Here is a 57671-nt window from a genome sequence, read left to right on the forward strand (position 1 = left end):
AAGGGTCTCACCGGCGTCCGGACCGAACAGGTCGGCGACACCACCTTCGTCGTCGCCGAACGCTACGGTTCGACGTTGGTCTCGACCGCCGTGAGTTTCGACAAGCTCGACTCGGCACTGGACGGGCTCGCCGAATTGGCAACCGGCACCGTCTCCATCGACGCCGACATCTACCTCAGCTGGGAATCGCAGCCCGAGGACTTCGACGCGATGGCCGCGGCCCTGCAGGAGGTGCTCGGCGCGCACCCGGTGCCCAACCAGGTGCACCGGATCACCGCCACCGTCGCCGGCAGCGGCGGCTCGGTCATGCACCACCACTTCACCTTCCGTCCGTCGGTGACCGGAATGGCCGAGGAGCGGCTGATCCGCGGGCTGCACCCCTACATCGCGCAGCGGATGCAGCTGGAGCGGCTGCGCAAGTTCGACCTCACCCGGTTGCCGTCCTCGGACGAAGAGGTCTACCTGTTCCGCGGCGTGGCCAAGGAGAATCCCTCCGACGAGCGCCTCATCGCCTTCGCCCAGGTCCGTGACCTCGCGGCGTTGCGCGATCACGACGGCCGATTGGTGGCCCTGCCCACCGCCGAGAGCGCCATCGCCACCTGCGTCGACTCGATCCGTCGGGCCCAGTCGCGGTTCCCCTCGGCCAAGCGGCTCAACACCAACCGCATCGTGATGTACATCTGGCCGCACATGGATGTCACCCGCGCGGAGCTCGAGACCATCGGCGGCCACGTGCTGCCGACGGCCGCGGGCGCCGGGCTCGAGGAGATCCTGCTCATCGCCCGCCAGCGCGATCCCGAGACCGGCGAGTTGACCAAGGTCGGTGTGCGCATCTCGTTCCGCCCCAACGGCGAATCCGAGGTGACGGTCGGCGAACGGACCGACGAACCGGTCGAGCCGCTGGACGAATACCGGCAGAAGGTCCTGCGCGCCGCGGCTCGCAACACCGTGTATCCGTACGAATTGACCTCGCTGCTCGGCGATTTCGCCGAGTACGATCTCGATGCCGACCATGCGCTGGTGCCGGTCGATCGGCCGAAGGGCCACAACACCGCGGCGATCGTCGCCGGTGTGGTGACCACGCCGACCGTGCAGCATCCGCAGGGTGTCACCCGCGTACTGCTGCTCGGTGACCCGACCAAATCCCTCGGGGCGCTGTCGGAACCGGAATGCCGTCGCGTGATCGCCGCGCTGGATCTGGCCGAGAGCCTGCAGGTTCCGCTCGAGTGGTACGCGCTGTCCTCGGGCGCGCGCATCTCGATGGCCTCGGGTACCGAGAACATGGACTGGGTCGCGGCCGCGCTCAAGCGGATCGTCGAATTCACCCAGGACGGTCGCGAGATCAATATCGTGGTCGCGGGCATCAACGTCGGCGCGCAGCCGTACTGGAACGCCGAGGCCACCATGCTCATGCACACCAAGGGTGTGCTGGTCATGACCCCCGACTCGGCCATGGTGCTGACCGGCAAGCAGTCGCTCGACTTCTCCGGCGGTGTCTCGGCCGAGGACAACTTCGGCATCGGCGGCTACGACCGCGTGATGGGCCCGAACGGGCAGGCGCAGTACTGGGCGCCGAACCTGTCCGCCGCCCGCGATGTCCTGATGGCGCACTACGACCACACCTACGTCGCCCCCGGTGAGCTGGCACCGCGCCGTGCGGCGACCGGCGATCCCGTCGACCGCGATATCTCGGGCTTCCCGCATGTGTTGGCGGACAGCACCTTCGCCACCGTCGGCGAGATCTTCTCCGCCACCGCCAACCCGGATCGCAAGAAGCCCTTCGACATTCGCACGGTGATGCGGGCGCTGGCCGATCAGGACCACCCGGTCCTGGAACGCTGGGCCGGGATGGCCGACGCCGAGACCGCGGTGGTGCACGACGCGCACCTCGGCGGAATCCCGGTGTGTCTGTTGGGCATCGAGTCACGCAATGTGGCCCGGCGCGGCTTCCCGTCCACCGACGGGCCCGACACGTACACCGCGGGCACGCTGTTCCCGCGTTCGTCGAAGAAGGCCGCACGGGCCATCAACGCCGCCAGCGGCAACCGCCCGCTGGTGGTGCTGGCCAACCTGTCCGGCTTCGACGGCTCGCCCGAATCGATGCGCAAGCTGCAACTCGAGTACGGCGCCGAAATCGGCCGCGCCATCGTGAATTTCGAAGGCCCCATCGTGTTCTGCGTGATCTCGCGCTACCACGGCGGCGCGTTCGTGGTGTTCTCGAAGGCACTGAACCCGAACATGACGGTGCTCGCGCTGGAAGGTTCGTTCGCCTCGGTGCTCGGCGGCGCCCCGGCAGCGGCGGTGGTGTTCGCCGGTGAGGTGAAGGCAAGGACCGCGGCCGATCCGCGCGTGCGGGAGCTGGAATCCCGGGTCGCGAACGCCGTCGGCACCGATCGAGCGGAGCTGAGCGCCGAACTCGACGAGACGCGGTCCTCGGTGCGTGCGGAGAAGCTGGGCGATGTGGCCGCGGAGTTCGACCGCGTCCACAACATCCAGCGCGCGGTCGAGGTCGGCTCGGTGGACGCCATCGTCAGCGTCGCGGATCTGCGGCCACGGATCATCACCGCTATCGAGGCTCGACTGCCCGCGTAGTAGCGGCCGACCGGGCTCGGAATTCGACCGAGCCCGGTCAGCCTGCGCCGTACAGGCGCGATACCGACGATCGGAACTGAGCGGCCACAGTCGCCACGTCGAGCCCGCCTCCGCGCAGCTGCCGGTCGGCGGCATGGCCGAGCGCGATCGTCGCGGCGACGAGCCACTCGGTGTGCAGATCCGTCGTGAATTCGCCTCCGTCGCGGCCACGGCGGATCAGTGCATCGAGGTGCTGTTCGATCGGTACGTGGCGCGCGGCGTCGGCGGCGTGGTCGTCGTCGGAATAGTCGAATCTCGTCTGCTCGGCCAGCATCGTGGTGACCGCTGTCAGGAACCGATCGAGAGCCGCGGTGGCGGTGCCGGTTTCGAGGTCGGCCGCGTCCAAAACGTCCAGTGCCCGTCGGCTCTGTTCGTCGCGCACCGAGGCGAGCAGCATCTCGCGGGTGCCGAAGTGCGCGTAGGCGGTCTGACGTGTGACACCCGCCGCGGCGGCGATCTGGGCCATGCTCGCCTCCGGGTGCTCGCCCAGGACCTGGATCGCCGCGGCTACCAGCGCCGATCGATTGCGCCCGACCTCGATTCGCTGACGTCGTCGCCTTATCTCTGACATGATTGACAATGATAACAGGCCGCTTAAAGTTGTCAGGTATGTCAGAGATAACTGAACGCGCGGCCCGTCGACTCATCCTCGACTACACCCGCGACATGGCCCTGTCCGACGAGGATCCTGCCGAGATCGTGGACCGCACCCTGACCGAGGACGTGATCTGGCGAACCGACGGCACCGAGCTCGATCGCGTTCAGCTGATCGCGCACGCGGCCCCCTCCCGGAAGAATGTCACCGCCGTCGACGTCCGGATCGGCGACCTGCTCGTCGACGGCCGCCGATTCGCTGCGCACTGCCACCTCGCCGCCGAACATCGCAAGCTCGGACCCGTGGCGATCGAGTGGATCATGATCGGCAGCGTCGCCGATGACGGGCGGGTGCGACGGATTCACCAACTCGCGAGGACCCCGAAGTCCTAGGAGGTGGTCCGGACCACAGTGAACGCCCAGCTATTCTGGGCTCTTCGCATCACGACTAGGAGCGTTCTGATGGCCTTGGCTCGACACTGCGACCGGGATGGTTGTGACAGCTGGCAGCGCATCGATCACGACGTCAACAACCGGTGGATCACCGTCGATCTCGGTGCGGGCGACGTGCGGCACTTCGACACCCGTGATTGCCTGCTGCACTGGGCGGCGGCCACCAGCGTCCCCACCGAGGTCTATCCGGCTGTGTGATTTTCACAGGTTCGCAACCTATGGTCGGGTCCGCCCTCAGAACGCCTACCTGCACAGGAAGGAAGACTGGCGAGACATGCCGAGCATCACAACATGCCGAGACGCGCTGGAATTGGCGGTGCGTGCTCCCTCGGTGCACAACACCCAACCCTGGCGGTGGCGAATCCAGCGGGGCCGGGTCGATCTGTTCGCCGACTTCGGGCGACAGGTCACCGCGACCGACCCACTGGCGCGCGCTCTCGTGGTGAGTTGCGGCGCCGCGTTGCATCATCTCGAAGTGGCGTTCGCCATGCTGGGCTGGCAGGCCGAAACCGACCGGATGCCCGATCCTGATCGTCCCGACCATCTCGCGACGATGAAGTTCACACCGCGCCCGCCGTCGGATCTCGATATCCGGCTCGCCGCCGCCATCCACCTGCGGCAATCCGATCGGCGCCGCTATCCCGGTCTGCCGGTGGCCGCACACGACCTGCGTGCGGTCTCGCGATGTGCCTCCCGGTTCGGGGCCGCGGCCAGGCATGTCCCCGACCGCATGCTCTCGCAGCTGGCCGCCCCCATGCGCCGAGCCGCCGCCCGGCACGCGACGGACACGAACTATCTCGCCGAACTCGAGCAGTGGAGCGGCTGCCACGGTGAGACCACCGGCGTGCCTGCGCGCAACGCGCCCGCCGCCAGGGCATCGGACGAACTGCCGGTGCGGGTCTTCGCCGAAGCCGAGCTGTCGGAGTACACCGATGAACCCGACTCCGCCCATTGGCTGGTCGTGTGCACCCCTCGTGACAACCGCCTCTCCCAGCTGGGCGCAGGTCAGGCGACGAGCGCGATATTGCTCCAGGCCACCTACCTCGGCCTGGCTACCAGCCTGCAATCCGAACCGCTGGGAATGCTCGACCTGCGTGAACAGATCCGCACCACAGTCCTGCAGGAATGTGCCTATCCCCACGTCATGATCCGGGTCGGCGTCATGCCGCACGCCGCGGCCCCGCTGGAATCCACCCCGCGCCGCCCGGTCGCCGACGTCATCGAGACGAACTGAACATCGGATCGACCGGTCACGGTCCGGGGTGCCGGCTGATTGCTTTGCCCGATTGCGGGCATGTCCACGACAGGGCGGTCTCGTCCTCGAAAGGAGCATGCGCATGAACCAGACGGAGAAGCAGTTCCCCGATGACGCTCGGACCACTCGCTCACACGCGGGGGAGTCGATCAGGGACGCGAGGAACTGGCCCGGATTGATTCTTGCCGCGATCGGATTGGTGCTGCTCGGTCTCACGCTCACCGCCGCCGGGTACGGCTTCGCGGGGTGGGCCGTGATCGCGGGCGTGGCCTGTGCGGTGTGTCTGTTGCTCGGAATCGGGCTCGTGGTCGCCGAACATCGGCGGGTGAAGGCGCAAGAGGGTCTCGCCCTGGGTGAACCGCGGGGTCACTGACGTGGTGGTCATCCGCGCGCCGCGTGTCTACCGCCCGCAGGCTGACACCTGGATGCTGGCCCGTGCCCTGAGCGAGGTGCCCTCGCTGCGCGGCGGCCGGGTGCTCGACGTGTGTGCTGGTACCGGCGCGTTGACGGTGGCGGCCGCGGCGGCGGGTGCGGGCAGTCTGACCGCGGTCGACCTGTCCCGGTCGGCGCTGATGTCGACGTGGATGAACTGCCGGTTGCGTGGGGTGGCGGTGGAGTTGCTGCACGGCGATTTCGCGTCCGCGCTGCGGCTGCCGCGCTTCGACGTGGTGGTCGCGAACCCGCCCTATGTTCCCGCCGAGCGGGCGGGCGGTCGCGGTGCGGCTCTGGCGTGGGACGCGGGGCCGGACGGCAGGAGCGTGCTCGACCGGCTGTGCGCGATGCTGCCGGACCTGCTCACCGAGCGCGGCGTCGGGTTGATCGTGCATTCGGCGATCAGCGATCCAGGGCGCAGCTTGGACCAGCTCCGTGAGCTGGGTGCGAACGCGGAGGTCGTGGCGACGGGAACGGTGCCGTTCGGACCGGTCATGCGCTCGCGTGCCGGATGGTTGGCCGCGAAGGGCTTCATCACTCATGGCCAGCGCGATGAAGAATTGGTGGTGATCCGTGTCGACCGAACCTCGTCCCCTGTTGTCTCCGACCCCGCTTGAACCGCGGCGAGTCGTGCTCACCGACGACGGGCCCGCGCTCATCGACGGACCTGTCGACCTGGTCACCGCCGACGGCGCCGTACTGCACTGCGACCGTTTCGTGGTGGCGCTGTGTCTGTGCCGTCGGTCGAGCACCTACCCGCTCTGCGATACCAGCCATCGGCGCCGACGTCATCCGAGGAGCGCGCAGTGATGCCCGGCCGATCCCTCCCGCGCCCACGCGGCGAGCTGTCCGCCGCGGTGGTCGAATTGCTCACGCGCACACCAGGTTCGGCGGTTCCTGAGGCTGCCGGACTCGACCCCTACGGCGAAGATCTTCTGCTGACCCTGCACACCTGCTACGAACTGCACTATCAGGGATTCGCCGGTGTCGACGAGGACTGGGAATGGGACCCCGACCTCCTACGCGTGCGCCGCGACCTGGAGAACACCCTGCTCACGGCGCTGCATGCCGATGTCCCCGGTGGCGACGACGTCGAGGGGGAACTCGACCGCCTGCTCGAACCGACCAGCGACACCGACGGCATCGCCGGATTCCTCGCCGAGCGGGGGACCGCCGACCGATTGCGCGAGTACTTCGTCCACCGCTCGATCTACCACCACATCGAGGCCGACCCATATGCCTGGGTGATCCCGCGGCTGCGCGGACAGGTGAAAGCGTCGCTGGTGGCGGTGGAATTCGACGAATTCGGCGGCGGGCGTGGCGAACGCGTCCACGCGCAACTGTTCGCTGACCTGCTCGCGGGCGCGGGACTCGAGCCGGGCTATCTGCACTACCTCGACACGGTGCCCGCGCCGATGCTCGCACTGGTGGACATGATGTCGCTGTTCGGCCTGCATCGTGGGCTGCGCGGCGCACTGATCGGGCATTTCGCCACCGCCGAGATCACGTCGTCGCCCGCGTCGCGGCGTCTCGCCGAGCTGGCCCGCACGCTGCTCCCGCATCCCGCCTGCGCGCACTTCTACGCCGAGCACGTCGAGGCCGATGCCGTGCACGAGCAGGTGATGCGGCGCGATGTGATCGCCGGGCTGCTGGCCGCGGAACCAGGCTCGGCTGCCTCGATCGTCTTCGGCATCCAGGCGACGAACCTGCTCGAAGACCGCTTCGCCGATCACGTCCTGAAGTGCTGGAACGAGGACCGCGGTTCCCTGCGTGAGCCGCTCAGTGCACCCGCCGAACCTGCGTGAAGGTGATGGCGACCGGATAACCGCCCTGTGCCCGGTCGAAGGCGTCGTGATCGGCGGTGAGGTGGTCGGTGATCGAGTGCATCACATGCCAGCCGAACCCCGCCGTGTCGATCGGGTCGGTGTCCCCGCACACCGCACCTACCTCGATCCGAATCCGGAACCCGTCGGCGACGACGTCGCAGTTGAGCTGGGAATCGGGCACCGCGCCGAGAATCAGGCAGGTGGCGGCCTCGTCGAGCGCTACTCGCGTGTCTGCCACCTCGTCGACGGTGAAACCCGCGATCAGGGCGACGGTTTCGGCGACGGCCCGGAGCATGACAACCTGGCTGAGATCGGCGTCGATCTGAATTTGGATCGATGTCGCATGTATCGAATCGGCGATGATCCTGTCGCTCGAATCCACGATGTCCTCCTCCCGAACTGCGCTGGAGTGGCTTCACGGTGCGCATACCCAGGAATCGGTGGGGTGAAACAGCTCCTCAGTAGCCGGATTCCGGTCCCGACGCCTCGTCGATGGACAGGTAGTACCGAAACAGCGGCCGCACGCCGACCAGGCCGAGTGCCCGCTCCACCTCATGGCTTCCGGTAAGCAGTCGGATATCGACCCCCTGTGCCCACGCGTCGGCTTTGGCGACGCCGAGCAGCGCGGCCACCCGCAGGCTGAGGAACTCGGTATCGCGCAGATCGAGGACGACCACGCGCGCGCCGGAACGCACCGAGCGGTCGAGCAACGCACAGAAGCGGGGCATCCGCGCCGCGTCGAGTTCGATACCGCCGTGAAGTACCCAGCAGCCGGGTCGTCCCGGATCGCGCAGCGCCAACTCCGCCGCGGCAGCCGCGGAGCACCCGCGATACCAACGCAGTCGGCTCGGATGCCGACGATCCATGACGACAGACATAGAACCTCCTGTGCGACAGGAATGTCCGGCTCGCGCCCGCCGAGGCGGAACAGGCCGACTTGCGGGGAGCGGCACACGAGAACCAGGGTCGGCTGGAGGTCTCAACCTGCAACAATTCTGGCACGTGTCGCCGTTGCTGTCACCGCGTTGGCGTCGGCTCGGCGAGTGCCTGCTCCCGCAGCAACGCCAAGGTCCGCGACAGGATCCGGGAGACCTGCATCTGGGAGACGCCGAGCTCCTCGGCGATCTGGCCCTGCGTCTTGGCCTCGTAGAAGCGCATGATCAGCACCCGCCGCTCCTCGGCGGGGAGCGCGGCGATCAGCGGGCGCACCGCCATCGCGTCCTCGGTGAGCTGATAGCACGGTTCCTCCGAGCCGAGGGTGTCGGTGATCGGCTGCGAGGAATTGTCGCGACCGTCGTGGGTGACACCGTCGATGGAGTTGGTCTGATAGCCGTTGCCCGCGACCAGCGTGCGGGTGACCTCGACCAGGTCGACGTCGAGTTCGTCGGCGAGTTCGCGCGCATTGGGCAGCCTGCCGAGTCGCTGCGACAGCTCCTCGGTGGCGGGTCCGATCCTGAGCTGGATCTCCTTGAGCCGACGCGGCACGCGCACCGCCCACGTGCGATCACGGAAGTGCCTGCGCACCTCGCCCATGATCGTCGGGATCGCGAAGGACAGGAAGGAGGAGCCACGGGTGACGTCGTAGCGATCGACGGCCAGCACCAGCCCTACCCGGGCGGTCTGCTCGAGGTCGTCGAACTGCTCGCCACGGCCGTTGAACTTGCGCGCGATGTGGTCGGCGAGCGGCAGACACAGTTCGATGACCTGCCCGCGTAGCGCGTCGTGGTGTTCATCGCCGTCGGGCAGTGCCCGCAGCTTCTCGAACCACGGTTCGATGTTGTCGTAGCTGTCACCGTGCGAATGTGATCGTCGGGCGGTCGGACGATCGGCTGCTGCAGTTGAATCCCATGTCATCGCTACTTGCCTCACTTCCAGGCGGTTGCGGATGTGTTCATGGGGTACCCACCGGGACCCGGGGCCATGCCCTACCTATGAGGCTAGCGCCCGATGGTCACGACTCGGTAGGTCCGTGCAATCGTCGGATCCAGCCGAATTCGACGGTGGTCGGATAGCCGCCGCGGGCCGGGTCGAAGCCGGCGTAATCGGTGCGCAGCGCGTCGGTGAGCGTCGCGACGACGTGCCAGCCGAAGGATTGTTCGTCGAGGGCGTCGGGCTCTCGTGCCAGTGCGCTCACCCGGGCGCCCAGGGCGCCGTCGCCACCGGTGAACGAGCAGTCGAGCTGGGAGTCCGGCATCGCGACCAGCATCAACGCGGTGGCGACCTCGTCGAGCGCCAGGAGCAGATCGGTGACCTCGTCGAGCGCGAAACCACCCACGAGCAGAACGGTCTCGGCGAGTGCGTGCACCATGCTCAGTTGGTCCAGCTCGGCGGGCACCTGGAATCCGACGGTTCTCGAGCGGGGAGCGGTGTCGCGATCTCGAGCTCGCACGCCACCTCCCTCATCACCGACCGTTTGGTCGGAGGTTACCCCGTAACCATCAGGTCACGCCTCGGACCCGTTTCGGATCGTCCTCCGCCGAGGCCGAATCGCTGTTTGCCGCGCGCAGAACGCGGTAGTCCATCCTGGACGGCGGCAGCCCGATTTTCGAATTCCGCGAGTGTGACGAAGGGACGACGAAATAACATGACCGACCACGATGTTCCGTCCGAATTCACCCACCCGCCCACCCCACCGGACGAGGATCCGGGGACACCGTGCGAGCAGGCGGGACCGGCCCCCGACCAGGAGGGACCTGCATTGCGCGGCCCCACCGGCGCCCCGATTCCCGGCGAGGCGACCGTGCGCGCCCAGCAGGGCCCTCGGCTCACCACCCCGCAGGGCGCGGGCGTGGCCGACACCGATCACGCGCTCAAGGCGGGTCCGCGGGGTCCGACGTTGCTGCAGGACTTCCATCTGCGGGAGAAGATCACCCATTTCGATCACGAGCGCATTCCCGAGCGGGTGGTGCACGCCCGCGGCACCGCCGCCCACGGGGTTTTCGTGGCCAACGGCGCCGCGGCGTCGCTGACGCGGGCGAAGTTCCTGGCCGCCGACGCGCGCACACCGGTCTTCGTCCGGTTCTCCACGGTGCTCGGCTCACGCGGGTCGGCCGACACGGTGCGTGACACCCGTGGCTTCGCGGTGAAGTTCTACACCGGCGAAGGGGTCTACGACCTGGTCGGCAACAACATCCCGGTGTTCTTCATCCAGGAAGCGATCAAATTCCCCGATGTGATCCACGCCGGGAAACCGGAGCCGGACCGCGAGATCCCGCAAGCGCAATCCGCGCACGACACCTTCTGGGACTTCGTCACCCTGCACACCGAGGCGACCGCGCATACCTTCTGGAACATGTCCGATCGGGCGCTGCCGCGCTCGTTGCGGATGATGGAGGGATTCGGCATCCACACCTACCGGCTGGTCGCCGAGGACGGCACGACGAGTCTGGTGAAATTCCACTGGAAGCCGCGACTGGGCGTGCACTCGATGCTGTGGGAGGAATGCCAGCTGACGGCCGGGTTCGACCCCGATTTCCATCGTCGGGATCTCGCCGACTCGATCGCGGCGGGCATGGCACCGGAGTGGGATTTCGGCGTGCAGGTGTTCCCCGATACGCCCGAGCACCTCTTCGAGGGCATCGATCTGCTCGACCCGACCAAGCTCGTCCCCGAGGAACTCGCGCCGGTGCAGACGATCGGCACCCTGCGGCTCACGGCGAATCCGGAGAACTTCTTCGCCGAAACCGAGCAGGTCGCCTTCTGCCCGACGCACTTGGTTCCTGGTATCGAGGTCACCGACGATCCGCTGCTGCAGGGCAGGTTGTTCTCCTATCTCGACACTCAGATCAGTCGCCTCGGCGGACCGAACTTCACCCAGCTGCCGATCAATACACCGCACGCCGATGTCAACGACCTCTCCCGTGACGGTATGCACCAGGGCGCCGTGCACGCCGGAGTCGCTGCCTACAAACCCAATTCGCTGGGCGGTGGTTGCCCCTACGCGGCGAGTTTCGCCGACGACGCCTATGTCGAATCCCCGACGCCCATTCCGCCGCCGACCGCGAAATTGCGGACCTCCGCCAACAGCGCGGGCTCGGTCTCGTTCGCCGACCACTACTCGCAGCCGCGGATGTTCTATCGCAGCCTGACCGCGGGCGAACAGCGGAATCTGGCCGACGCGTTCTCGTTCGAACTCGGCAAGTGCCTGTCCGAGACGATCCAGAAGCGTGGTCTGCAGATGCTGGTCAATGTCGACGACGGGCTGGCCGACTATGTCGCCGGGCAACTCGGGCTCGACAAGCCTGCCCCGAACAGCGAACCCGTTGAGCTCGCGCCGAGTCCCGCGTTGTCGCAGCGGCACGGCAGTTTCCCGGTGGACGGGCGGACGGTGGCCGTACTGGTCGATGACGCCACGTCGGCCGACGCGGTGCAGGAGGTCTCGACCGCTTTGGAAGAGGCCAAGGTCCGGCCGATGGTCGTGGCGGCACGCGGCGGAGTGATCGACGGCGTACCGGTGGCACGGACCTTCGCCACGATGCGGTCGGTCGAATTCGACGGTGCGCTGCTGCTGGCTGCCCCGGAGGACCCGAGGGTGAACCTGCTGGTCGAGGAGATGTGGCGGCACGGCAAGGCGATCGCGGCGGCCGGTACCGCGGTCTCGGTGCTGCAGCGCAACGACATCGATTCCGACGCACCGGGAATCACCGTCGCCGATTCCGGGGCGGCCGCGAGCGGACTGCTCACCGACCTGGGTGAGCATCGCGCGTGGGCGCGCATCGAAGGCGAGTCCTGAACCGTGCCGACGTTTCGGGTGCCCTCGTCGTTTCGAGTGCGGGCACGCGGGCATTCCCTCACTGTGGCAATCGGCCGAATGTAGAACGGGCGCCGAAGAACCGGCCGAGCCACGCGTTTCGTTCGACGGTGTCGACACCGGAATACCTCGGGGCAGGTCGAGCGTCCCACCACGATGCCAACGACGTCATCGCGGTGTGCACGCTCGACCTGCGTCGCGGCCTTCGCGGGCGCGCGATTCGCGCGCCCGCGTGCTTTGACGAACAGGAGGCGATGATGTTCGCGATCGAGCTCACCGAGCCGAGCCCGGTGCCCGCACCCCCGGATCCCGCGCCGCCGGGCCCCGCGCCCGACCCGTTCCCGCCGGGTCCCGGCGACCCCGTGCCCGCGCCGCCCGTCCCGCCCGGCCCGGCTCCGGTACCCGCTCCGCCGGTACCGCCCGGTCCCGATCCGGTGCCGGCCCCGCCGACTCCGCCCGGTCCCGGTGAGCCGGTACCCCCACCTGCCCCGCCCGGCCCCGACCCGGTGCCGCCACCGGTCTTTTGATGACCTGGTGTCCGTCGGACCCTAGCTGAGGGTGTCGACCTGGGCGCCTTCGTGCGCGGTCAGCAGCACGTGGTCGAGCCGGGTTCTCAGCCGCACCTCGTCACTGGCCACGGTCGGCAACTCGGCCACCACGTGTTCGGCGATCGCGCGCAGCTTCACGTTGGTCTCCTGCGAACGCCACCGAAGCACCCGGAACGCCTGGTCGGCATTGACGCCGTAGGCGAGCATCAACGCGCCCTTGGCCTGCTCGATCACCACGCGCGCCTCCAGCAGTCCCGGCAGCGTGCTGTCGAGCGCCTCGCGCCGGTATTCGGCCGCGGTATCGGACAGGTCGATGTAGTAGCCCTCGGTGCCGATCACCGTCCCGTCCTCGTCGACGAGCGGCTCCGACACGACCAGCACATCACGCACCCGCCCCTGCGTATCGACGATGCGGTGATGGCTGGAGAACACGCCGCTGTCCTCGACCGAGGTGATCATCGCCGCGACCCGATCCCGATCGTCGGGGTGCTTGTGCGAGACCAGCATCTCGGTCGTCGGCACGGTGCCGGGCAGGTACCCGTGCATCTTCGCGACCTCGTCGGACCATTCCCATTGCCGGTCGGCCGATCGAAAGCGGAAACGGCCGACCGTCAACGAGTCGCCCACTCCGATCACGCGCTCGACAAGAGCGCGCTCTGCCATGGATTCGTCGTCCCGTTCGGTCATGGTCTGATTATTCACCCTGGATGGCGCGCCTGTTTGCACCTGGCAGACCCGGGTAGGCCGTTGATGGGTCCCCAGGACGGCCCACGGTCACCAGGTGGCCGAGAAACAGCCTGAAAGGAACACCATGGGTATCGCTGACAAGGCGAAGAACAAGGCCGACGAGCTGGCAGGCAAGGCCAAGGAAGCTACCGGTCGCGCTACCGACGACCGCGAACTCGAGAACGAGGGCCGCGGCGAGCAGGCGAAGTCGAACCTCAAGGACGCAGGCGAGAAGGTCAAGGACGCTTTCCGCGACTGACCTGCTATACGCCGCCCGGGTCATCGGTCCTGCACGGGCCGATGACCCGCGCTCACTCCGCAGGTGCTGGAGGTGATGGAAGTGTCCGCGCATGTTCCGACGGTCGGCGTCGAAGAAGAGTTCCTGCTCACCGATCCCGAGTCCGGGGCGCCCGTGGCGAAGAACACCCAGGTCGCCGCTACCGCGAAACGGGCGGGGATCGATCTGCAGTTGGAGCTGACGAGCTGTCAGGTCGAGACGAGCAGCGCGGTGCACTCCGATATCGGCGCCCTGCTGGCGGAATTGCGGACATCGCGGCGCCGGGTGGCCGAATGCGCGGACGAGAACGGATCCCGCCTGCTGGCGGTCGGGGTGCCGCCGACCCTGGTCGAGGGATATCCGGTCACCGATACACCGCGCTACCAGCGCATCGCGCACTCCTTCGGCATGCTCGCCCACGAGCAGGGGCTGTGCGGGTGCCACGTGCACGTGGCCGTTCCCGACCGCGATACAGCGGTCCTGGTCAGCAATTATGTCCGCCCGCGGCTACCGATCCTGCTGGCGTCGACCGCGAATTCGGCGATCTACCGTGGCATCGAAACCGGTTACGCGAGTTGGCGCAGCATTCTGTGGCGCCGATGGCCCAGCGCGGGTCCGCCACCGTATTTCACCTCGCTGCGTGACTACGAATCGATCGTCGCGATGATGCGAGCCAGCGGCAGCATTCTGGACAACAAGATGGTGTATTGGGATGTCCGCCCGTCGGAGAGCTTCCCGACCGTAGAAATCCGGGTCAGTGACGTTCCGGCGACCGTGGAGGAATCCGCCCTGCTGGCCGCGCTCATTCGAGGAATCGTCAGCACCGCACTCGATGCGATCGCTCAGCACATTCCCGCTCCGGCGGTGTCCGGCGAGGTATTGCGCGCCGCCTACTGGAACGCCGCGCGCTCAGGTCTGGACGGCGACGGCCTCGACCTTGTCGCCGGTCGCGTCGTTCCCCATCGCGAGCTACTCGCCGAGCTCATCGACGACATCGCACCGGCACTGCGTCGTTGCGGCGACCACACGTTCGTCACCGAGACGGTCGCGAGACTCGGCGAGCGCGGAAACGGCGCGCGTCGGCAACTGGCGGCGTGGAATCGAAGGCGCGAGATCGCCGATGTCATCGGCGAACTCGCCGACGCCACCCTCGAAGGATGCCGCTGACCGCTTCCGGCGGCATCAGATCCATCACAATCGCTGACACCACCGACTCGGCGTGCTCAAATGGAAACACCTGCCGTCTTGAGCTACCAGGATCGGCCGGGGCAGTGTGTACCCCTGCCGGTGTCGAGGGATCGAGCACTCGTGAACACCCATTCCAGTCATGGCGACGATACGATCCGGGTCGAGCAATCCGACTCGGCGCTACGCGCGGAGGTCACCCTCCATCACACAGCGACCGTGCTGCACGTGCACGGCGAGATCGACGCGTGCAACCTGCTTACGTGGCGCGTGATTCTGGACGATGCCATCGCGGCGGAGGGGGAGTCGGGCCATCTGGTGATCGACATCAGAGATGTGACCTTCATGTCGTGCCGGGCGATCCTCGACATGGCTACCCGTGCCCAACAGAGCGAGCTACGCACGAGCGTGGTCATTCCCGTGCCGTCGGTCACCAACCGGATCATCATCGCCGCAGGCCTCACCGAGTGGCTACCGGTCTACGTCAGTCGCACCGAAGCCATCGCCGCCGCGCCCACGGTTCCGGTCCAACAGTCCATCCGGACCATCCCGCCGGCGTCGTGGACGACGACGTAGGCACGGTTCAATCGTTCGCGACGGAATTCGTCAGGAGCGGGAGCAACGCCTTGGCGCTGACCATGTGGTCCTGTCCGGCGAGCACCCGATGCGTCGCCTGGGGAATCGCCGCGGCCAACTCCCGCGCCACCTGCTGCATGCCGGGCGGGTTCTTCTCTCCGACAACGACATTCACCGGCACCCGGATGTTCTCGAAACGCTCCACCGGGGGAAGTACCTCGGTGATGGCGATGTCGTACATCAGCGTGGGAGCGAGTGCCTTCATCGTTGCCCAGCCGGGGAACAGCGGTAGCAGCGCGACGAACGCACCCGGCATCCCGATCCCGCGCAGGAAGGCCTTCAGCGCCCGCGCGTTCTTCGCCTCGCCGAGAAGTGCGCGTACCGACTCGCCCAACTCGGCATAGGACGCCCGCTCGGCCTCGTCGTGCACATAGGGGGCGTCATAGATCACGACCCTGTCGATCTTGTCCGGCACCCGGAGCGCCGCTTCGAGTGCCAGCGCGGCACCCGACGAATGCCCGTAGAGAATCGCGCGCCCACCGACGGCATCGACAACGGCCTCGATATCGTCGATTTCCCGCTCGATCGCATACGGCAGCTCGTTCCCGCTGTCCCCACGCCCGCGCCGGTCATAGCTGTAGACGGTGAACTTCGTGGCGAACACCCCCACATCGGCGACAATCGGCCGAAACCTCCGGAAACACGTCGCTCCGGTGATGTACACCAGTACGGGTCCGTCGCCGGACACGTCATACGCGAGTTCGGTGCCATCCTTCGATGTAGCGATCCTCATGACTCGTTCCTCTCGGTGCCGGCGCGCGGATCTCTGATCCGATGTCTTCTACCAGTACGACGCCCTCGCTCCCCGAAACTCATCGGTGCGTCGAGAAGCCCTGCCCGTTCCGAGCTGTATATTTGCGCCGCAGTCGGACCGGGACGCGCGTTCGACACGGCGAATCGGGAGGATCAGTGGTGACGGGTTCGGGCGTGAAGCGGGCAGTCGCTGTGGCGCTGGCCATCACTGTATCGGCGGTACCCACCGCCTCCGCTGATCCCGCGTCCGACGGACTCGAATTCTATTCGCCCGCACCGGAATCAGTGGTCGGCGAGCACGGCTCGGTGATCGCGTCCCGACCGATAGTCGGGGATCCCGGACTACCGGGCGCGCATAATTTCCTGGTGCTCTACCGGTCGGTGGATATGCACGGGCAGCCTGTGGCTGTGTCGGGCACGGTCGCTGTTCCCGAAGGAACTCCGCCGCCCGGTGGTTGGCCGCTGATCTCCTGGGCACACGGAACCACCGGCACCGCTGATGTGTGCGCGCCTTCGCGCGATACCGGTGCCGAATTCCCCGCCCACGACTACACCTCGTTGACCCGCGAGACGCTGGCTCAGTGGGTGGCCGCCGGATACGCGGTGGCGCAGACCGACTATCAGGGTCTGGGTACGCCGGGGCCGCACGGATATCTCATCGGTGAGGCCGAGCAGCGTGCGGTCGCCGACATGGCGCTGGCCTCGCGCGCGATCGCGCCCGAGATCGGCACTCGCTGGGTGGCGATGGGACATTCCCAGGGCGGCCAGGCCGCGGTGTTCGCCAACGCGCGCTCGCAGCAGTGGGCGCCGCAGCTGCGGTTGCTGGGTTCGGTGGCCATGGCGCCCGCCTCGCATCTGGGGTCGGTGGTGCGGGTGTTCGCCCTCGCCGAGCGCACCGGCATCGCGGAAAAGGTCGACGCGCCGGCCGGGTCGGTGTCGTTCATCCCGTTGTTCATTCGTGGCGCCCAGACCGTCGCCGCTACCGACCCCTCGAAATTCCTTGCGGAAGAGGCTGTTTCGATGGTGGATCAGGCCGACGATCGCTGCATCGGACAGTTGCGTGAGCGGAATTCCTGGGGTGGCCTCGGCGCGGGCGAGGCGTTCTCCGCCGATGCCGACCCCAGCGCGCTGGTGCAGGTCCTCGACGACAACGACCCCAGTGGGTTGCCCCTCACCACCCCGATCCTGGTGCTGCAAGGCAAGGCCGACACCGTCGTCCTGCCGACGGGCACCGACGCCATGGTCGCCCAGCAGCAGCTCAGCGGCGGATCCGTGGAATACCGCACCTACCCCGGCGTCGATCACCGGGCCGTCCTCGGCGCGGGCAACGCCGACGCCCTGGCGTGGGTGAACGCCCGCTTCGCCCGTTGAAGCGTCCACGGGCGAGGAACCGGACGGCGGTCACGATGTCCGGCGGACCACGGCGGATGTCGTCGCGGCGTCCGACGGTCAGGCGTCGGGGTTGGTAGCGTGGCCGACGTGCGCTTGCGCACAGCAGTTGCGTAGGTGCTGGTAGCGGGCCTGGAAGGGTCGGCTGCGGTTGCCTGTGGAGTCGCCTGTCCCACGACGAGAGGCCGTTCGATGCGTGCGCGAATCAGTGTGACCGTCGATGGGCGGACGCGGGTGGTCGACGTCGACACCCGCACCACCCTGTTGGATGTCCTGCGCGAACAGCTGGGCGTCACCAGCCCGAAGAAGGGCTGCGATCGCGGGCAATGCGGGTCGTGCACGGTCCTGTTGGACGGACGAAGGGCGACCTTGTGCCTCGCGCTGGCCGTCGCCCATGACGGCGCCACGATCGTCACCGCCGACGGACTCGCCGACGGCGACGACCTGCATCCGGTCCAGCAAGCCTTCCTCGAACACGACGGCTTCCAGTGCGGATACTGCACGCCGGGGCAGATCTGTTCGGCGGTGGGCATGCTCGACGAGGTGAAGGCGGGCGCTCCGAGCCAGGTGAGCGCTGATCCGACGGCCGAGAACGCGTTGAGTGCCGCCGAGATCCGGGAGCGGATGAGCGGCAATCTGTGTCGCTGCGGGGCGTATCCGAACATTGTCGCGGCGATTCAGGAGGTCGCCCGATGAGGGAGTTCGCCTACGAACGCGCCACCGACGCGGGGCACGCGGTCGCCGCGGTTCTCGCCGAACCCGACGCCGTATTCCTCGGCGCGGGAACCAATCTCGTCGATCATCTCAAACTGGGGATCATCGCGCCCGGCAAGCTGGTGGATGTCAGCAGACTGCCGTTCGATCAGGTGACCGACCTGCCCGACGGTGGTATGCGCATCGGTGCGGCGGTACGCAATGCCGACCTGGCCGCGCATCCAGTGATCCGGGCCCGCTATCCGATGCTGTCGGCCGCACTCGTGGCGGGAGCGTCCGCCCAACTGCGCAACCTCGCCACCACCGGTGGAAACCTGTTGCAGCGCACCAGATGTCCCTACTTCCAGGACTCGACCGTGCCGTGCAACAAGCGCGAGCCGGGCAGCGGATGCTCGGCGATCGGCGGGTTCGATCGCGACCAGGCCATTCTCGGGGCGTCCAGCCAGTGCATCGCCACCCATCCCTCCGATATGGCGGTGGCGATGGTCGGGCTGGGCGCGATAGTGCGGGTGCGCGGCGCGCACGGCGAGCGCGAGATCCCGCTGGTCGACCTGTACCGGTTGCCCGGCGACGAACCCGAACGCGACACCGTCCTCGAACACGGGGACCTGATCACCGCCGTCGACCTGCCCGCGCTCGAGTGGGCTGACACCTCCACCTACCGCAAGGTCCGCGATCGTGCGTCGTTCGCCTTCGCGCTGGTCTCGGTGGCGGCCGCCGTCGACATCGCCGACGGAGTCGTGCGAGATGTACGGATCGCCTTCGGCGGTGTCGCGGCCAAACCATGGCGAGCGCACACCGCCGAGGCCGAACTACGCGGGCGGGCTCCCACCGAGGACAACGTCGCCGCCGCGGCGGATGCCGAACTCGCCGACGCGCGCCCACAGCGTCAGAACGGATTCAAGATCGCCTTGGCGCGCAACGTCCTCGTCGCGACCCTGCGCGAGCTGAGCGAGGCGCCGTGAACTCACCGGCGATCGGCACCTCACCCACCCGCCTCGACGGACCGGCCAAACTCCGCGGTGTCGCGCCCTACGCGATGGAGCATCCGCAACCGGATCCTCTGTACGGCGTCGTGATCCAGTCGACGATCATCCGAGGCCGCATCCGTGAGATCGACACCTCCGCGGCCGAGCGGATCGACGGTGTCGTCGCGGTGCTCACCCACCACAATGCCGCCCGGCTGGCCGTCGACGACGACAACGAACTGTTCATCCTGCAGAACGACGAGATCGCGTTCCGCGGGCAGGTGATCGGCGCGGTCATCGCGACGAGCCCGGAAGTGGCCTGTGAAGCCGCCGCGCAGGTGCGCGTGACCTATGACGAGCGGCCCGCCGAGGTCACGCTCGATGCCGACAGCGAGAACCTCCACGCTCCCGAGGAGGTGAGCGGCGGCTTTTCCACCGACACCTCGATCGGCGACGTGGACGCGGCCATGGCCATCGCCCCGGTCACGATCGACCAGACCTATACGACCGCGATGGTCCACAACAATCCGATGGAACCGCACGCCACCGTCGCGCACTGGACCGACGACGACACCCTGGTGCTGTACGACTCCACCCAGGGCCCACACGTCGTGCGGGCCCAGATCGCGCCGCTGTTCGGGTTGGCGCCCGAACAGGTGCGGGTGATCGCGCCCTTCGTCGGCGGCGGCTTCGGGTCCAAGGGCGAGCCGCACGCCAATATCGTGGTCGCGGCGATGGCGGCGAAACTGTCCGGCGGACGACCGGTGAAACTGCCACTGACCAGGCAGCAGCTGTTCTCCCTCGCCGGTTACCGGACCCCGACCATCCAGCGGGTCCGGCTCGGCGCGCATCCCGACGGCACCCTGACCGCGATCGCCCACGCGGCGATCGCACAGGCCTCCACGGTGAAGGAATTCGCCGAACCGACCGCAGTGGTCAGCCGCGTGATGTACGCGGCGGCCACCCGATCGACCTCGCACCGTTTCGCGACGCTGGATGTCCCCGTCGCGTCGTGGATGCGGGCGCCCGGACACTGTCCTGGAATGTTCGCGGCGGAGACGGCGATGGACGAACTCGCGGTCGCCCTCGGCATGGACCCGATCGCCTTGCGCATGCACAACGAACCCGAGGTCGACCCGGAATCAGGGCACCCCTTCTCTACGCACGGGCTGGCCGAATGCCTACGAACCGGGGCACAGCGCTTCGGCTGGGCCGAACGCGACCCGGCGCCGAAGTCGCGGCGCGAGGGCCGCTGGCTGATCGGATCCGGGGTCGCGGCGGCCACCTACCCGGCCGACACCGCCGCGGGCAACAGCGCCCGCGTGCGTCGCACCGGCGACCGCTACGAAGTCGCCATCGACGCGGTGGACATCGGCACCGGCACCTGGACCTCGCTCGGCCAGATCGCCGCCGACGCGCTCGGTGTCGACCCGGACCGCATCGAGCTGCGCATCGGCGATTCCGATCTCCCCGAGGCGACGGTCGCGGGCGGTTCGACCGGCATGGCGTCGTGGGGCTCGGCCGTGGTGGCGGCCGCGCGGGCCTTCCGTGACAGATTCGGCCAGGACCCCGCCGACGGCGCCGAGATCACGGTGCGAGCCCCCGAATACCCTGAGCGAGAGAACTTTTCGACCCATGCCTACGGTGCACACTTCGTCGAGGTCCGCGTGAACTCCGACACCGCCGAGATCCGGGTTCCCCGTGTGGTCAGTGTCTTCGGCGCGGGTCGCATCATCAATCCGCGGCTTGCCCGTTCGCAGTTCGTCGGCGCCGTCACCATGGGTCTGTCGATGGCGCTACTCGAACAGAGCGAATTCGATCCGCGCCTCGGCACGGTCGTCAACCACGACCTGGCCGGGTACCACATCCCGGTCAACGCCGATATCGGCGAGATCGATGTCAGCTGGATCGATGAACACGACCCGCATCTGAACCCGATGGGCAGCAAGGGAATCGGTGAGATCGGCATCGTCGGGTCGGCGGCCGCGATCGGCAACGCGATCTACCACGCCACCGGCGTCCGCCTCCGGCATGTCCCCATCCATCTGGAAGACCTGCTCGGCGCGCTGTGATCAACAGCGAGTCGGCGCGGGTTCGCCGCGGAATCGCGCTTCGATGAAGTTCCAGGCCTCGGGCAGACCCGCCACCGCGGTCGTCATGTGTTCGGCGATCTGATAGCGGGAGAAGGTGACCGGCGCGCCCGCCGCGCAGTAGCGGGTGGCCACGTCGTCGACGGCGTCGAAGGGTGTCAGTTCGTCGAAGACGCCCTGCCAGATCAACATCGGGGTCTCGGGAATCTCGGGGTCGTAGCGCAAACTGTTCTCGCGCAACACCGCCCGCGCTTCGGGACTGTCCATCAGGGACTTGGTCGCCGCCAACTGTTCGGCGCTGCGGGCCACACCGTGGAACAGCAGAAAGCGCCGGCATTCGTCAGCGGTGAAGTCGCGGAACCACAGACCCTCGCCGTTGAGCTGGTCGGAAATGGGCAAACGCTGCGGGTATTCGCGTTCCAGGCCCATTGCCGCCGCCCAGGCGAGGCCGAAACCGGGATGGTGGCCGAAGCCGATCCCGAGGGCCATCTGTTCGAGGTCGGCCGGGATGCCGCCCGCGGCGACGCCGGCGAGCTTCAACTCCGGTGCGTAGGTCGGTTGCATGGCGGCGGCCCACGCGGTCGCCAGTCCGCCACCGGAGTACCCGGCGAGTGCGATGGGGGACTGTCCGAGGCCGAGTTCGGGCGCTCGCTGCAGCGCACGCACGCTGTCGAGGGTCACCATGCCGCTGAGCCTGGCGGCGCCGTAGGCGACATTCGGGCCGAGGTAGTCGGGCAAGGCGACCGCCCAACCGCGCCCCAGCGGCAGGACCGCGCCGAACGCATCGGGGGTCTCGTCGTTGATCAGCGAGGTGGACGGGTTGCACTTGGTGCCGAGGGAGTTGATCAGCGCCTGATACGACACCAGCGGCGGGTTCGCGACACCGGCGGGGATCAAGACCGTGGTCACACCCATGATCGGGTCGCCCGCGGAGTCGGTCGAGCGGAACGCGACGTGCCAGATGTCGGTGCCCTGGTAGGCGCCGAGGTTGAACTTGCGCTGCCGCACCACGTCACCGGGAGCGAAGTCGCCGATATCGGCCGGTGCGGTGAAGAAGGGGTCGGGATTCGGTGTGGGGTAACGCGGTTCCGGCGTCGCCATGGGAGCGAAAATGGCGACGGTGAGGCTGTAGAACAGCGCCGTCAACGCGGCCGTCAATATCCGGCGCATGGAAATTCCTATCTCTCGAGAAGTCAGCAGTTGCTCGGGGCGGTCTCGCCGCGGAATCGGGCATCGAGCCACGCGACGGCAGACGGAAAACCCATCACCGCGGTGGCCAGATGATCGGGGCTCGGATAGAGCTCGGACAGCACCGGTGTCCCGGCCCGGCAGTAGCGCTGGTTCGTGCGATCGACGGCGTCGACGGGGATGAGCGGGTCGATGGGGGTGTGCCACTCGAAGATCGGCATCGTGGGCACGGGCTCGAACAGCTCCAAACTGTTGGCGTCGCCCACTTCCCACGCCCGCGGGTCGTCGATCAGGGACACGGTCGAGGCGAGATCGGAGGCGCTGTGCATCGCACCGGCGGCGATGAGTTCGACGGTGCAACCGTTGGACATGGCATCGCGCACCGCCAAGCCGGTGTCGTTGAGCTGCGCGCTGATCGGAAGACGATCGGGGTACTCGCGTTCGAGCCCGAGCGCGGCGGCCATCGCGAGCCCGAACATGGGATGCGGGGCGAAACCGAGTGCGCGCGCCATCGTGGTGATGTTCATCGGCACACCGCCCTGCGCGGCGCCGACCAGGCGCAGTTCGGGCGCGTACTGGGGCGCGAGCGCGGCAGCCCAGCCGGTAGCCATGCCACCGCCGGAGTAGCCGAGCATGGCCGAGGGGCTGTCGGCGAGGCCGAGCTCTCCGACCCTGGTCGCGGCGCGAATGCCGTCGAGGGTGATCTGGCCGCCGAGTTTGGCCGCGCCGTAGGCGGCGTTCGGGCCGAGATGGTCGGGCAGGGCGATGCTCCAGCCGCGCAGCAGCATCGTATTCAGCAGCGGCACAGCACGATAGAGCAGATTGGGATCGTAGGCGTAGAGAGCGCGCGAGACCGCGCACTGGGTGCCGAGGCCGTTGATGATGTGCTGATAGGACAGCAGCGGCGCGCCCTGGCGATGATCCTTCGGGGTGAGGATCGTGGTGGTCGCGGCGATCGGTCGCCCCTGCGAGTCGTTGGATCGGAACTTCACCAAAGTGACTGTGGCGGTGGGGAAGTAGGGCAGTGGTTCCTGAACGCGGACCGCGAGCACGGCGCCGGGTTCCTTGCTCGCGATGTCGGCGGGCGCGGCGTAGAAGGGGTCGGGGTCGGGCGCCGGATACACCGGTGGCGCGCCGACAGCCGACGGTGGGCCCGAGGCGGCGAGCAATCCGACCATGAGGGCACAGGTCAGGGTGCGCAGACTAATTCTCATGGATCACCGCCGACGCGGGGAAGTGGACACCGGTGGCGCGTTCGGACACCGTCCACAACTGCTGCCACAGGGCCCGGTCCTGCGACAATGCGCTCGACGGGCAGGCACCGACCGGCCCTCGGGTCTTGAAAAGCTTGGTCGGGCCCCAGTAGATGTCGGGGTCCGCATCCGGTGCGGTGGCGGCATACAGCATGGATCGGGCCGCGGCGGTGCGTGATTGGCCGACCAGGCGGATGAACGGCTCGGCGACGTAATCGAGTGGCGTCTGGGTCTTGGCGACGAGCCCGGTCGGCGCGACACCGGGGTGCACGGCGTAGGAACGCAGCGTCGACCCGGATTCGCGGAGCCTGCGCTGCAGTTCACGGCCGAAAATCAGAGTCGCCAGTTTCGATTCCGGATAGGCCGCATGCCGGCTGTATCGACGGTGTTCGAAGCGCAGATCGTCGAGCGGAAGCGCGTTGGTCCACCCGTGGGAAATGCTCGACAACGAGAGCACCCGGTCTTTGATCCGATCCAGCAGCAAGCCCGTCAACGCGAAGTGCCCGAGATGGTTGACCCCGAATTGTGTTTCGAATCCGTCGGCGGTACGGGCGAACGGCACATTCATCAACCCGGCATTGTTGATCAACACATCGAATTCGCCACACTCTCGCGCGAATCGGCGCACATCGGACAGGTCGGCAAGATCCAAGGCGGCCACGGAGATATCGCCGTCCAGCTGATCGGCGATATCCCGCCCTCGTTTCGTATCCCGGCAGGCCATGATCACCGTGGCGCCACGGGCAGCCAACGTGCGGGTCACCACCTCGCCGAGTCCGCCGTTGGCCCCGGTGATAACGAATCGTCGGCCGTGCTGATCCGGTATCGGATCGGGAGTCCTTGCCATGGCGCATGACCTTACGAATCGCAGTCATCGGGTGGCAATGCGTTTGGAAAATGTCAGGGACGACGCGGCGGCCATTGGTCGTTTCCCAAAGAGGTTCGGCGCGCCGCGAATTCGCTTGCCCACTGTCGTAGCGTGGCGCCGGTCAGTGTTGTCGAGTAGATCGCTGGGCGAATACCCGATCCCGCCGCACTGCTCGCTTCCCTGTCGATACCCCTGATGCAGGAGATGTTTGCCCTATGGCTCGCGAAGACGAACTACGCACTTACATGAAGAAGGCGATCCGGGAACTGCAGACCACCCGCGCGCGCCTCGACGATGTGGAAGCGCGGGCGACCGAGCCGATCGCCATTGTCGGCATGGCGTGCCGTTACCCGGGTGGGGTGACCTCGCCGGAGCAGTTGTGGCAGGCGGCGGTCGACGGGCGCAGTCTGGTGTCGCAGTGGCCGACCGATCGCGGCTGGGACATCGAGGGTCTGTTCGATCCGGAACCGGGCGTGCCGGGCAAGTCGTATGTGCGAACGGGCGGATTCCTCGACGGCGCCACCGGATTCGACGCGAACTTCTTCGGGATCAGCCCCCGTGAGGCCCAGGCGATGGATTCGCAGCAGCGGCTGGTGCTGGAGACCGCATGGGAAGCCTTCGAGCGGGCCGGCATCGACCCGACGACGGTTCGCGGCAGTGCGACGGGCGTCTTCGTCGGCTTGATGCCGGACTCCGAAGGCCCGTCGTCGCGCGATATCGATGATCGATTGCGCGAGACGATCGACCAGTTCCTGATGACCGGTCAGGCGTCGAGCATCGCCTCGGGGCGGGTGTCGTATGTGCTGGGACTCGAAGGCCCGTCGGTCACGGTGGACACGGCGTGCTCGTCGTCGCTGGTCGCGATACACCAGGCGGTGCGATCGTTGCGCTCCGGTGAGTCGACGATGGCGCTGGCCGGCGGTGTCACCGTGATGTCGACACCGGCCGCGTTCGTCGCGTTCTCCACCCAGCGCGCGCTGGCGGCCGACGGCCGGTGCAAGTCCTTCGCCGCGGGTGCCGACGGCACCGCGTGGGGCGAGGGTGTCGGCATGCTTCTGCTCGAGCGCGTCTCCGAGGCCAGGCGCCTCGGGCACAAGATCCTGGGTCTGGTGCGTGGCACCGCGGTGAACTCCGACGGCGCGTCCAACGGTCTGACCGCGCCGAACGGGCGGTCCCAGCAGCGAGTGATCCGATCGGCGCTGGCGGACGCGGGGTTGGCCACGACGGACGTGGACGTCGTCGAGGCGCACGGGACCGGGACCCGGCTGGGCGATCCCATCGAGGCGGAGGCCTTGCTCGCCACCTACGGTGCCGAGCGCGAGGGCGGCGAGCCGCTGTTGCTCGGCTCGCTCAAGTCGAATATGGGACATACGCAGGCCGCCGCCGGGGTCGGTGGGCTGATCAAGATGGTGATGGCGATGCGGCACGGGGTGGTGCCGCCGACGCTGAATGTCGATGAGCCGACGCCGCATGTGGATTGGTCGTCGGGCTCGGTCCGATTGGTGACCCAGGCACAGGCGTGGCCCGCGACCGGGCAGCCGCCGCGCGCCGCGGTGTCGTCCTTCGGCATCAGCGGCACCAACGCGCACGTTGTCATCGAGCGAGGCGATTTCTCGCCGGAGGTGGATCGAGCTGCCGAAACCGTTGCACCGCCGGTGATTCCGTGGGTCGTCAGCGCGCGCTCCGCGGCCGCGGTGGCCGCTCAGGCGAGCGCGCTGCTCGCCCGGCTCGAGACAGCCGACCCTGTCGATGTCGGCGTCGCGCTGCTCGGCACCCGTGCTCGATTCGAGCATCGCGCCGTGATCGTCGGCCACGACGCCGAGGAACTGACCGCCGGGCTGCGAGCGCTCTCGGATGGGCAATCGGCGCAGAACGTGGTGCGTGGCACTGTCACCGGGGCGGTCACAGCGGTGATGTTCCCCGGCCAGGGCGCTCAGCGCGCGGGGATGGGGCGCGAGTTGTACGAGGGCTATCCGGTGTACCGCGCCGCCTTCGACGAGATCTGCGCGGAGTTCGACCAGCATCTCGAAACACCGCTGCGCGAAGTCGTTTTCGACGATCAGGACACCGTGGGCGCGCTCGACCGGACCCAGATCACCCAGGTCGCCCTCTTCGCCACCGAGGTGGCGATGTACCGCTTGGCCGAATCATGGGGATTGCGACCGGCGTTCGTGCTCGGTCACTCGATCGGAGAGATCGTCGCCGCCTATGTGGCCGGGGTCTGGTCGCTCGCGGATGCCTGCACCCTGGTCGCCGCACGCGGTCGACTCATGCAGTCCGCGCCCGCGGGCGGGGCGATGATCGCGGTCGCCGCGGACGCGGAGACCGTGGCCGAGCTCGTGCGCCGACACGATGATGTCGGCATCGCCGCGGTGAACGGGCCCGCGTCCGTGGTTGTTTCGGGTGCGACGGATTCCGTGGACGCCATCGCCGGGCAACTGTCGGCCGACGGCGTGCGAACCACCCGGTTGCGGGTGAGTCATGCGTTCCATTCGTCCCAGATGGACGCGGTGCTGGCGGAATTCGGTGCAGTCTGTCGTGGACTCATCTATCGCCCGCCGACCGTGCCGGTGATCTCGGCGCTCACCGGCAAGGTGGCCGAGGCCGCGCAGCTGTGCTCGCCGGACTACTGGGTGAGCCACCTGCGCGAACCGGTCCGCTACCTGGACGCGGTGCGGTGGGCGCGCGAACAGGGCGCGGTGAACTGTTTCGCCGAGATGGGGCCGGGGGCCGCGCTGACGGCGATGGTGCACGAGATCGTCGATGATGGCGCGGGGATGACCGCCGCCGCGTTGCAGCGGCCCGGCATCGCCGGTGATATCGCGTTCGTCGCCGGCTTGTCCGCGCTGTATTCCCAAGGGGCAGCGCTGAATCTGGCCGCACTCTTCGAGGGCGCCGACCCCCGTCCGATCGACCTGCCCACCTATGCCTTCCAGCGTGAGCGGTTCTGGCTCGAGGTGAGCGAGGGCAGCAATGTGCGCGGCGCCGGACTCGACGCCGACGATCATCCGCTGCTCGGCGCGAAGATCGGCCTGGCTCGGGACGGCGGATTGTTGCTGACCGGGCTGCTGTCGCTGCACTCGCACCCCTGGCTGGCCGGGCACCGGATCGGTGGCGCGGTACTGCTTCCCGGCACCGCGTTCATCGAACTGGCCTGGCATGCGGGTCAATCGGTGCAGTGCCCGGTTGTCGGCGAGCTCGTGCTCGAATCCCCGCTCGTGATTCCCGAGACCGGTGCGGTGGAACTGCAGGTACTGGTCGGACCGGCACAGGAATCAGGGCATCGGACGATCGGGGTGTACTCGCGTCTACAGACAGCTTCCGCGCCCGAGCTGCCGTGGATCGGACACGCCACCGGCACCGTGCGACCGTCGGACGAGATCGCCGCTGCCACAGCGGACGGCGGCGCGTGGCCGCCCACGGGCGCGGTCGCGCTGACCGTCGGCGACCCTTACGACGCGATGGCGGCAGCCGGATACGAGTACGGCTCCGCCTTCCGCGGCCTCGGTCAGATCTGGCGCCACGGCGACGACGTACTGGCCGAGGTGGCGCTGCCCGAATCGGCCACCGCGGACGCTGCCGAATTCGGTCTACACCCGGCACTGCTCGACGCCGCACTGCACGCGATGATCGCGACCGGCACGGTCGGCCCGACCGAATCCGGCAAGATCCGCCTGCCGTTCGCCTGGGAAGGCGTGTGTCTGCACGCCGTCGGCGCGTCGTCGCTGCGGGTTCGGCTCACCCCGGTCGGCGCCGACCGCATCGGCCTCGAACTCACCGATTCGGCGGGTAGGCCGGTCGCCAGCGCGGAATCGCTGGCACTGCGCGAGATTCCCCTCGCGGCGTTGGGTCAGCGGGCATCCTCCTCGGACGGCGGACTCTACGAAGTGAACTGGGTGACCGTGCCGTCACCCGGACCCATTGCGGGACACGGTGAATGGTCCGAGCTGGACTTCGCTGCCGGCGGCGTAACTGTCGAGCGGTGCGAACGCGCTGACCGCGACCTCGTCGTCGTGCGCGTTCCCACAACCAGCGTCGGTTCGGTGGATCCGGCCGCAGTGCGCGAGCAGGTGACCGCCGTGCAGACGGTGGTGCAGCAATTGCTCGCCGACGACGACTTCGCCAAGGCCCTGGTGATTTTCGTGACCAGCGGCGCCGTCGCGACCCACGGCGCCGAAGATGTCGGTGATCTGGCAGGCGCGGCGGTGTGGGGGCTGCTGCGGACCGCGCAGAACGAGAACCCCGGCCGCATCGCGCTGCTCGATCTCGATGGTCGTGTCGACTACCGCGAAGCGGTGCTCAGCTGCGCTGTGATCACCACCGAGCCGCAGTTGGCGATCCGGCACGGTGAAACGCACGCGCCGCGCCTGGTACGCGCCGGTGCGGACACGGTCGGGTCCGCCGAACTGCTCGGTGACGACGACTGGCAGTTGGTCGACCACGGGCGCGGAACGCTGCACGGCGACAACATGATTCTGGCCGCGCGACCGGAGACGGAACCGCTCGGACCGGGGCAGGTGCGGATCGCGGTGCGGGCGGCGGGTGTCAACTTCCGTGACGTGCTGATCGTGCTCGGGATGTACCCGATCCCCGATACCGCCATCGGTGGTGAAGGTGCCGGCGTGATCGTCGAAGTCGGCGCCGATGTCGTCGATTTCGCACCCGGCGATCGGGTGATGGGCATCTTCACCGGGGTGAGCGCCACGGTGGTGGCCGACCGGCGCACGGTCATCAAGATTCCCGCGGGCTGGTCGTTCGAGGATGCGGCGGCCGCGCCGATCGTGTTCGCGACCGCCTACTACTCGCTGGTCGACCTGGCGCAGGTGCGGGCGGGGGAGTCGCTGCTGATCCACGCCGCCACCGGTGGTGTCGGTATGGCGGCGGTGCAGTTGGGGCGCCATCTCGGGTTGGACCTCTACGTGACGGCCAGCCCTGGCAAGTGGGATGTGCTGCGCGCGAACGGCTTCGACGACGAGCGGATCGGCAATACGCGAACCACCGAGTTCAAGACGAAGTTCCTCGACGCCACCGGTGGGCGCGGTGTCGATGTGGTGCTCGACTCGCTCGCCGGTGACAAAGTGGACGCGTCGCTGGATCTGCTCCCGCGTGGCGGTCGGTTCATCGAAATGGGCTTGACCGACCTGCGCGACGCCGACGAGATCGCGGGCACCCACCCGGGCGTCCACTACCAGAACTTCATCCTGATGGAGGCAGGCCCCGACCGGCTGCGCGAGATCCTGACCGAGCTGCGCGCACTCTTCGAATCCGGTGTCCTGCGACCACTTCCGGTCACCCGCTGGGATGTGCGACGGGCGCCCGAGGCGTTCCGGCAGCTGAGCCAGGCCCGCCACGTCGGCAAGTACGTGCTGACCGTGCCGACTCCACTGGATCCAGACGGCACCGTCCTGGTGACCGGCGGCACCGGCGGGCTCGGCGCGCTGGCCGCCCGGCACCTGGTGACCGCGCACGGGGTTCGTCACCTGCTGCTGACCAGCCGTCGCGGACCCGACGCGGACGGCGCGGCAGAACTCGCGGCCGAACTGTCCGCACTCGGCGCCCAGGTCGAGATCGCCGCCTGCGATGTCGGCGACCGCGCCGCGCTCATGGCACTGGTCGCGGCGATACCCGCCGCGCACCCGCTGACCGGGGTGGTGCACACCGCGGGCGTCGTCGACGACGCGCTGTTCACCGAGCACACCCTGGAGCACATCGCGACAGTGTCGCGCCCCAAGGCCGATGCAGCCTGGTATCTGCACGAGGTCACCCGGGCGCACCCCCTGTCGATGTTCGTCCTGTACTCCTCGATCGCGGGTCTGCTCGGCAACCCCGGCCAGGCGAACTACGCCGCCGCCAACGGTTTCCTCGACGCGCTGGCCCAGCATCGGAGCCACCGCGGCCTGCCTGCCACCGCGATGGCCTGGGGGCTGTGGGAACGCGGCACGGGCATCACCGGTCATCTGACCGAGCGGGACCTGCGGCGAATGCGCCGCGAAGGTCTGATCCCGCTCACCGACGACGACGGCATGGCCCTGTTCGACAGCGCCCTGTCGACCGGCAGACCGCTGGCGGTGCCCGCACGGCTCGACCTCACGGCACTGGGCTCGCTCGGCGACGTCGACGAGATGCCCGCGATGCTGCGGTCGCTGCTTCGCGGTCCGCGCCGGGCGGCCGGCGGCGGCTCCGACGAGTCGGCGAAGCTGCTGGCGAGCCTGACCGGTCGCGAACCGGCCGAACAGGAGGCAATCATCCTCGGCGTCATCCGATCGCACGCGGCAGCCGTCCTCGGTCATGCGTCCGCGGAGGCGGTGCCCGCCGAGACCGCGTTCACCGACCTCGGTTTCGACTCGCTGGGCGCCGTGGAATTCCGTAACCGGCTCGAAGCGGCCACCGGCGCGAAGTTGCGCACGACGATCGTCTTCGACTATCCCAATGCCGCCGCGCTGGCCGATTACCTGCGCACCGAGATCGCCCCCGTGGACGACCCGGCAGCGCGGATCGTCGGACAACTCGACGCGCTGGCCGCGGGTTGTGTCGGAGTGGAGCTGGCGCCGGAGCGGGTCGACGAACTGCTGGTGCGGATCAACGACCTCGTGCGCACCCTGCGCGGTGACGCGGCGGGCGATGTCGTCGACAACATCGACGGCGCCGATGACGACGCCCTTTTCGATCTCATCGACCAGGTCCGTTCGGTCTGAGCCGGACCAGAAAGCGAGAGAGTCGAATGGCCGACGAAGCGGAACTGCGCGCCTATCTCAAACGCGCCACCCGACAGTTGCAGGAGACCAGACAGCAGCTCGGTGACGAGCAGGCACGCGCGCGGGAACCGATCGCGATCGTGGGAATGTCGTGTCGGTTCCCCGGCGGGATCGCATCACCCGATCACCTGTGGCAGGCGCTGATCGAGGGACGCGACCTGATCACCGAGTTCCCGGCGGATCGGGGCTGGGACGTCGACGGGTTCTACGATCCCGACCCGGACAAGTTCGCCAAATCCTATGTGCGCGAGGGTGGTTTCCTCGAGGGCGCGGGCGAGTTCGATGCCGGGTTCTTCGGGATCAGCCCGCGCGAAGCCGAGGCGATGGACCCGCAGCAGCGGCTGTTGCTCGAGCTCGCCTGGGAATCGGTCGAGCAGGCCCGCGTCGACCCGACGACGCTGCGCGGCAGCGACACCGGCGTCTTCGTGGGATTCAGCGATCAGGGGTACGGATTCGGCGCCACCCAGGCGTGGGACGGTGCGGAGACCTACTACTTCACCGGCAATCACGCCTCGATGGCGGCGGGACGGGTCGCCTACCTGTTGGGTCTGGAAGGTCCGGCGGTCACCGTCGACACCGCCTGCTCGTCGTCGCTGGTCGCGATTCATCAGGCGATGCAGTCGTTGCGCCTGCGGGAATGCGGCATGGCACTCGCCGGGGGCGTCACGGTGATGTCCACCCCGATGCCATTCGCGCTGTTCTCCCGTCAGCGTGCGCTGGCGCCGAACGGGCGGTGCAAGTCCTACGCCGCGGGCGCGGACGGCACCGCGTGGGGTGAGGGTGTCGGTTTCGTTCTACTGGAACGTCTTTCGGACGCGCAGCGCCACGGGCACCGGGTACTCGCGGTGCTGCGCGGCTCCGCGGTGAACAGCGATGGTGCGTCCAACGGCCTCACCGCACCGCGCGGTCCGGCTCAGCAGCGGGTGATCGGATCCGCGCTGGCCAACGCCGGTCTGCGCCCGGCCGATATCGACATGGTGGAGGGCCACGGCACCGGCACGGTGCTGGGCGATCCGGTGGAGGCGCAGGCCCTGCTCGCGACCTACGGGCAGCGCGACGGTGCGCCACCGGTGTTGCTCGGCTCGGTGAAATCGAATATGGGACATACGCAGTCGGCCGCGGGGATAGCCGGACTCATCAAGGTGGTCCAGGCGATCCGCCACGAGATGGTCCCGCCCACACTGCATGTCGACGCGCCGACCTCGCACGCCGACTGGACCGAGGATCGCATCCGGCTGGCCCTGCGACTACAACCGTGGCCGCGCACCGAGCACGCACGAAGGGCGGGGGTGTCGTCCTTCGGCATCAGCGGCACCAACGCCCACCTGATCGTCGAGCAAGCGCCGCAAACCGCAGAGGCAGATGACCCGCCGACACCCGCTCCCGCCCATCCGCCGAGGCCGTCCCATCCGCCGAGGCCGTCCCATCCGCCGAGGCCGTCCCATCCGCCGACGCCGTGGCTGCTGTCGGCGCGCACCGCCGCCGCACTGTGCGACCAAGCGGCCCGGGTAGGTGAGGCAGTCGCGAACTCCTCGCACCGCCTCGCCGACATCGCCCACTCCTTGGCCACCACGCGAACGCGATTCGACCATCGCGCCGTTGTCGTGGCGAACACCCGCGGTGAGTTCCTGGACGGGCTCGCCGCCATCACCGATGGACACACCGCCCCCTCGGCAGTCCTCGCACATCGTGGCACCGGCGGCAAGCTGGCGATGATGTTCCCGGGTCAGAGCGACCGACTCGCGGGCATCGGCAGCGGGCTGTACGACGCGTACCCGGTCTTCGCCGAGGCCCTCGACAACGTCTGCGCTGGTTTCGACACCCATCTCGCGCACCCGCTACGCGCGGAGATGTTCGGAACGGGTGAACAGCTCACCCGGACCGAATACACCCAGCCCGCCGTTTTCGCACTGCAGGTGGCGATGTTCCGGCTGTTCGAATCCTGGGGAACAACACCGGATTTCGTTGTCGGGCACTCCGTCGGTGAACTCAGCGCCGCGCACGTCGCGGGTGTGCTGTCGCTGGACGACGCGATCGCGGTGGTGGCGGCGCGCGGTCGGTTGATGCAACGAATGGCCGTGGGCGCGATGGTCTCGGTGCGGGCATCCTGTGCCGAGGTCACCGACTCGATCGCCGGTCGAGAGTCCGAACTGTCGGTCGCGGCGGCCAATGGGCCGAACGCCACCGTGATCGCAGGCGATGTCGCGGCGGTCGGCGAGCTCGCACGGTACTGGCGAGAACGTGGTCGACGGGTTGCCCGGCTCGGCGTCGACCGCGGTTTCCACTCGCCGCACGTGGATCTGATCGCCGACGAGTTCCGCGCCGTCGTGGCCGGCGTCGGGCTCCAGGAACCGCGCATCCCCATCATTTCCACGGTGACCGGCATGGCATCGGCACCGGGACAGCTGACTTCGATCGACTACTGGGTACGGCAGGCCCGGGAGCCGGTGCGTTTCCACGACAGCGTGTTGCGGTTGCACGAATCCGGCGTCGTCACCTACCTCGAACTCGGCGCGGGAGACACCCTCTCCGGGCTGGTCTACGAGGCACTCGCCGATACCGGCAGCACGGCGGTCCCGGTGCTGCGCCCCGGCGTCGACGAAGCGACCTCGGCGGTGAAAGCCGTTGCGGCAGCGTGGGTTACCGGTGCCAAAGTCGGATGGTCGGCGCTGTGTTCCGACGAGACGACCAGGGCGGTCGATCTGCCGACCTATCCGTTCCAGCACCGCCGCTACTGGGTCCACACCGACAGTGCCGTACTGGAGAGCATGATCGGCGTCGCGGGAGCCGAACTCGCCGGTGACCGGAGCGTCGGCCGACGCGAGGTATCGGCGGGGGAGGTGGCGCCCACGCATCCGGACTGGCAGGCCGTCCCCGAGGACGAGCGCTCCGAAGTCGCGGTGCGACTCGTAGTGGATCAGATCCGCGAGATCCTCATCGACCTCACCGAAGACGACATCGATCTCGACGCCACGGTTCTCGCGATCGGACTCACCTCGCTGTCCGCCCTCGAACTGCGCGGCAGAATCAATGCCGCCGCGGGCACCGCTCTCTCACTGGAGGACCTGTTCACCCACCCGACCCCGCGGGCGCTCGGCGCTGTACTCGCCGCCCGGATCTGGAGCGACGCGTCGACCCACGAGGCGGTGCTCGCATGAGCGGGCGATTGTCGCCGGTGCGTGGCACCCTCGGCTTCGAACAACTGGTGCCCGCCGCGCTGGCCCACCGGCGCGGGCTCGCGGAGGTCTACGTCGCCGACACGGCGATGGTCGGGAGCTCGGAATACCTTGCCGCCGTGCAGGTGCCGCGGGCGCACTCGCTCTGGTTCGATCGGCTGGTTCCCTACCATGATCCGTTCTCCGCCGTCGAGGCCGTCCGGCAGGCGCTGCTCGTAGTCGGTCAACGGCACCTCGGTGTTCCCGCCGACGCGCCGGCCAGCCTGCAGCGGATGGCGTTCGCGGTGGAGGACCTGAGCTTGTTCCGCGACAGCGAACGAGAACCGCTCGAGGGGGTGGTTCGCCTGCGACCGGGTGCGGCGGGCACCGGGCGTGGCTACTACCACGACGTATCCTTCGACGCCACGCTGACCATCCACGGAGCGCTGGCGATGACAGTGCGCGGCAGCGGAATCACCTTCCCCCGTGACGCCTACGACGAGTTCCGCGAACTCCAGCAGGGCAAGCGCTCGGCGCTCGTCGCGGTCGGTTCCGATGCGGTGCGGCGCCTCCCACCGGAACTCGTGGGGCGGCGCGATCCCCGCAATGTGGTGCTCGCCCGCACCGCGGCGCAGGACCTGGTCGTGGTGGTGGATCGCGGGCATCCGAGTTTCTTCGACCACCAATACGACCATGTGCCGGGGCCGTTGCTTCTCGAGGTGTTCCGGCAGGCGGCGGTGCTGGCGGCGACCGCGACGGGTCTGCTCGCCTCGCCGGTCGCCGCGGTACTCGACCTCGAGGCCCAGTTCACCGACTTCGCCGAGCTGGACGCCCCCATCACCTGCACCACCGCGGCTGTCGGCGATCTCGACCTGGACGAGATCACGGTCGAGGTGGCGCTGCACCAGTACGGCAACCGCATCGCCCTCGCACACGTCGAGCTGGCGCACTATCCCGTGTCCGGGCAACGACAGGAGAACCTCGGATCATGACCACAGCATCGGCGAAACGGTACGCGGTCATCGGTGGCGGCTTGTCCGGCATCGGCGCCGCCTTCGCACTACATCGGGCGGGCCACAGCGTCGAACTGATCGAGCAGGACGCGGTGCTCGGTGGCCGCTGCGGCTTCGACACCCTCGGCGGCCGGCCGATCATGATGGGCGGCAAAAACATCGGCCGCCACTACCAGCAGCTGCGCGGCTTCATCGCCGCGTCCGGGGAGCGAACCTACGAGCCGTTCGGAATCAACAGCTCGCAGATCATCAACGGCGAACTGGTGACCCTCGACAACCCCGGCATCGCTGGTTTCCTGCGCCATCTGCTGCGCATGGGTTCGCCGGTCGACGCGGCGCGCATGCTCTACTACGGTGCGCGCGTGCGGTTCGACGAGCGCAACCGCTACCTGGGGTCGGACTATTTCGGCAAGGCGGGAACCGACAGCGACGACGTCGCGCTCGGCGCGCACTTCGGAGCCAAATTCGGTCGTACTGTGCTGCGGCCGTTGACAGTTCGGCTCAACGCCGCCGAACCGGACGAGGTGTACCTCGGCGCGTTCGGGGTGAGCCTCGGCATGGTGCAGGACAGATACGACCAACTCGTCGACGGTTTGCAGCCGGTCCTGGACTGGTTCGCCGGGCAGGTGCCGGTCCGGCTGAACACCCGCGTCGATCGCATCGTGCTGCGGGAAGGCCGGGTGATCGGACTCGATATCTCCGAAAATGGCGGCGCCACAACGTTTTCCGCCTATGACGGTGTAGTGGTGGCGATCCCGGCGTACGCGGCGGCGAATCTGTTGGAACCCGTGGCTCCCGCGCTGAGCAAGGTGCTGGGCCAGGTGACCTACCAGCCGTCCACGGTCGCGGTGGTGCAGTACGAGCAGCCGTTCTTCGGCAGCACCGTTCGATCGATCGCGTTCGACTCGGGACCGTGCAGCGCCGCCGGGGTCTATGGCGTCAACGATCTCGATATCGTCCGCTACACCTTCAGTGGGCGCGATGCCCGGCCGACGCCGGATGCGCGACAGTTGGCGAACTGGATCGACGAGGCCGAGGCGCAGGTGCGCGGTCATCTCGGTGGACCGTCGATCGCGAGGGTCCGCACCGAAACACGCAGTTGGGCCGCGGCGCACTGCGCCTACCTCCCCGATCACGCCGGGTTCCGCACGGCTCTCCGCGAGCAGACCGAATCCGTTGCGGGACTGCAGCTTGCGGGTGACTACCTACTCGGGGCGCAGTTGGAAGCCTGCTACCGATCCGGTGTCGCGGCAGCCGACGCATTGACCGCGTGAGCGTGGGCCCGGGGCGCCGCGTGTGAGCTACGCGGCGCCCCGGGCATGCACCATGTCGTCGGCGAGCAGTGCGATGCGAGCCCGCAGAATGCCCTCCGCGGTCGTCAGGTCCAGGTCGGTCAGGCCGCCCACCCGTCGCAGGCGGTAGTCGATGGTGTTGGGGTGCACATGAAGTCGCCGCCCGGTGGCTTTGCGATTGAGACCGGTCGCCATGTAGGTCCGCAGCGTTTCCAGGAGCTCCGGATGGGCGGCGAGCGGGGCGATGACATCGGCCAGATGCTCGCGCGCCGGTCCGGGCCGGGTGAGCTGATACTCGATCGCCACATCCGAGAGCTCGTACAGGCCGGCGGGTTTGGCGATGCCGCGCACCAGATCGAGCAGCTCGTGTGCTTCCTCGGTGGCCTTGGGGATCTGGTCGGTCGGGGCGGGCACCAGGGTCGCGGTGAGCTCGACCCCCGAGGTCGCGCTGATCGTGGCGAGGATGTCGCCGGTCATCCGCGCCGTGTCGGGCTCGTCGCTCGGGATCAGCAGGGTTCCGCCGGTGGTGCTCAGCAGTGCGAGCGACCGGGAGGCGAAGGCATCGGCCAGCGCCGCCTGCACGCGTCGAAGTTTGCGCCGCGCGACCACCTGGGCGTCGACGCGTGGGTCGTGCTCCTCGGGCAGCTCCGGAATCATCAGTGCCACCACCTGATACGAGTCGGCCACTCTGATGCCGGTTTGCCGGGTGAGGGCGCCGATGCCATGGCCGCTCAGTAGTGCCGACATCATCGTCTGCGCACCGGTCTGGTGTTCCTTGGCGACCTGGCGCTGCTCTTCGAGATAGGCACTCGTCACCGTCGCGTTGATGACCTCGAGCGTGCGCAGCAGCAGGCGAGTACCCGCGACGACTTCGGCGAGATCGGCCGCTGTCACCTGTCCGATCACGAGTTCGAAGCCGATCCGGAACCCCTCGGCGTACGCGCGCAGTAGTGTCCCGACGGGTACACCCTCGCGTGCGTGCTGGGCGGATGCCGCGCGCAGCGCCACCAGTTGCGGCTCGGACGGGGTCGTCCGCCTGTCCAGCATTTCCATCGCCAGCATCAGACAGCGGCGGGTGAACTCGGTGACGTCACCGCGCATCGCCTCGCTCGGCAGTGCCTGGCACGGCATGACATTCTCGGCGAAATAGGAGACGAGCTGTGACACCAACTCGTCGGCGTTTCCCAGGAAACTCGATGCGGTTCGACCGTCCGCGATGATGAGCGGATCGTAGATCCGATCCATGGCTGAAGAATTCATCGAAGGCACTCCGTCGTGGCAGACAGCGAATGGGGCTGGTCGTAGGTCTGTGTGAATCGCAACATAGCCACATCAGAGGTCGTAGTCGTCGGTCCCATCGAATGGGCTGGTGGGATCACGATCCCCTGACATCCGGGTTTGTGCGGGCTCACAGGCGGGCGGTGCCGCCGGTCGCCGATCGGTGGCGAGGCAATCCGACGCGGTCATAGACCGACGTGCTCACCGCACCGAGAACGAGCCCGACCGTCAGGCCGAGCAATGTCATCCAGAACCCTCTCGCGAGGCCCGATCCGAGGTCGCTGTCGAAGTACAGGATCGCGCGGACCGCCGTGTACACCTGATGCAGTGGTTCGAACGAGGCCAGCACACCGAAGTAGCGAGGTGTGGCCTCGATCGGCACCGACCCGGCCGAGGACGGCAGTCCGAGAATGACGAAGACGATGAGGTTCACCAGCAGCCCCGCGGAGCCGAACGCGGCCAGCACCGACAGGCCCGTGACGCCGACGGCGATCACGGCGAAGGCGCTGTAGAGGAAGAGCGGAAGCGGTTGTGCGACAGGCATTCCCACTATCGACGCGACGACCAGCAGCACCGCCGTGACCAGATGCGCGGCGACGACGAGTACGCCCCATTTGAGGAGCAGGGTGCGCTGTCGGGAGATCCGCGCGGGTGGCACATGCGGCGACCACGGCCCGTACTCGGTCGGCACGAACCCGAGCGCGCCGTCGACCATCGTGTGCACGATCATCGCGCCCAGCGTGCCCGCGAGCAGGAGCACGAGTGCGTAGAAGAACGCGCTGAGCCCGGCGCCGCTGCCGTCGGGCAGCGGATGGAACTCGGTGTGGATCACCTCGACGGGGCTGCGCAATGCCACAGCGGTTGTCCCCGGCAGTGCGTAGTCCGGGCCGAGTGTGCTGGTCACGGTCGCGAGCAGTTGTTCGCCGATCCGCGCGTTCACCTCGGTCAACGCTCGATCGCTGACCCGCCCCACGATCGCGGAGGCGAACGCCCCGGTGCGCGGATTGGTCCGCACGGTGATCGTGGGGCGTTCGATCTCGCCGGGAATCACGCTCCCCGTGCCGAGATTGCCGAGACGTTTGGTGAAGTCGCCCGCGATGATGATCGCGCCGTAGAGTTCGCCGCTGCGTAGCTGGCGCTCGGCCTGGGCTATCCCGAGTACGCGCAGGTCGATCTTGTCCGCGGGCACACCGTCGCGCAGTGCCTCGGTGATCTCGTTGCCGACATCGCGCCACTGCGGTGGCGAGCCGAGCGTATCGCCTACATCCAGGTCTACCAGCGCGATCGGGAAGTCGTGCAGATGCTTCTCCGGGTCGACGACGTAGCCGAGATACATCGTGGCCATCAGCGCACTGAGCAGGGTCAACACGATCGTCGGGAACAGCCAGATACGCACCGCCGCACGCTAACAGCGGCGAAGGCCCGGCGGCGGTGCGTTGGAATCTGTCCAATGCCGGTGATCGAGGACTGGCATCGGTCCGAAACAACTCAGATGTCGGGGAGCAGTCTCGCGTCCGACGGTACGTTCATGAAGGCCGAGATCACGTGATCACTGAGGTAGAGCCTGAATTCCGTGCGGTACTCGGCGGGGATATCCGCCGGGACCATGTCGAGAGCGTCCTCGACCTCCTCCCAGATTCGAGGAAAGGGAATTCCGTTTCGGGAACAGGATTCGACGGCGACCATCAGCTGATGTGTCAGGCTATCCATCTGGAGAGTCGATGTCACACTGAATTCTGTGTCGAGTAGCAGCTCGAGATCGTCCATTGTTTTCCCCTTACCAGTTTCGCACCCCTGCAGTGCGCTCAAGGTAGGTGACCGATTCGCGGTGGGGGAAATCGTGCGGGGGTTACTGGGCGTTCGGATATTTTTCGGCCCTCGACTTGTGATCCGCACCGACTGACCGGTGTAGGTTCGACCGATGATCTCCACGGCCCTGTACTGCGGCACTCGCTGGGACGAGCAGGGGCGATGGTTCTACGAGCTGCTCGGCGACGACGGGACCACCGAGCTGATGCCCGGTGTCGGCACGCGGCTGGCCTTCCGGATTACCGATTCCGGCCGATTCTGTCTCGGCTACCACGGGTTCGGCGGTGGGCGTCGGGGGCGGCTGGCCTGTCCTCGCCGTGCACGGCTCGACGCGGGGCGCCAGTGCGAGCAGTGCCGGATCAACGAGGGGTGGTCGGTGGTGCACAGCCATCGCGGTCCGCTCACGGCGTTGCCCGAACAGGTTCGCGACTACATGTCGCAGCCGCACCATCTCTACATCGCGTACTTCGGTGACGGGATGACCAAGGTCGGTACGGCCTCGGCGTCGCGGCGCAATCGCCGGCTGTTCGAACAGGGTGCGCTGGTCGCTCGATTCATCACCGATTCTCCCGACGGACTCCATGTTCGAGACCTCGAACGGACGGTGACCGAGCGAGCCGGCATCGGTCAGGCGGTCGCCGGTGTCACCAAGACCCGCATTCTGACGAAACCGCTGCGTCCGTGGGCGGCCCTGGAATCAGCTGTCGCCGACGCGGCCGAGCATGCCGCGAGCGCACTGCCCGCCGACATCACGCGTACCGACATCGCCTGGTCGGGCGGACGGGACTTCTACGCCACGATCCTCGCGCACGGCCGCTTCCCGGCCGCCACCGAAATCGCCGGGGAACCAGGCGAATACGTCATCGACGCGGTCACCGCGCACGGTCACACCATCGCGTGCCGGGACCCCGCGGGCGCGAGCGAACTCGTCCTGGTCAACGACACCCGGCTCGTCGGTCGCCGCATCGAACTCGACCCCACGATCACGGCGACTCCGGAACCCGCGCAGACCAGCCTGTTCTGACGAGCCCTCACTCCATGGCGGCGAGTTGCGCCCGCATGGTATCCAGACCCATGCCGCCCAATCGCAAAGCGCGAGTGTGGAATTTCTTCGCATCGAACGCCGCGCCCGCACGTTCGCGCGCCTCGTCGCGGGCCGCGAGCCACAGCCGTTCACCGAGCTTGTACGCGGGCGCCTGTCCCGGCCACCCCAGGTAGCGGTCGATCTCGTCGCGGGCCGTGGCCGAATCGGTAACCGTTCGGGTCAGCAGGAACTCCAGGCCGAGGTCGGGAGTCCAACGTTCGCCCTCGTGGAAGTCGGTGCCCGCGGGGATCTCCCATTCGAGGTGCATTCCGATATCCACGATCACCCGCGCGGCGCGAAACAGCTGCTGCGACAGCATGCCGAACAGATCGCCGTCGTCGCTGAGATAACCGAGCTCCTGCATCAGGCGTTCGGCGTAGAGCGCCCAGCCCTCGCCGTGGCCGGAGACGAACGACATCATCCGCTGGTACTGATTGAGCGCATCCGCCTCGCGCACAGCGGTCGCGATCTGCAGATGATGGCCCGGCACGCCCTCGTGGTAGACGGTGCTGACCTCACGCCAGGTCGCGAAGTCCTCTTTCCCCGGCTCCACCGACCAGCACATGCGCGCGGGACGGCTGAAATCCGCACTGGGCCCGACGTAATACGCCCCGACCACCCCGCCGGGCGGTGCGATCGTGGCTTCCAGTCGCATGAGCTCGTCGGGAATATCGAAGTGTTCGCCGCGCAACGACTCCAGCGCCTCGTCGGACATCTTCTGCAGCCAGGCCCGAAGCTCTGACTGCCCGCTCACCCGGTACTTCGGGTCGGCATCGAGCACGGTCGCCGTCTCGGTGAGCGAGGCCCCCGGCGCGATCCGGGCAGCGACGGTCGACATCTCGGTTTCGAGCCGCGCGAACTCCGCCCAGCCCCAGGCGTAGGCCTCCCGGAGGTCGAGGTCGGCGCCGGTGAAATAGCGCGACCAGAGCCGGTAGGTGTGCTCGCCGACGGCATCGTTGGCGGGAGCCAGAGGTACGAGCTCGGCGCGCAGGAACTCGGCGAACTCGGCGTAGGCCCGCTGGGCGGCGTGCGCGCCCTGGTGCAGTCGCGCCAGCGGCGCACCGTCGATCTCCGCGGCGGCGGCGACGAAGGCGGTGAAGAATCCGTCCCTCCCGCCGGAACCGGCCCAGGTGTCGGCCTGCTCGGCGACTTTGACAACCTGTCGCAGCCCACTGATCTGGCCGCGTTCCGCCGCGACCAGCAGCGACGAGCGCACACCGGCGAGCGCGGCGGGCACCCCCGCGAGGCGCTGCGCGATCACCGTCCAGTCCGCGGCGGTCTCGGCGGCCATCACGTCGAACACCATCCGAATGTTCTGGACCGGACTCTCGATCACATTGAGCGAGGCGAGCGGGAGCCCGGCGTCATGGATCTCCACGTCGAGCCCTATGCGTTCGGCGAAGACGGCTTTCGCCACCCGTTCACCGTCATCGGCGGGTTGCGCGGAGAGTATGGCGCGCACTGCGTTTCGAGCGATTTCCGCCCGGAGCTCGTGTCCGGCGGGCGAATAGTCGGTCAGGCGATCGTCGTGCCCCGCGATGCCGAACATGGTCGCCGTGACCGGATCGGCGGCCGCGTAGTCCTCGACGAACCGATCACAGATCTCATCCACACCCATGCCGACACGCTAACGGCCATCGGGCCACGGTGGGTGACGTACTTCCGGGAGTACGGCGGGTCGACGGCTCGTCGGTGACCGGGGCTGCGATGTTCCCGGCGGCGTCAGCCGTTCTGCCGACCTACCATCTCGGTGATCCAGGCGGGTGCGAACGGGGAGGTGCAGCCAGGGGGAGTCGGGTAGTCCTTCAGGACCTGGAGACGCTCGCCGATGTCGAGCGCGCGGGCGCGGTGGTCGGGATGGTCGATACCGATCTGAGCGAGGCAATGGTTCATCGCCCATTGCAGGCGATCGGGCGCGGTCTTCATCTGTGCCTCGATGAGGTCGAGCAGACCGGTGAGGTCGAGGCCATCGGGCTTCTTCGCGACTCGTTCGATTGTCAGCGCCCAGCCCGCGCTCGCGACCACCGGATCCGGGTCGGCGAACCACACCGTGCGCAGCTCCTCGGCGTGCGGGTTCTTCTTCACGACATAGTTGACGAGCCAGTCGTGGACCTTGGGGGTGCGTGCCTGGCGGATCATGGCGTCCAGCTCGTCCCGCTCGAAGATCTTCGGGCGGCAGATCAGCAGCGCGAGCAGTTTCGCCGCGGTGTCGTCGGTGTCCCAGAGCCGGCGGGCCGATACCGGTTGGGTCTTCAAGCGTTTGGCCAGTGCGCGCAGCTCGGTGAGGTTGACGCCGTGATCGTCGCCGTGCTTCTCGTTCACCGCACGCATTCTGGGATCGTCGAGGGCGGCCAGTTCGGCCATCACCTCGTCCACCGTCGTCTCCGACACCTGTGCCTCCCGGTCTATCGCTCGTCGCTGCCCATCATGCGTCGCGCCGGGTGTGTGCGTTCGAGTCGGGTGCGTGCGAGAACACCGCGACCAGGAAGTCGGAGTCGTCGGTGAAGGGCCGTAGATCCCAGGTCGACAGCAGTAGATCGGCTGTGAGACCGACAGCTTCGGCATCGGTCAGGAACTCGGCGAACTCATAGCCGCGGTCCGCGCCGAAGCCGATAACGACCCGGCCGCCCGGCGCGAGATGCCCGGCGAATCCCGCCAACACCGCCGACCGGGTGGACGGAGCAAGAAAGGTCATCACATTGCCCGCGCACACGATGGCATCGAAGTCGGCGCCAGGCACATCCAGTTCGGCCAGGTCGCCGACCAGCCACGTCGGACCGGGATGATCCGCGCGCGCCGCATCGATGAGCACCGGATCGACATCGACCCCCACCACCGTGTGCCCGGCGTCGTGCAGGTATCCGCCCGTGCGCCCCGGCCCACATCCCGCGTCGAGCACGCGACTGCCACGCCCGAGCATCGCGTCGATCAACCGAGCCTCGCCCACGATGTCGGTCCCCTGTGCGGCGAGGTCCCGAAACCGCGCCACATACCGACTCGAATGCCCTGGATCCGCGGCGATGATCTCTTCCCACCCGCTGGGTGTGCGCTCGTTCGACGCGTTCATGATCGCTGCCTCCTGGGCTCGGTCCACCGAATCACCCTGCTGACCTTAGTCGCGCAGGTGAGAAGGCCGAGTCACCAGATAGCGGCGTGAGTGGTGGCCGTCCGATGGCCGACCACCACTCAGGACCCGCTACGGCGTCGAGTAGCCGATGAGGGCGCCGATACCCGCACCGATCGGGATGGTGACCAGTGCGCCGACTCCGCCGAGGAAGAAGCCGAGCACCGCGCCGATGCCCGCGCCGATGAGCGCGCCGATGCCCGCGTTGTGCTGCTTGCGAGCCTCGACGTCACCGGCCGCGTCGATGAACTCCGCCATGTTGGCGGTGACGACGGCCGGTGCCGCGGTGGGAGTCAGCGTCGCGGAACGGCCGTCGGCGGAAATACCCGCCACCAGGTCGAAATCGCCTGCGCCGGTGATGATGCGGGTCGGCACCGCGGCGACCACCCGCCCCTCCCCGTTCGTGAGCGTGACCGCGCCACCGGCGACACCGAAGGTGCCGTCCGGGGCGGACACTGTGAGCCCGGAGCCATCGGCCCGCGGACTCGCGGTGAACGCCACGCCGCCGTCGACGCCCTGCACGATGGGAACCGCTGGTGATGGTGCGGCCTGCGCGGTGGTGGTGGCCGCGAGGCCGACAGCTCCTGCCGCGAGAACGGCGATCGAGCTGAATCGCGAGAAATGCATCCTGCCCCTCCAGTCTGCCCGCCGAATCCGGCGGAACATCCTCTGCCGGACCGGATCTCGGTCCGAGGACATTTTCGCATCGTCATCGATTCCGTGGAACCCACCAGGAGTGATACCGGAAAAACATCATCACTTCGACATAAAAAGCGAATTACATTGCCATACCGTAGATATCGATACGGTTACCGGAAATTTTCCTCTGCCCAGCGGTCCGGAACTTGTTCATCCGCGTGTGCGCGACGACCTCGACGCTGATTCGACAGCCGCGCGAGCCCCTGTCGTGGCGGCCGGACTCGTTGCGGCGCTGAGGACTCGCGGGTCCGGTACGGAGCTCCCGGCGCAGATCGCCATGTGCGCCGGTCGGATTTCGTTGGCAGGATCGAAGGGTTCAACGAGCCGAGGCGGAGGGAAAACCGATGACAATCCTGGTTACCGGGGCGACGGCCAATATCGGGCGGCTGGTCGTGGACCAGCTGATCGCGCGAGGCGCCACCGACATTCGCGCGCTGACCATCGACCCGGGCAAAGCCGCACTGCCCGAGGGGGTTCAGGTGGTCCGAGGTCATCTGGGTCGACCGGGCAGCTTGTCCGCGGCGTTCGAGGGCGTCGACCGGATGTATCTGGCACCCTCGCCGGGCACTGTCACCGAGGTGCTCGAGCTGGCGCGGGCCGCCGGTGTGCGACACGTCGTCGATCTGTCCGGTGAGCCCGAAAGCTGGTGGGGCAGTGTGTGTAACGCGGTGGAAGGCAGCGGCTTGGCCTGGACCCATCTGTGGCCCGCCGACTTCATGGAGAACACCCTGACATGGTCCCAGCAGATCCGTGAAAGCGGTGCGGTCCGGGAACCTCACCCTGACACCGCGAGCGCGCCCATCGCCATGAACGACATCGCCGCGGTCGCCGCGACCGCGCTACTGACCGATGGTCAGATCGGCCGCGCACACGCCCTCGCCGGCCCGGAGGTCCTCAGTCGCACCGACCTGCTCGCCCATGTCGCCCACGCGCTCGATCGCGAGATCACCTTCCGCACCTCCACTCGTGAGGAAACCATCACCGCCCTGCGGCCCACCATGGGCGACAACGCCACCTGGTACGTCGACAATGTCCTGATCGGCTTCGCCCCGACCCCGGAATCCCTGCCTATCACCAGCGTCGAGGACATCACCGGCAAGCCCGCCACCACCTTCAGTCAGTGGGCACACGCGAACACCGCCCGCTTTCTCGCCGATTGACATGCCCGGCTGAGAATTTCATTGCCCCGCGGTAGGAAATGTTGTGGGAAACAAGGAATCGGGCGACACTGAGGGAGTTCGACCAAACCTTGTGTGGTTGGTTCCTGGAGGGCGGGTGAAATGCCATTATGTGGGCATTTCGGGTGGCTTCCAGGGGTTCGGCGGTACAGCAGTGGGAAAGATATTGGCGCCAATAGGTCGTTTGTTCGCGGCGGTCGTGCTGATTGTCGCAGCGATTATCGCGCTGCACGGGCATTTACCTGGGACCACTGTTCCCAATGAAAACGGCGGTGCTCCGCCGTTGGCTGTCGCATTGATGCCGGTATTGTTGCTGGTCTCGGTGGTGATCTTGCTCGCCGGAGTCATTGTCAGTCAGCATCGGTTGCCCTTGGCGATGCCCGCGCTCGAGGGTGATCTCGGGGTTCGCCTGTCGTTCAAGCGGTTCGCGGTGCTGGCTCCCGTCGCGCTCAGCGCTGTCGCGCTGACATTCGCTGTCGGAATCACCATGCTGTTCGTCCTGCCCGGTGCCAGGCGGCAACCGACTTCACCGGCCGCGACGGAAGGGACGCCGCCGGTGTCGGGTGCGGTCGAGGTACAGGTGGTCGACTCGGCGGTCGACTCGTCGCGTCTGAGCGGGACGGCGTTGCTGGGGGCGGTGGGACTGGCGGTCGTGCTGATCGCCATCGCGCTGGTCGGTCTCGTCGGTGTCACCGTCTCCGGGCGGCGGACGCCCCTGGTGGAAGGGGTGAAGCTGACCGAGGAACAAGTGGCGAACACGGTCGACTCGCTGACCAGGGCAGCGGAGATGGGTCTGGCCGCGATGAACGCGCCGGGGCAGGATGCGCGGACCGCCGTGATCGCCTGCTATGTGGCGATGGAGGCCGGGCTAGCGGCGGATCGTGCTGCGGCACCACTGGTTTCGGATACACCGAGGGAAGTGCTGGAGCGGGCTTTCGATAGTGGCGTGCTGCACGACGACGGCGCGCACGAACTGGTCGCGCTGTTCGAGGAGGCCAGGTTCAGTCCGCACGCGATGCTGGGTTGGCAGCGCATCCGTGCCGAACAACTACTGCGTCTGGTACTCGCCGATCTCCAATTCCGCGACGAGGTTTCGGTGTAACTGCCTGCGCGGGGGGCCTATTCGTGGCGTCGCAGCTCGGCGTACAGCCACGTGCCGATCATCCGGGCGGTCATGGCGATGGCGGCGGCGCGGTCGCCGTCGGCCACGTCGTCGGCCGAGGCGCGCAACACCGCGGCGAAACCGGTGTTGACCAGAACCCACGACATCATGTCGTGGTCATGGTCGTGTCCGGGCCCGACGAACTGGATCACGATGAGCTTGAGCAGCATTCGCAGTCGCGGTTCGAATTCGGGCAACCCGCTGCTGTAGAACTGCACGCTGCGCACGAGCGCGCGAACCAGATCCGACTTGGCGGCCAGCGCATCGGCGAAGACGTCGAGAATCTCCGACGCGATCGCGATGTAGTCGTCACTGCTGGTCGGCGAGGTCTCTACGGTCAAGCTGAATACGCGCTGGGTGAAATCCTGCTCGACGTCGGTGATCAGGCGATCGAGGAGTTCGTCGACGAGGAAGGACCGCTCCGGAAAGTACCGGTACAGCGTTCCGATGCTGATCCGCGCGTGCGCCGCGATGACATTGGTGGAGGTGTTGTCGATTCCTCGCTGGCCGAACAATTCCGCGGCGGTATCGAGAATGTGTTCCCTGGTCGCCTTCGCCCGCTCTTGCTTCGGGCGGATTCGCCGGTCGACGGGTTTCGGTGGCATCGGAGTTCCTTTTCGGCGAAGTCGGTCCCACCGCTGACATCGGTCGGGCGATCGAGGCGGCGGCATGGTGCGCGTACTGCAGGGGAACTGCCGGGCGGGGAACGTCGAGTTGTCATGGGCGAAGAGTAGATTTCGCGAGCGGGTTTTCGGTGCTCGGTGGACCGGTATTGAGTCGGCTCATCAGGTTCGTGCCAGAACGTGCGTTTGCCGCACAAAGGCACTCGGGGGTGAGCCGAACCGGAAACTACGGGACGACCAGCGCGGCGGCGCGTTCCCAGTAGGTGTGCATGTCCTGCTCCCAGTAACCCCAGGAATGGGTGCCTGCCGGGCGGAAATCGAACGTCGCCGGGATATCGAGTGCGGCCAGTCGGTCGCGCAACAACGCGGTGCACACCACGGTGATCCCGTCGAGCACACCGCCGATGATCAGCTGGTCGAGCAGTTTCATCGGACTGTTCTTGACGCCGGGGCCGTTGAGGGTGTCCAGCGGGCCGGGCAGGCCGTTGCCGGTAGTGACATACACCTGCACTCCGCGCAGCTTCTGGGCATTGAGGGCCGCGTCGTTGGTCGTCCAGGCCGGATCGGTGGGCGGCCCCCACATATTCAGCGGGTTGCCGCGCCGCGCGGTGACGATCGAGGCCACCATCGCCTGTCCGGCCGGGTTGCTGGTCTGGATGCAGCCGCTGAAGGAGCCGACCATCCGGAATCGTCGCGGCGCTTCCTGTGCCATCCGGAACACCGCCGCGCTGGCCATCGACAAACCGGCGACCGCGTCGCGGCCGGTGCCGTGGAAAGCCGAGTCGATGATCGGAGGCAGTTCGGTGGTGAGGAACGTCAGCCAGCGATTGCGTCCGGTGCCGGGATCATCGGCCTGCCAGTCGGTGTAGAAGGTGCCCGCGCCGCCGATCGGCATCACCACGTTCGCCTGCGCGGCGCCGAAGAATTCGACGGCATCGGTCTTGGTGAACCAGTTGCTGCCGTCGCGCCAATCGGGGGTGTCGGTGCCACCGTCCACCCCGTTGATCAGATACAGCGAGCCCGCGGGCGCCGCGGGATCGGCGGCGGGAATGACCGCGACGGTGACCGGGCGGTTCATCGCCGCCGAGTGCACGGTCAGGTCGATCACCTTGCCGGGGCCGTTGGCGGCCGCCGAGACGGCGAACGAGCCGTTCGGCGCCGGTAGTGCCGCTGCCATGGCGTGGGCCGCGACCAGGTCAGGGGCCGCCTGCGCTGTCGCGACGACGGGCAGGCCGGTGGCGGCGAGCGCCACCGCGAGTGCCAGCCGCCGCCTCATCGAATGCGCCACTGTCTTGTCTCCGTTCGCTCCGGTGTCGTCGCTATCGCCCATGGCGGCTCGTCCCATCGACGAACCGCAGCTGCCTGGCATCGGGCCACAGGACCGACCACGGTTGGCTCGGCCCGTCGCACAGCCACACCGCGACGCCGCGGTTCACCCCGGGAAAGCCGAGCGTTTCGTCGATGTGGGTCAGCAGGGTGGTCCGGGTGAAGCGGGTGCGCAGCGCGGTGCCCGGATCGTCGACCCCGACGTAGAGCACGCTGGTCGCGCTGTCGGGTGGTGTGCCGAAGTAGCCGTAGCCGCGGTTCGGGCTGAACACCGGGGGCAGGCCGGCCGCGGGCCCGAGGTCGTCGAGTGCGGCTGCCTGCCAATAGTTCTGGGTCACGATCACCAGAGCTTCGCGCTGCCGCGGCGGTACCCGGTCGTAGCTCTCGGCCACTGCGGTGACCAGATCGTCCCAACCGTCCAGCCCGAAAAGCAGACTGCGCGAGTGGATGTGTGAATAGTCGTCGGTGGACTGTCGCAGTGCCGAGTCCGGTAGGGGCAGCACGACCACGAGCGCGACACAGATCGCGGTCGCGAGTGCGCCGATGCCACCGCTGAAGATCGCCCCGAGCCGGGAGAAGCCGCGGTCTGCCAGATACACCGCGCCCGCCGCGAACAGACCGGGAAACGCCCCGGCGACGAAGTAGGGGCGCAGACCCGCGAGCACCACCGCGCCGAGACCGAGCGCGATCATCGGGATCAGGAAGTAGTACGGCCGGAATCGCTCGGCGCGCAGGCCCGCCCACATGCCGGCGATCAACAGCAGCCCGCCCGCCCCGGTGACCTGGATCATCGTCCACGGCACCGCCGTCAACCCGGCGGTGGCGAGTTGTTCGTCGCGCACGACCGCGCCCATCGCCAATTGCGGCCAGCCGTTGCTGTGCTGCCACCACAGAATCGGGACAGCCGACCCGGCGAGCAGGCTCGAGCCCAGCCACCACGCGGGCCGACGCAGCATCTCCCTCGGCCCGAACACGGCCACACCGAGGGCGAGCACCGCCCAGATGATCGGAATCAGCCACTTGACCTGGAAGTCGACCGCGGCGACGAACCCCGCCGCGACCAGTAGGTAGTCCTCGCGGGTCCGCACCCAGCGGATCAGCAGCCACGCCAGCATCGCCGTCAAGGTGATGTCGAGGGCGAAGGTGCTCAGCATCGCCGACTGCATCACCGCCATCGGGGTGGTCGCGTAGGCGAGCGCGGCGACGGTCTGGGGGAGTCTTCCACCGCCGAACTCCCTGGCCATTACCGCGCTGAGCACGATGGCCAGCACCGTGAACAGCAGCGCGGGCAGCCGAAGGACGGCGGTGGATCCCGGCGCGAGGTAGTCCGACAGTGCCGCCAGCAGCGGAACCAACGGGCCCTGATCGGCATAGCTCACCGACGGATGCCGTCCGGCCGCGAGGAAATACAGTTCGTCGCCGCCGATGCGGTAGCGGTCGATCCTGGCGAGGAACAGGGTCGCGGCCACGGTCGCGACGATCGACACCTCGCGCCACGCGAAGGCGGGCAGCGTGCTGGTGGGTGCGGCGGGCACGTCGACGGTGCCGCTCCGGACTTTCATGGTGGTACTCCGGGGTCAGTCCCGGTCGCCGCGGACTGGCGTCGGAGCAGCTCCGGAAGGTGTCGAGTGGGCGAGAGATTCGTGTTCAGGAGGGGGCTGCAGGCGTTTGAGCCACGCCGGCGCCCACCAGCAGGCGTCCCCGAGCAGGCGCATGGACGCGGGCACCAGCAGCATCCGCAGGATGGTGGCGTCGATGAACAGCGCGGTGACCATGCCGAGGGCGATGTACTGCATCATCAGCAGATCCGACAACGCGAACGCGCCGGTGACCACCAGCAGGATCAGCGCGGCAGCGGTGATGATGCGGCCCGTACGGGCGATACCCGCCTGGACCGCTTCGGTCGTGGATGCTCCCGCTGCCCTGGCTTCGACGATGCGAGACAGCAGGAATACCTCGTAATCGGTCGACAGCCCGTAGACCACCGACACGATGACGACCAGGACCAGCGACATGATGGGTTGCGGGGTGAAGCCGAGCAACCCCGCGCCGTGCCCATCGATGAAGACCCACGTCAGCACGCCGAGGGTGGCGCCGAGCCCGAGCAGGTTCAACGCGGCGGCTTTGAGCGGCAGTATCAGCGAACCGAATGTCAGCGCCATCAGGAGCGTGCAGGCCAGGAAGACGAACGCGATCATCAGCGGCATCCGCTCGACGAGCGCGTCGATACTGTCTTTCTCCACGGCGGGATTGCCCCCGACCATCAGTGTCGTGCCGGGCGGCAGCGGCATCGAACGCAGATAGTCGACGGTCGCCTCGGCGTCGTCGGAACCGGCGAGCACGGTGTGGGTGGTGAGAACCTGGGGCTGGAACGGCGACTGCATCGGCTCGGCGAACGGCGCGCCGATGCCGGGGGCGTGGTTGGCGTCGGCGCGGACGGTCTCGGCGGTCTCGGGGTCGAAAGTAATGATGACCAGGTCGATCGGGTCGATCTGGCGCAGCGGGAACAGTTCGTCGAAGTGCTGCTGGGCCATGCGCGTCGGATGGGTCGGCGGGAGAAAACGCTCGTTGATGGAGCCGAAGGCCAGATTCTGGATCGGGACGATGAGCAGCAGCAGTCCGAGGCAGATCGGAATCGCCACCACCAGTGGACGTTTCATGACGCCCGCGGCGAATCGGCCCCACCTGTTGTCGGGGACACGGTCGCTGGCGACCGGTTTGCGGAACCAGTCGACGCCGAGCCAGTCGACTCGCCTGCCCAGCACGGCCAGCATCGCGGGTAGCAGGGTGATCGAGGTCAGCGCCGCCAGCGAGATGGTGATGATGGCGCCGTAGGCGAACGATCGCAGAAAGCCCTGCGGGAACACCAGAATGCCCGCCGCCGCGACCACCACGATCAAGGCCGAGAACAACACCGTGCGCCCCGCCGTGGTCACCGAACGCCGGACCGCGTCGTCGACCGTTCGGCCGTCGGCGAGTTCCTCGCGGAAACGACTGAGCACGAACAGCCCGTAGTCGATCGCCAGGCCGAGGCCGATCATCGAGACAACCGGGGAGACAAAGGAGTTCACCTCGGTGACCGCGGTGAGGCAGCGCAGCAGCCCCCATGCGCCGAGCATGGTGAGTCCGCCGATGATCAGCGGCAGCGCCGCGGCGACGACGCCGCCGAACAGGAAGAACAGCAGGATCGCGACCGCGGGGATGGCGAACAGCTCCACACGTCGCTGATCCTGAACCATGGTGTCGTTCAACGCGAGAGCGACCGGCTGCCCGCCGGCGAGTTCGACCTCGACCCCGGGGATCACGAACTCCTCGGCGATCTTGCGGTAGTTGCGGCCCTGTTCGGTGGGATCGAGGCCGCTGACCGCGACCGAGGCGAACGCGTAGTCACGTTCGGGCGAGCCGAAGACGTCGGGAAGCGCCACGCCGGTATCGGTCGGCCAATACGCGCCGTTGATCCGGTCGATCTCGTTCGGGAAACGCTGCGGCAGACTGTTCAGTCCCGCCACGACTGTCTCGGTAAAGGCTGGATCGTCGATTGTTGTTCCTGCGGGCGCCCGAAACAACAAGATCACATCGCTGCTGTGATCACGGCCGAATGCGTTGTCGCGCACGTGCGCCGCACGAACCGATTCCGACGACGGATCGTCGAACCCTGTCGAACTCAGATCCGCGCCGAGCCCGAGCCCGTAAGTTCCCAGTGCCAACAATCCGGTCACCATAATCAAGATCACCAAATATCGCCGACGCACGACGGTGTCTGCCCACTGTGTCAACTCGGCGAACACATTCGCCTCCCAACTGCTCGCGATGTGTCGAACTTGTCACTGTCAGTAGCCTTTTCGGTCGCTACCACGCAATGTTGCGGCCGGTCACAACGACTCTCCGAGTCGTGTTGTGAGGCATGACTCGGCTATATGGGCCCGATCACAGAGGGGCGCGCTATTACCCGTCCGAAATTCCAGAGGTCGGTAATCGGACGATCGCCACGGTGGTGGGCTTCTACGTTGACACCAACGGTCAATGCCACAGGCCGGTCGAACCGGAGGAAATCACGTGTCGGATATTGCCATTGTCGGAATCGGATGTCGGTTCGCGGGCGGGATCGACTCCCCGGAATCGTTCTGGGACTTTATCGTCGACAAGCGCGACGGCGTGGTGGAGATGCCCGCCGATCGCTGGGACTGGCGCCGCTACTACGACCCCGAGCCACGGACGCCGGGGCGCAGCTATACCAAGCACGGCGCCTTCATGACCAATGATCCGTGGGAGTTCGATCCCGACTTCTTCGGGATCTCGCCGCGCGAGGCCACGGTGCTCGACCCGCAGCAGCGGCTGATGCTCGAGGTGACCTGGGAGGCCCTCGACGACGCCGGGATCGCGGGGCGCTCGGCCGGCGAACAGGTCGGGGTCTATGTGGGCGGCTTCGTCGTCGACCAGTCGGTGATCGGCGTGGTCGGCCCCGCGCTGTTCCACACCGACATGCACACCCCGGCCAGTGCCTCCTACACGATGCTGTCCAATCGGATCGCCTACGCGCTGAACCTGGTCGGGCCGGCGATCACCGTCGACACCGCGTGTTCCTCGTCGCTGGTCGCGCTGCACCTGGCCTGCCAGGCGCTGGAGAACGACGACTGCAAGGTCGCGCTGGCGGGCGGGGTCAATGTGATGCTGCAGCCGGAAACCTTCGTGCTCATGTGCAAAGGCGGTTTCCTGGCGACCGACGGCCGCTGCAAGTCCTTCGACGCCTCCGCCGACGGCTACGGTCGTGGTGAAGGCGCGGGCATGGTGGCGCTGAAGAAGCTCGAAGACGCTGTCCGCGACGGTGATCGCGTCTATGCCGTGATCAAGGCCACCGGGTCCAATCAGGACGGGCGAACAACCGCGATCACCGTGCCGAACGCCGACTCGCAGGAGGCGCTGGCCCGCACCGTCTGCGAACGCTCGGGCCTGGCACCGGACGAGATCACCTACCTGGAGGCGCACGGCACCGGAACGCTGGTCGGCGATCCGGTCGAATTGCGCGCTCTCGGTGCGGTTTTCGGCGCACCGTCCGGGCGCACCGGCACCATCGGCGTCGGCTCGGTGAAGGCGACGATCGGGCACACCGAGGCCGCCGCAGGCGTGGCCAGCGTGATCAAAGCCGCACTGGCGCTGCAACATCGCACGCTGCCGCCACAGGGCTGGTTGAACAATCCGAACCCCGACATTCCCTTCGACGAGCTGGGCCTGCACGTGCAGACCGAGGCGCAACCGCTGCCCGCCGACGCCGCGCCGATGTCGGTGGCGGTCAACGGTTTCGGTTATGGCGGCACCAACGCCCACGCGATCCTGCAGGAGTTCCGCGCCTCCGCATCGCCGACCGAACCGGCCCGCCACCTCGGCATCCTGCCCATCTCGGCCCGCAGTACCGGCGCCGCGCGCGCGTTGGCGGGCCGGTTCGCCGACCTGATCACCACGGGGGCCGACCCGGATCAACTGGCCGAAGCGGCGTGGACCCGAATGTCGCACCACCCGTTCCGCACCGGCGTCCTCCTCGACGGCTCCACCGACGAACTGGTCCATGAACTGCGCGAGTACGCGTCGGGTACCGGCCGCGACGCCAGCCGCACAGTCTCCTCAAGCGCCGCCGAGCCGGTGTTCGTGTTCTCGGGGATGGGTCCCCAGCACTGGAAGATGGCCCGTGGTCTGCTCGCGGCCGGCGGGGTGTTCGCCGAGACCGCCGCGGAGATCGACGCGGAATTCCGCGCGATCGCGGGCTGGTCGATCATCGAGGAACTGAGCAAGCCGGAGCACGAGTCCCGGGTCACCAGCACCGAGGTCGCCCAGCCCGCGAACTTCCTCGTCCAAGTGGGTCTGGTGCGCGAGCTGGCCGAATACGGCATCGTCCCCGCGGCCATCGTCGGGCACAGCGTGGGTGAGGTGTCGGCGGCGTATATGAGCGGCGTGCTGTCACTGCGCGAGGCGGTGCGCGTGGCCTATCACCGGGCGCGATTGCAGGCCACGACCGCGGGAAGTGGCGGGATGCTCGCCGTCGGCATGACCGAGGAGCAGGCCGACGCGCTCATCGTCGGCGATCCGCGCGTCGACATCGCGGCGATCAACAGCCCCACGTCGCTGACCCTGTCCGGCGACGTCGACCGGCTCGACGAGATCGCCGAAAAGCTCACGGAGGACGGAATATTCGCCCGTCGGCTGCGGGTCGAGGTGCCCTATCACAGCCGACTGATGGATCCGATCCACGACGAACTGCGCACGGCGCTGGCCGATCTGGCGCCGCAGGCGCCGTCGGTGCCGCTGTACTCCTCGGTGACCGGCGAGTTGGTCACCGAGGGTGACTGGAACGCCGAGTACTGGTGGTCGAATGTCCGTCAGCCGGTGCGGTTCTTCGCCGCGATCGGGAGTCTGATCGCCGCGGGTAATCGGATCTTCCTCGAGGTCGGTCCACATCCGGTGCTGTCGGGCAATATTCGCGAAGCGCTGGTCGACGCGGACGTGAACGGCACCACGGTGCCCACCCTCGACCGCGAGCAGTCCGATTCGCACAGCTTCCGGCGCACGCTCATCGGCCTGCATGCCGCCGGTGTGCTCGATCGTGGGCTGCTGTTCCCGGCGGAGCGGGGCGCCACCGCGCACGTGCCGCTGCCACGGTATCCCTGGCAGCGCACCCGTCTGCACTCGGCGCTGCCACTGTTCGAGCAGGCCCGCCTCGGCACGCCCGGCGGCCACGCCATGCTCGGCGACCCCGATGTGGAGGGGCGTCCCGAGTGGTTGCTGCAGGTGGGCACCGAACTGTTGCCGTGGCTGGTCGACCATGTCGTCAATGGCGTCAAGATCATGCCGGGTGCGGCGTACCTGGACGCGGCGCTGAGCGCCACCGCCGCCCGGATCGGCAGCAAACAGGTCGCGCTGGAAGGGGTTCGGTTCGTCGCACCGCTGATCATGGGCGCCCCCGATGTTCCGCTGGTCGCGATGAGCGTGGAGGAGGCCAGCGGTCGCTTCCTGATCAGATCGCGCAGCGCCACCGGTACGGCGTGGACGGTGCACTCGACGGGGCGCTCGTTGACCGGCAGTCACGAACAGACCGACGTCGAGCTGCCCACCATCGAGATCGGTGTCGATGTCGACCCGGCGATGTTCTACGCGGGCCTTGCCTCGGCCGGCCTGCAGTACGGTCCGACGTTCCAGCGGGTGACCTCGGTGCGGGTCGGGCGCGACGTCGTGCTGGCCACCGTCGACGGCAGTATCGCCCGAGGGTCGGGGCATCTGGCGCATCCGGCTGTGGTCGACGCCGCGATGCAGTGCGCGGCGATGCTTTTCGCCGACGAGCGGATCAACGAGGGCGTCATGGTGCCCGTGGGAGTGAACGCGGTGCGGCTGCTCGCCGAACTGCCCGCGGAGATCACCGTCGTCGCCCGCCGCGACCCCGGCGCCCGCCTGCGCGCCGATGTCGACCTGCTCGACCGGGACCGAAAGCTGGTCGCGCGATTGACGGGCCTACAGATCGGCGCGCTCAAGCCCGGTGACAGCCCACTGCACCGGATGGCGGACTTCTACTACACCGAGGTGCTCGAAGAGCGCGACCCGATCGACCCCGCGGCACTGGCCGAAGCCGGGTCGGTGTCCACCCTGATCGTCGCGCTCGGCGACAGCCCACGCACCGCCGAACTCGCCGCCGCGATTCCCGGGTCGCGAGTGTTGCTCGTCGACCCGAACAGCGACGAACTGGAGTCCGATCTCGTCGCGAATCTGGCGGCGGCGAAAGCCGACGACACGCAGCGCACACACGTCTGCGTCGTGGTCGGTGCGGGTACCGATGACGTCGCCGACCTGTGGACGCTCAAGCGCGTCGCGGTCGCGGTGTCGGAGTACGTCACCCCGACCGTGGAAGGCGCCCCGCCGCAGATCAGCTTCGGCGACGGCAACGTCCACGCCACGCTGGTGACCGAATCCGCCTTCATGGCTCCCGGTGGCGAGGTCGAACCGGACCCGCGCCAGGCCGCGCTCGCCGGTGGCCGCCGGGTGCTGCTCAATGAACAGACCCCACTGCGCTGGCGGTTGGTCGATACCGAGCCCGCCACCACGATCGGCGAACTCGTCACCGAACTCGGTGTGCCCGGTGCCTTCACCCTCGACAACAGCGACGAGGTACTGCTGCGCGCGGGCAAGCGCTTGGCGCCGATGGTGACCAAGCCGCTGCCCGAGCGCATCGAAGAGCTGGAGACGTCGCATCCGCTGGCCGATCCGGAGGTGAACTTCGAGCTGGACATGCCACGCACGCGCGTGCTCTCGCAGGTGGCGTGGCGTGAGTGCCCGCGGCCGGAGCCAGCCGCGGGCCAGATCGAGGTCGCGATGGCGGTGATCGGATTGAACTACAAGGATCCGCTCAAGGTCATCGGACTGCTCGGCGAACGTGAACTCGCACCGACGTATTTCGGCACTGTGCCCGGCATGGAGGGCATCGGCACCGTGGTGCGGGTCGGCGCCGACGTTACCGACGTCGCGGTCGGTGACAAGGTCGCGGTGGCGTCCAAGGGCATGATGCGCAGATTCGCCGTCGTCGATCGGGCGCTGGCGGTGATCGTGCCCGCCGACACCGATCCCGGCTACTGCACCAGCACCATCGCCTTCGGCACG

At 67.8% G+C, this 57671-nt stretch carries 46 protein-coding genes (2 of these 46 only partly in view); 25 read left to right on the plus strand and 21 right to left on the minus strand.

The window, feature by feature from the left end:
- Positions 1 to 2592 carry the end of an ATP-binding protein gene (locus NS1_RS25380; protein ID WP_056823021.1) on the plus strand. Its footprint begins 2871 nt before the window's first position, so only the last 2592 of its 5463 coding nucleotides appear in the window; its start codon lies off the left edge, out of view; the stop codon is at positions 2590 to 2592.
- Positions 2593 to 2629: 37 nt separating this feature from the next.
- Here NS1_RS25380 and NS1_RS25385 read toward each other — a convergent pair whose 3' ends face one another.
- Positions 2630 to 3202 carry a TetR family transcriptional regulator gene (locus NS1_RS25385; RefSeq protein WP_062988395.1) on the minus strand — a complete coding sequence of 191 codons (573 nt, stop codon included), beginning with the start codon at positions 3200 to 3202 and terminating at the stop codon, positions 2630 to 2632.
- A 38-nt stretch (positions 3203 to 3240) separates the two neighbouring features.
- Between NS1_RS25385 and NS1_RS25390 the strand changes: the two genes are divergently transcribed.
- From NS1_RS25390 to NS1_RS40240, 7 genes are all read left to right on the plus strand, one after another.
- Positions 3241 to 3618: a hypothetical protein gene (locus NS1_RS25390; RefSeq protein ID WP_062988397.1), complete on the plus strand. Its 378-nt coding sequence runs from the start codon at positions 3241 to 3243 to the stop codon at positions 3616 to 3618.
- A gap of 69 nt (positions 3619 to 3687) precedes the next feature.
- Positions 3688 to 3876, plus strand: a complete 189-nt coding sequence (locus NS1_RS25395; protein WP_056823023.1) for a hypothetical protein — start codon at positions 3688 to 3690, stop codon at positions 3874 to 3876.
- Positions 3877 to 3952: 76 nt separating this feature from the next.
- Entirely contained in the window at positions 3953 to 4912 is a 960-nt protein-coding gene (locus NS1_RS25400) for an Acg family FMN-binding oxidoreductase (protein ID WP_062988399.1), read from the plus strand.
- Positions 4913 to 5015: 103 nt separating this feature from the next.
- Positions 5016 to 5306, plus strand: a complete 291-nt coding sequence (locus NS1_RS25405; RefSeq protein ID WP_056823027.1) for a hypothetical protein — start codon at positions 5016 to 5018, stop codon at positions 5304 to 5306.
- Complete coding sequence (locus tag NS1_RS25410) at positions 5287 to 5982, plus strand: HemK2/MTQ2 family protein methyltransferase (RefSeq protein ID WP_255284684.1); 696 nt, start codon at positions 5287 to 5289, stop codon at positions 5980 to 5982. The genes NS1_RS25405 and NS1_RS25410 overlap by 20 nt, the downstream gene beginning before the upstream one ends.
- 13 nt (positions 5983 to 5995) lie before the next feature.
- Positions 5996 to 6175 carry a CDGSH iron-sulfur domain-containing protein gene (locus tag NS1_RS25415; protein ID WP_245661687.1) on the plus strand — a complete coding sequence of 60 codons (180 nt, stop codon included), beginning with the start codon at positions 5996 to 5998 and terminating at the stop codon, positions 6173 to 6175.
- Complete coding sequence (locus NS1_RS40240; RefSeq protein ID WP_062988401.1) at positions 6175 to 7170, plus strand: iron-containing redox enzyme family protein; 996 nt, start codon at positions 6175 to 6177, stop codon at positions 7168 to 7170. The genes NS1_RS25415 and NS1_RS40240 overlap by 1 nt, the downstream gene beginning before the upstream one ends.
- Here the strand turns inward: NS1_RS40240 and NS1_RS40245 are convergent.
- The 4 genes from NS1_RS40245 to NS1_RS25440 form a co-directional block, all read right to left on the minus strand.
- The gene (locus NS1_RS40245; RefSeq protein ID WP_062988404.1) at positions 7145 to 7573 is read right to left on the minus strand and encodes an ATP-binding protein; all 429 of its coding nucleotides are present in this window, start codon (positions 7571 to 7573) and stop codon (positions 7145 to 7147) included. The two genes, NS1_RS40240 and NS1_RS40245, sit on opposite strands and share 26 nt — an antisense overlap.
- A 76-nt stretch (positions 7574 to 7649) precedes the next feature.
- Positions 7650 to 8069: an STAS domain-containing protein gene (locus NS1_RS40250; RefSeq protein WP_157125378.1), complete on the minus strand. Its 420-nt coding sequence runs from the start codon at positions 8067 to 8069 to the stop codon at positions 7650 to 7652.
- A 139-nt stretch (positions 8070 to 8208) separates the two neighbouring features.
- A complete protein-coding gene (locus NS1_RS25435; protein ID WP_056823036.1) occupies positions 8209 to 9045 on the minus strand; it encodes an RNA polymerase sigma factor SigF in 837 nt (278 codons plus the stop codon).
- A gap of 97 nt (positions 9046 to 9142) precedes the next feature.
- Complete coding sequence (locus tag NS1_RS25440; RefSeq protein WP_062988408.1) at positions 9143 to 9580, minus strand: ATP-binding protein; 438 nt, start codon at positions 9578 to 9580, stop codon at positions 9143 to 9145.
- A gap of 195 nt (positions 9581 to 9775) precedes the next feature.
- Here NS1_RS25440 and NS1_RS25445 point away from each other — a divergent pair, with 195 nt between their 5' ends.
- Together NS1_RS25445 and NS1_RS25450 are read left to right on the plus strand one after the other, a co-directional pair.
- Entirely contained in the window at positions 9776 to 11923 is a 2148-nt protein-coding gene (locus NS1_RS25445) for a catalase (protein WP_062988410.1), read from the plus strand.
- Between the two features lie 128 nt (positions 11924 to 12051).
- Positions 12052 to 12468 carry a hypothetical protein gene (locus tag NS1_RS25450; RefSeq protein ID WP_062988412.1) on the plus strand — a complete coding sequence of 139 codons (417 nt, stop codon included), beginning with the start codon at positions 12052 to 12054 and terminating at the stop codon, positions 12466 to 12468.
- A 21-nt stretch (positions 12469 to 12489) separates the two neighbouring features.
- On the opposite strand, the gene NS1_RS25455 is transcribed toward NS1_RS25450, so the two are convergent.
- Complete coding sequence (locus NS1_RS25455; RefSeq protein WP_062988414.1) at positions 12490 to 13176, minus strand: PAS and ANTAR domain-containing protein; 687 nt, start codon at positions 13174 to 13176, stop codon at positions 12490 to 12492.
- Positions 13177 to 13300: 124 nt separating this feature from the next.
- Here NS1_RS25455 and NS1_RS25460 point away from each other — a divergent pair, with 124 nt between their 5' ends.
- From NS1_RS25460 to NS1_RS25470, 3 genes are all read left to right on the plus strand, one after another.
- Positions 13301 to 13474 (plus strand): CsbD family protein, encoded by a 174-nt coding sequence (locus NS1_RS25460; RefSeq protein WP_056823050.1) that lies wholly within the window; start codon positions 13301 to 13303, stop codon positions 13472 to 13474.
- 81 nt (positions 13475 to 13555) lie between these two features.
- Positions 13556 to 14659 carry a glutamate--cysteine ligase 2 gene (locus NS1_RS25465; protein WP_062988553.1) on the plus strand — a complete coding sequence of 368 codons (1104 nt, stop codon included), beginning with the start codon at positions 13556 to 13558 and terminating at the stop codon, positions 14657 to 14659.
- Positions 14660 to 14800: 141 nt separating this feature from the next.
- Positions 14801 to 15253 (plus strand): STAS domain-containing protein, encoded by a 453-nt coding sequence (locus NS1_RS25470; RefSeq protein ID WP_062988416.1) that lies wholly within the window; start codon positions 14801 to 14803, stop codon positions 15251 to 15253.
- A gap of 7 nt (positions 15254 to 15260) precedes the next feature.
- Here the strand turns inward: NS1_RS25470 and NS1_RS25475 are convergent, their stop codons facing one another.
- The gene (locus tag NS1_RS25475; RefSeq protein ID WP_062988418.1) at positions 15261 to 16046 is read right to left on the minus strand and encodes an alpha/beta fold hydrolase; all 786 of its coding nucleotides are present in this window, start codon (positions 16044 to 16046) and stop codon (positions 15261 to 15263) included.
- Positions 16047 to 16225: 179 nt separating this feature from the next.
- Here NS1_RS25475 and NS1_RS25480 point away from each other — a divergent pair, with 179 nt between their 5' ends.
- The 4 genes from NS1_RS25480 to NS1_RS25495 all read left to right on the plus strand — a co-directional run bounded on the left by NS1_RS25480 (position 16226) and on the right by NS1_RS25495 (position 21209).
- The gene (locus NS1_RS25480) at positions 16226 to 17437 is read left to right on the plus strand and encodes an alpha/beta hydrolase family protein (protein WP_062988420.1); all 1212 of its coding nucleotides are present in this window, start codon (positions 16226 to 16228) and stop codon (positions 17435 to 17437) included.
- A gap of 210 nt (positions 17438 to 17647) precedes the next feature.
- Complete coding sequence (locus tag NS1_RS25485; protein ID WP_062988422.1) at positions 17648 to 18151, plus strand: 2Fe-2S iron-sulfur cluster-binding protein; 504 nt, start codon at positions 17648 to 17650, stop codon at positions 18149 to 18151.
- Positions 18148 to 19134 (plus strand): FAD binding domain-containing protein, encoded by a 987-nt coding sequence (locus NS1_RS25490; protein ID WP_062988424.1) that lies wholly within the window; start codon positions 18148 to 18150, stop codon positions 19132 to 19134. Before NS1_RS25485 ends, NS1_RS25490 begins: the two co-directional genes overlap by 4 nt.
- Positions 19131 to 21209, plus strand: a complete 2079-nt coding sequence (locus NS1_RS25495; RefSeq protein WP_062988426.1) for a xanthine dehydrogenase family protein molybdopterin-binding subunit — start codon at positions 19131 to 19133, stop codon at positions 21207 to 21209. The genes NS1_RS25490 and NS1_RS25495 overlap by 4 nt, the downstream gene beginning before the upstream one ends.
- On the opposite strand, the gene NS1_RS25500 is transcribed toward NS1_RS25495, so the two are convergent.
- The 3 genes from NS1_RS25500 to NS1_RS25510 are packed head-to-tail and all read right to left on the minus strand — an operon-like array spanning position 21210 to position 24515.
- The gene (locus tag NS1_RS25500; RefSeq protein WP_062988428.1) at positions 21210 to 22397 is read right to left on the minus strand and encodes a lipase family protein; all 1188 of its coding nucleotides are present in this window, start codon (positions 22395 to 22397) and stop codon (positions 21210 to 21212) included.
- A 23-nt stretch (positions 22398 to 22420) separates the two neighbouring features.
- Positions 22421 to 23629: a lipase family protein gene (locus NS1_RS25505; protein ID WP_062988430.1), complete on the minus strand. Its 1209-nt coding sequence runs from the start codon at positions 23627 to 23629 to the stop codon at positions 22421 to 22423.
- Complete coding sequence (locus NS1_RS25510; RefSeq protein ID WP_062988432.1) at positions 23619 to 24515, minus strand: oxidoreductase; 897 nt, start codon at positions 24513 to 24515, stop codon at positions 23619 to 23621. Before NS1_RS25510 ends, NS1_RS25505 begins: the two co-directional genes overlap by 11 nt.
- A gap of 236 nt (positions 24516 to 24751) precedes the next feature.
- Here NS1_RS25510 and NS1_RS25515 point away from each other — a divergent pair, with 236 nt between their 5' ends.
- From NS1_RS25515 to NS1_RS25530, 4 genes are read left to right on the plus strand one after another with little or no spacing between them, the layout of a single operon-like run.
- The gene (locus NS1_RS25515; protein ID WP_062988434.1) at positions 24752 to 31231 is read left to right on the plus strand and encodes a type I polyketide synthase; all 6480 of its coding nucleotides are present in this window, start codon (positions 24752 to 24754) and stop codon (positions 31229 to 31231) included.
- 26 nt (positions 31232 to 31257) lie between these two features.
- On the plus strand, positions 31258 to 34449 hold the full coding sequence (locus tag NS1_RS25520; protein ID WP_062988436.1) for a type I polyketide synthase: 3192 nt from the start codon (positions 31258 to 31260) through the stop codon (positions 34447 to 34449).
- The gene (locus tag NS1_RS25525) at positions 34446 to 35438 is read left to right on the plus strand and encodes an AfsA-related hotdog domain-containing protein (RefSeq protein ID WP_062988437.1); all 993 of its coding nucleotides are present in this window, start codon (positions 34446 to 34448) and stop codon (positions 35436 to 35438) included. The genes NS1_RS25520 and NS1_RS25525 overlap by 4 nt, the downstream gene beginning before the upstream one ends.
- Positions 35435 to 36733 (plus strand): FAD-dependent oxidoreductase, encoded by a 1299-nt coding sequence (locus NS1_RS25530; RefSeq protein WP_062988439.1) that lies wholly within the window; start codon positions 35435 to 35437, stop codon positions 36731 to 36733. The genes NS1_RS25525 and NS1_RS25530 overlap by 4 nt, the downstream gene beginning before the upstream one ends.
- Positions 36734 to 36760: 27 nt before the next feature.
- Here NS1_RS25530 and NS1_RS25535 read toward each other — a convergent pair whose 3' ends face one another.
- From NS1_RS25535 to NS1_RS25545, 3 genes are all read right to left on the minus strand, one after another.
- Positions 36761 to 38011, minus strand: coding sequence for a PucR family transcriptional regulator (locus tag NS1_RS25535; protein WP_062988441.1), 1251 nt, complete (start codon positions 38009 to 38011; stop codon positions 36761 to 36763).
- A 148-nt stretch (positions 38012 to 38159) separates the two neighbouring features.
- Positions 38160 to 39425, minus strand: coding sequence for a YhgE/Pip domain-containing protein (locus NS1_RS25540; RefSeq protein ID WP_084504393.1), 1266 nt, complete (start codon positions 39423 to 39425; stop codon positions 38160 to 38162).
- A gap of 92 nt (positions 39426 to 39517) precedes the next feature.
- Positions 39518 to 39739 carry a hypothetical protein gene (locus tag NS1_RS25545; RefSeq protein WP_131816742.1) on the minus strand — a complete coding sequence of 74 codons (222 nt, stop codon included), beginning with the start codon at positions 39737 to 39739 and terminating at the stop codon, positions 39518 to 39520.
- Positions 39740 to 39950: 211 nt separating this feature from the next.
- On the opposite strand from NS1_RS25545, the gene NS1_RS25550 reads away from it, so the two are divergent.
- Complete coding sequence (locus NS1_RS25550; RefSeq protein WP_062988445.1) at positions 39951 to 40862, plus strand: DUF2797 domain-containing protein; 912 nt, start codon at positions 39951 to 39953, stop codon at positions 40860 to 40862.
- Positions 40863 to 40869: 7 nt separating this feature from the next.
- Here NS1_RS25550 and NS1_RS25555 read toward each other — a convergent pair whose 3' ends face one another.
- The 4 genes from NS1_RS25555 to NS1_RS25570 all read right to left on the minus strand — a co-directional run bounded on the left by NS1_RS25555 (position 40870) and on the right by NS1_RS25570 (position 44673).
- Positions 40870 to 42540: a DUF885 domain-containing protein gene (locus NS1_RS25555; protein ID WP_062988447.1), complete on the minus strand. Its 1671-nt coding sequence runs from the start codon at positions 42538 to 42540 to the stop codon at positions 40870 to 40872.
- Positions 42541 to 42644: 104 nt separating this feature from the next.
- A complete protein-coding gene (locus tag NS1_RS25560; RefSeq protein WP_084504407.1) occupies positions 42645 to 43286 on the minus strand; it encodes a DNA alkylation repair protein in 642 nt (213 codons plus the stop codon).
- Between the two features lie 61 nt (positions 43287 to 43347).
- Complete coding sequence (locus NS1_RS25565; RefSeq protein ID WP_062988452.1) at positions 43348 to 43989, minus strand: class I SAM-dependent methyltransferase; 642 nt, start codon at positions 43987 to 43989, stop codon at positions 43348 to 43350.
- Positions 43990 to 44118: 129 nt separating this feature from the next.
- Positions 44119 to 44673: a DUF8020 domain-containing protein gene (locus NS1_RS25570; protein WP_062988454.1), complete on the minus strand. Its 555-nt coding sequence runs from the start codon at positions 44671 to 44673 to the stop codon at positions 44119 to 44121.
- Between the two features lie 416 nt (positions 44674 to 45089).
- On the opposite strand from NS1_RS25570, the gene NS1_RS25575 reads away from it, so the two are divergent.
- Both NS1_RS25575 and NS1_RS25580 read left to right on the plus strand, forming a co-directional pair.
- Entirely contained in the window at positions 45090 to 45905 is an 816-nt protein-coding gene (locus NS1_RS25575) for an NAD(P)H-binding protein (protein ID WP_062988456.1), read from the plus strand.
- A 316-nt stretch (positions 45906 to 46221) separates the two neighbouring features.
- Positions 46222 to 47025 (plus strand): DUF4129 domain-containing protein, encoded by an 804-nt coding sequence (locus tag NS1_RS25580; RefSeq protein ID WP_255284685.1) that lies wholly within the window; start codon positions 46222 to 46224, stop codon positions 47023 to 47025.
- Positions 47026 to 47042: 17 nt separating this feature from the next.
- Here the strand turns inward: NS1_RS25580 and NS1_RS25585 are convergent, their stop codons facing one another.
- The 4 genes from NS1_RS25585 to NS1_RS25600 form a co-directional block, all read right to left on the minus strand.
- Positions 47043 to 47690: a TetR/AcrR family transcriptional regulator gene (locus NS1_RS25585; RefSeq protein WP_062988460.1), complete on the minus strand. Its 648-nt coding sequence runs from the start codon at positions 47688 to 47690 to the stop codon at positions 47043 to 47045.
- 244 nt (positions 47691 to 47934) lie between these two features.
- Positions 47935 to 48984 (minus strand): alpha/beta hydrolase, encoded by a 1050-nt coding sequence (locus NS1_RS25590; RefSeq protein ID WP_062988559.1) that lies wholly within the window; start codon positions 48982 to 48984, stop codon positions 47935 to 47937.
- A 43-nt stretch (positions 48985 to 49027) separates the two neighbouring features.
- Entirely contained in the window at positions 49028 to 50596 is a 1569-nt protein-coding gene (locus NS1_RS25595; RefSeq protein ID WP_062988463.1) for an ArnT family glycosyltransferase, read from the minus strand.
- Positions 50597 to 50611: 15 nt separating this feature from the next.
- A complete protein-coding gene (locus NS1_RS25600; RefSeq protein ID WP_062988465.1) occupies positions 50612 to 52822 on the minus strand; it encodes an MMPL family transporter in 2211 nt (736 codons plus the stop codon).
- A 268-nt stretch (positions 52823 to 53090) separates the two neighbouring features.
- Between NS1_RS25600 and NS1_RS25605 the strand changes: the two genes are divergently transcribed.
- Positions 53091 to 57671 carry the 5' portion of a type I polyketide synthase gene (locus NS1_RS25605; protein ID WP_062988467.1) on the plus strand. Its footprint extends 1851 nt past the window's final position, so only the first 4581 of its 6432 coding nucleotides appear in the window; its start codon is at positions 53091 to 53093; its stop codon lies off the right edge, out of view.

The organism is Nocardia salmonicida NBRC 13393 (assembly GCF_001613085.1).
GTDB lineage: Bacteria > Actinomycetota > Actinomycetes > Mycobacteriales > Mycobacteriaceae > Nocardia > Nocardia salmonicida.

Excerpts from the sequence above, each read along its gene's own strand:
- NS1_RS25385 (WP_062988395.1), bottom strand. The coding sequence starts at position 3,202 with ATGTCAGAGATAAGGCGACGACGTCAGCGAATCGAGGTCGGGCGCAAT.
- NS1_RS25390 (WP_062988397.1), top strand. The coding sequence starts at position 3,241 with ATGTCAGAGATAACTGAACGCGCGGCCCGTCGACTCATCCTCGACTAC.
- NS1_RS25395 (WP_056823023.1), top strand. The coding sequence starts at position 3,688 with ATGGCCTTGGCTCGACACTGCGACCGGGATGGTTGTGACAGCTGGCAG.
- NS1_RS25400 (WP_062988399.1), top strand. The coding sequence starts at position 3,953 with ATGCCGAGCATCACAACATGCCGAGACGCGCTGGAATTGGCGGTGCGT.
- NS1_RS25405 (WP_056823027.1), top strand. The coding sequence starts at position 5,016 with ATGAACCAGACGGAGAAGCAGTTCCCCGATGACGCTCGGACCACTCGC.
- NS1_RS40240 (WP_062988401.1), top strand. The coding sequence starts at position 6,175 with ATGCCCGGCCGATCCCTCCCGCGCCCACGCGGCGAGCTGTCCGCCGCG.
- NS1_RS40250 (WP_157125378.1), bottom strand. The coding sequence starts at position 8,069 with ATGTCTGTCGTCATGGATCGTCGGCATCCGAGCCGACTGCGTTGGTAT.
- NS1_RS25435 (WP_056823036.1), bottom strand. The coding sequence starts at position 9,045 with ATGACATGGGATTCAACTGCAGCAGCCGATCGTCCGACCGCCCGACGA.
- NS1_RS25445 (WP_062988410.1), top strand. The coding sequence starts at position 9,776 with ATGACCGACCACGATGTTCCGTCCGAATTCACCCACCCGCCCACCCCA.
- NS1_RS25455 (WP_062988414.1), bottom strand. The coding sequence starts at position 13,176 with ATGACCGAACGGGACGACGAATCCATGGCAGAGCGCGCTCTTGTCGAG.
- NS1_RS25460 (WP_056823050.1), top strand. The coding sequence starts at position 13,301 with ATGGGTATCGCTGACAAGGCGAAGAACAAGGCCGACGAGCTGGCAGGC.
- NS1_RS25475 (WP_062988418.1), bottom strand. The coding sequence starts at position 16,046 with ATGAGGATCGCTACATCGAAGGATGGCACCGAACTCGCGTATGACGTG.
- NS1_RS25485 (WP_062988422.1), top strand. The coding sequence starts at position 17,648 with ATGCGTGCGCGAATCAGTGTGACCGTCGATGGGCGGACGCGGGTGGTC.
- NS1_RS25490 (WP_062988424.1), top strand. The coding sequence starts at position 18,148 with ATGAGGGAGTTCGCCTACGAACGCGCCACCGACGCGGGGCACGCGGTC.
- NS1_RS25500 (WP_062988428.1), bottom strand. The coding sequence starts at position 22,397 with ATGCGCCGGATATTGACGGCCGCGTTGACGGCGCTGTTCTACAGCCTC.
- NS1_RS25505 (WP_062988430.1), bottom strand. The coding sequence starts at position 23,629 with ATGAGAATTAGTCTGCGCACCCTGACCTGTGCCCTCATGGTCGGATTG.
- NS1_RS25510 (WP_062988432.1), bottom strand. The coding sequence starts at position 24,515 with ATGGCAAGGACTCCCGATCCGATACCGGATCAGCACGGCCGACGATTC.
- NS1_RS25515 (WP_062988434.1), top strand. The coding sequence starts at position 24,752 with ATGGCTCGCGAAGACGAACTACGCACTTACATGAAGAAGGCGATCCGG.
- NS1_RS25520 (WP_062988436.1), top strand. The coding sequence starts at position 31,258 with ATGGCCGACGAAGCGGAACTGCGCGCCTATCTCAAACGCGCCACCCGA.
- NS1_RS25525 (WP_062988437.1), top strand. The coding sequence starts at position 34,446 with ATGAGCGGGCGATTGTCGCCGGTGCGTGGCACCCTCGGCTTCGAACAA.
- NS1_RS25530 (WP_062988439.1), top strand. The coding sequence starts at position 35,435 with ATGACCACAGCATCGGCGAAACGGTACGCGGTCATCGGTGGCGGCTTG.
- NS1_RS25535 (WP_062988441.1), bottom strand. The coding sequence starts at position 38,011 with ATGAATTCTTCAGCCATGGATCGGATCTACGATCCGCTCATCATCGCG.
- NS1_RS25545 (WP_131816742.1), bottom strand. The coding sequence starts at position 39,739 with ATGGATAGCCTGACACATCAGCTGATGGTCGCCGTCGAATCCTGTTCC.
- NS1_RS25550 (WP_062988445.1), top strand. The coding sequence starts at position 39,951 with ATGATCTCCACGGCCCTGTACTGCGGCACTCGCTGGGACGAGCAGGGG.
- NS1_RS25555 (WP_062988447.1), bottom strand. The coding sequence starts at position 42,540 with ATGGGTGTGGATGAGATCTGTGATCGGTTCGTCGAGGACTACGCGGCC.
- NS1_RS25560 (WP_084504407.1), bottom strand. The coding sequence starts at position 43,286 with ATGGCCGAACTGGCCGCCCTCGACGATCCCAGAATGCGTGCGGTGAAC.
- NS1_RS25565 (WP_062988452.1), bottom strand. The coding sequence starts at position 43,989 with ATGAACGCGTCGAACGAGCGCACACCCAGCGGGTGGGAAGAGATCATC.
- NS1_RS25570 (WP_062988454.1), bottom strand. The coding sequence starts at position 44,673 with ATGCATTTCTCGCGATTCAGCTCGATCGCCGTTCTCGCGGCAGGAGCT.
- NS1_RS25575 (WP_062988456.1), top strand. The coding sequence starts at position 45,090 with ATGACAATCCTGGTTACCGGGGCGACGGCCAATATCGGGCGGCTGGTC.
- NS1_RS25580 (WP_255284685.1), top strand. The coding sequence starts at position 46,222 with ATGCCGGTATTGTTGCTGGTCTCGGTGGTGATCTTGCTCGCCGGAGTC.
- NS1_RS25585 (WP_062988460.1), bottom strand. The coding sequence starts at position 47,690 with ATGCCACCGAAACCCGTCGACCGGCGAATCCGCCCGAAGCAAGAGCGG.
- NS1_RS25590 (WP_062988559.1), bottom strand. The coding sequence starts at position 48,984 with ATGAGGCGGCGGCTGGCACTCGCGGTGGCGCTCGCCGCCACCGGCCTG.
- NS1_RS25595 (WP_062988463.1), bottom strand. The coding sequence starts at position 50,596 with ATGAAAGTCCGGAGCGGCACCGTCGACGTGCCCGCCGCACCCACCAGC.